This is a genomic window from Bombilactobacillus sp. ESL1094 (assembly GCF_058107425.1).
Window position 1 is genome coordinate 1,730,149 of the sequence record NZ_JBYLUM010000001.1, and the last position, 57,671, is coordinate 1,787,819.

At 35.3% G+C, this 57,671-nt stretch carries 57 protein-coding genes (2 of these 57 only partly in view); 41 read left to right on the forward strand and 16 right to left on the reverse strand.

Features of this window, described 5'->3' with window-relative positions; all coding sequences use genetic code 11:
* From AC3B5S_RS08220 to AC3B5S_RS08240, 5 genes are all read left to right on the forward strand, one after another.
* On the forward strand, positions 1-153 hold the end of the coding sequence (locus tag AC3B5S_RS08220; RefSeq protein WP_489757974.1) for a DegV family protein. Its footprint begins 717 nt before the window's first position; the window shows 153 of its 870 coding nt (coding positions 718-870); the start codon falls outside the window, past its left edge; its stop codon occupies positions 151-153.
* A 192-nt stretch (positions 154-345) separates the two neighbouring features.
* Positions 346-717: a hypothetical protein gene (locus tag AC3B5S_RS08225; protein ID WP_489790345.1), complete on the forward strand. Its 372-nt coding sequence runs from the start codon at positions 346-348 to the stop codon at positions 715-717.
* A 747-nt stretch (positions 718-1,464) separates the two neighbouring features.
* Positions 1,465-1,623 carry a hypothetical protein gene (locus AC3B5S_RS08230; protein WP_489790346.1) on the forward strand — a complete coding sequence of 53 codons (159 nt, stop codon included), beginning with the start codon at positions 1,465-1,467 and terminating at the stop codon, positions 1,621-1,623.
* A gap of 252 nt (positions 1,624-1,875) precedes the next feature.
* Entirely contained in the window at positions 1,876-2,241 is a 366-nt protein-coding gene (locus AC3B5S_RS08235) for a type II toxin-antitoxin system RelE/ParE family toxin (RefSeq protein ID WP_489775388.1), read from the forward strand.
* Positions 2,231-2,497: a helix-turn-helix domain-containing protein gene (locus tag AC3B5S_RS08240; RefSeq protein WP_489757978.1), complete on the forward strand. Its 267-nt coding sequence runs from the start codon at positions 2,231-2,233 to the stop codon at positions 2,495-2,497. Before AC3B5S_RS08235 ends, AC3B5S_RS08240 begins: the two co-directional genes overlap by 11 nt.
* Before the next feature lie 130 nt (positions 2,498-2,627).
* Here the strand turns inward: AC3B5S_RS08240 and AC3B5S_RS08245 are convergent, their stop codons facing one another.
* Positions 2,628-3,821, reverse strand: coding sequence for a CAP domain-containing protein (locus AC3B5S_RS08245; protein WP_489790347.1), 1,194 nt, complete (start codon positions 3,819-3,821; stop codon positions 2,628-2,630).
* 329 nt (positions 3,822-4,150) lie between these two features.
* Here AC3B5S_RS08245 and AC3B5S_RS08250 point away from each other — a divergent pair, with 329 nt between their 5' ends.
* Both AC3B5S_RS08250 and AC3B5S_RS08255 read left to right on the forward strand, forming a co-directional pair.
* Positions 4,151-4,327, forward strand: a complete 177-nt coding sequence (locus tag AC3B5S_RS08250) for a type II toxin-antitoxin system PemI/MazE family antitoxin (RefSeq protein WP_489769783.1) — start codon at positions 4,151-4,153, stop codon at positions 4,325-4,327.
* Positions 4,324-4,440: a type II toxin-antitoxin system PemK/MazF family toxin gene (locus tag AC3B5S_RS08255; RefSeq protein ID WP_489769784.1), complete on the forward strand. Its 117-nt coding sequence runs from the start codon at positions 4,324-4,326 to the stop codon at positions 4,438-4,440. The genes AC3B5S_RS08250 and AC3B5S_RS08255 overlap by 4 nt, the downstream gene beginning before the upstream one ends.
* Before the next feature lie 448 nt (positions 4,441-4,888).
* On the opposite strand, the gene AC3B5S_RS08260 is transcribed toward AC3B5S_RS08255, so the two are convergent.
* On the reverse strand, positions 4,889-6,286 hold the full coding sequence (locus tag AC3B5S_RS08260; RefSeq protein WP_489790348.1) for an MFS transporter: 1,398 nt from the start codon (positions 6,284-6,286) through the stop codon (positions 4,889-4,891).
* A 484-nt stretch (positions 6,287-6,770) separates the two neighbouring features.
* On the opposite strand from AC3B5S_RS08260, the gene AC3B5S_RS08265 reads away from it, so the two are divergent.
* The 6 genes from AC3B5S_RS08265 to rpiB (AC3B5S_RS08290) all read left to right on the forward strand — a co-directional run bounded on the left by AC3B5S_RS08265 (position 6,771) and on the right by rpiB (AC3B5S_RS08290) (position 13,686).
* The gene (locus tag AC3B5S_RS08265; protein ID WP_489790349.1) at positions 6,771-7,529 is read left to right on the forward strand and encodes a DeoR/GlpR family DNA-binding transcription regulator; all 759 of its coding nucleotides are present in this window, start codon (positions 6,771-6,773) and stop codon (positions 7,527-7,529) included.
* 28 nt (positions 7,530-7,557) lie between these two features.
* Positions 7,558-8,571, forward strand: coding sequence for a 4-hydroxythreonine-4-phosphate dehydrogenase PdxA (pdxA, locus tag AC3B5S_RS08270; RefSeq protein ID WP_489769786.1), 1,014 nt, complete (start codon positions 7,558-7,560; stop codon positions 8,569-8,571).
* Between the two features lie 370 nt (positions 8,572-8,941).
* Positions 8,942-10,258 (forward strand): four-carbon acid sugar kinase family protein, encoded by a 1,317-nt coding sequence (locus tag AC3B5S_RS08275; RefSeq protein ID WP_489769787.1) that lies wholly within the window; start codon positions 8,942-8,944, stop codon positions 10,256-10,258.
* Entirely contained in the window at positions 10,255-11,583 is a 1,329-nt protein-coding gene (locus AC3B5S_RS08280) for a GntP family permease (protein WP_489775381.1), read from the forward strand. Before AC3B5S_RS08275 ends, AC3B5S_RS08280 begins: the two co-directional genes overlap by 4 nt.
* Positions 11,584-11,751: 168 nt before the next feature.
* Entirely contained in the window at positions 11,752-13,146 is a 1,395-nt protein-coding gene (gene gndA, locus AC3B5S_RS08285) for an NADP-dependent phosphogluconate dehydrogenase (RefSeq protein ID WP_489790350.1), read from the forward strand.
* A 54-nt stretch (positions 13,147-13,200) separates the two neighbouring features.
* Positions 13,201-13,686, forward strand: a complete 486-nt coding sequence (rpiB, locus tag AC3B5S_RS08290) for a ribose 5-phosphate isomerase B (protein WP_489757988.1) — start codon at positions 13,201-13,203, stop codon at positions 13,684-13,686.
* 228 nt (positions 13,687-13,914) lie between these two features.
* On the opposite strand, the gene guaB is transcribed toward rpiB (AC3B5S_RS08290), so the two are convergent.
* Positions 13,915-15,054 (reverse strand): IMP dehydrogenase, encoded by a 1,140-nt coding sequence (gene guaB, locus AC3B5S_RS08295; protein ID WP_489757989.1) that lies wholly within the window; start codon positions 15,052-15,054, stop codon positions 13,915-13,917.
* Between the two features lie 294 nt (positions 15,055-15,348).
* Here guaB and AC3B5S_RS08300 point away from each other — a divergent pair, with 294 nt between their 5' ends.
* Positions 15,349-16,056: a hypothetical protein gene (locus tag AC3B5S_RS08300; RefSeq protein WP_489790351.1), complete on the forward strand. Its 708-nt coding sequence runs from the start codon at positions 15,349-15,351 to the stop codon at positions 16,054-16,056.
* A 21-nt stretch (positions 16,057-16,077) separates the two neighbouring features.
* Positions 16,078-17,289, forward strand: a complete 1,212-nt coding sequence (gene coaBC / locus AC3B5S_RS08305) for a bifunctional phosphopantothenoylcysteine decarboxylase/phosphopantothenate--cysteine ligase CoaBC (protein ID WP_489790352.1) — start codon at positions 16,078-16,080, stop codon at positions 17,287-17,289.
* Positions 17,290-17,387: 98 nt separating this feature from the next.
* Here coaBC and AC3B5S_RS08310 read toward each other — a convergent pair whose 3' ends face one another.
* The gene (locus AC3B5S_RS08310; RefSeq protein ID WP_489790353.1) at positions 17,388-18,239 is read right to left on the reverse strand and encodes an aldo/keto reductase; all 852 of its coding nucleotides are present in this window, start codon (positions 18,237-18,239) and stop codon (positions 17,388-17,390) included.
* A gap of 85 nt (positions 18,240-18,324) precedes the next feature.
* Between AC3B5S_RS08310 and AC3B5S_RS08315 the strand changes: the two genes are divergently transcribed.
* Positions 18,325-18,723: a MerR family transcriptional regulator gene (locus AC3B5S_RS08315; RefSeq protein WP_489757993.1), complete on the forward strand. Its 399-nt coding sequence runs from the start codon at positions 18,325-18,327 to the stop codon at positions 18,721-18,723.
* Between the two features lie 37 nt (positions 18,724-18,760).
* Positions 18,761-19,852 carry a CAP domain-containing protein gene (locus AC3B5S_RS08320; RefSeq protein ID WP_489790354.1) on the forward strand — a complete coding sequence of 364 codons (1,092 nt, stop codon included), beginning with the start codon at positions 18,761-18,763 and terminating at the stop codon, positions 19,850-19,852.
* 124 nt (positions 19,853-19,976) lie between these two features.
* Here AC3B5S_RS08320 and AC3B5S_RS08325 read toward each other — a convergent pair whose 3' ends face one another.
* Positions 19,977-20,471 carry a cupin domain-containing protein gene (locus tag AC3B5S_RS08325; RefSeq protein WP_489775374.1) on the reverse strand — a complete coding sequence of 165 codons (495 nt, stop codon included), beginning with the start codon at positions 20,469-20,471 and terminating at the stop codon, positions 19,977-19,979.
* Positions 20,472-20,640: 169 nt separating this feature from the next.
* Here AC3B5S_RS08325 and AC3B5S_RS08330 point away from each other — a divergent pair, with 169 nt between their 5' ends.
* The 3 genes from AC3B5S_RS08330 to AC3B5S_RS08340 all read left to right on the forward strand — a co-directional run bounded on the left by AC3B5S_RS08330 (position 20,641) and on the right by AC3B5S_RS08340 (position 22,874).
* Positions 20,641-21,411: an SDR family oxidoreductase gene (locus AC3B5S_RS08330; protein ID WP_489775373.1), complete on the forward strand. Its 771-nt coding sequence runs from the start codon at positions 20,641-20,643 to the stop codon at positions 21,409-21,411.
* Positions 21,412-21,442: 31 nt separating this feature from the next.
* On the forward strand, positions 21,443-22,405 hold the full coding sequence (locus AC3B5S_RS08335) for an aldo/keto reductase (protein ID WP_489775372.1): 963 nt from the start codon (positions 21,443-21,445) through the stop codon (positions 22,403-22,405).
* Positions 22,406-22,484: 79 nt separating this feature from the next.
* Positions 22,485-22,874, forward strand: coding sequence for a MerR family transcriptional regulator (locus AC3B5S_RS08340; protein ID WP_489790355.1), 390 nt, complete (start codon positions 22,485-22,487; stop codon positions 22,872-22,874).
* Positions 22,875-22,982: 108 nt separating this feature from the next.
* On the opposite strand, the gene AC3B5S_RS08345 is transcribed toward AC3B5S_RS08340, so the two are convergent.
* A complete protein-coding gene (locus AC3B5S_RS08345; protein ID WP_489757999.1) occupies positions 22,983-23,465 on the reverse strand; it encodes a hypothetical protein in 483 nt (160 codons plus the stop codon).
* A 147-nt stretch (positions 23,466-23,612) separates the two neighbouring features.
* Between AC3B5S_RS08345 and AC3B5S_RS08350 the strand changes: the two genes are divergently transcribed.
* Positions 23,613-25,142 (forward strand): gluconokinase, encoded by a 1,530-nt coding sequence (locus tag AC3B5S_RS08350; protein WP_489790356.1) that lies wholly within the window; start codon positions 23,613-23,615, stop codon positions 25,140-25,142.
* Positions 25,143-25,314: 172 nt separating this feature from the next.
* On the opposite strand, the gene AC3B5S_RS08355 is transcribed toward AC3B5S_RS08350, so the two are convergent.
* Positions 25,315-26,364: an aldose epimerase family protein gene (locus tag AC3B5S_RS08355; RefSeq protein WP_489790357.1), complete on the reverse strand. Its 1,050-nt coding sequence runs from the start codon at positions 26,362-26,364 to the stop codon at positions 25,315-25,317.
* A gap of 126 nt (positions 26,365-26,490) precedes the next feature.
* On the opposite strand from AC3B5S_RS08355, the gene AC3B5S_RS08360 reads away from it, so the two are divergent.
* The 8 genes from AC3B5S_RS08360 (at position 26,491) to AC3B5S_RS08395 (ending at position 35,603) form a co-directional block, all read left to right on the forward strand.
* Positions 26,491-27,579 (forward strand): GntR family transcriptional regulator, encoded by a 1,089-nt coding sequence (locus AC3B5S_RS08360; protein WP_489758002.1) that lies wholly within the window; start codon positions 26,491-26,493, stop codon positions 27,577-27,579.
* Positions 27,580-27,858: 279 nt separating this feature from the next.
* Positions 27,859-29,463, forward strand: a complete 1,605-nt coding sequence (locus AC3B5S_RS08365) for a xylulokinase (protein WP_489790358.1) — start codon at positions 27,859-27,861, stop codon at positions 29,461-29,463.
* Between the two features lie 3 nt (positions 29,464-29,466).
* Complete coding sequence (locus AC3B5S_RS08370; RefSeq protein ID WP_489758004.1) at positions 29,467-30,198, forward strand: L-ribulose-5-phosphate 4-epimerase; 732 nt, start codon at positions 29,467-29,469, stop codon at positions 30,196-30,198.
* A gap of 16 nt (positions 30,199-30,214) precedes the next feature.
* The gene (gene araA, locus AC3B5S_RS08375) at positions 30,215-31,636 is read left to right on the forward strand and encodes an L-arabinose isomerase (RefSeq protein WP_489775367.1); all 1,422 of its coding nucleotides are present in this window, start codon (positions 30,215-30,217) and stop codon (positions 31,634-31,636) included.
* Positions 31,637-31,665: 29 nt separating this feature from the next.
* The gene (locus AC3B5S_RS08380; protein WP_489790359.1) at positions 31,666-32,625 is read left to right on the forward strand and encodes a glycoside hydrolase family 43 protein; all 960 of its coding nucleotides are present in this window, start codon (positions 31,666-31,668) and stop codon (positions 32,623-32,625) included.
* A 31-nt stretch (positions 32,626-32,656) separates the two neighbouring features.
* Positions 32,657-33,949 (forward strand): oligosaccharide MFS transporter, encoded by a 1,293-nt coding sequence (locus AC3B5S_RS08385; RefSeq protein WP_489775365.1) that lies wholly within the window; start codon positions 32,657-32,659, stop codon positions 33,947-33,949.
* 71 nt (positions 33,950-34,020) lie between these two features.
* Positions 34,021-35,175 (forward strand): sialidase family protein, encoded by a 1,155-nt coding sequence (locus tag AC3B5S_RS08390; RefSeq protein ID WP_489790360.1) that lies wholly within the window; start codon positions 34,021-34,023, stop codon positions 35,173-35,175.
* A gap of 293 nt (positions 35,176-35,468) precedes the next feature.
* Positions 35,469-35,603, forward strand: a complete 135-nt coding sequence (locus AC3B5S_RS08395) for a hypothetical protein (protein ID WP_489790361.1) — start codon at positions 35,469-35,471, stop codon at positions 35,601-35,603.
* Between the two features lie 74 nt (positions 35,604-35,677).
* Here the strand turns inward: AC3B5S_RS08395 and AC3B5S_RS08400 are convergent, their stop codons facing one another.
* From AC3B5S_RS08400 to AC3B5S_RS08410, 3 genes are all read right to left on the reverse strand, one after another.
* The gene (locus AC3B5S_RS08400; RefSeq protein WP_489758007.1) at positions 35,678-38,296 is read right to left on the reverse strand and encodes a WxL domain-containing protein; all 2,619 of its coding nucleotides are present in this window, start codon (positions 38,294-38,296) and stop codon (positions 35,678-35,680) included.
* Between the two features lie 488 nt (positions 38,297-38,784).
* Positions 38,785-39,897 (reverse strand): acyltransferase family protein, encoded by a 1,113-nt coding sequence (locus AC3B5S_RS08405; protein ID WP_489790362.1) that lies wholly within the window; start codon positions 39,895-39,897, stop codon positions 38,785-38,787.
* 99 nt (positions 39,898-39,996) lie between these two features.
* Positions 39,997-40,749 carry an SDR family oxidoreductase gene (locus AC3B5S_RS08410; protein ID WP_489758009.1) on the reverse strand — a complete coding sequence of 251 codons (753 nt, stop codon included), beginning with the start codon at positions 40,747-40,749 and terminating at the stop codon, positions 39,997-39,999.
* A gap of 221 nt (positions 40,750-40,970) precedes the next feature.
* Between AC3B5S_RS08410 and AC3B5S_RS08415 the strand changes: the two genes are divergently transcribed.
* On the forward strand, positions 40,971-42,152 hold the full coding sequence (locus tag AC3B5S_RS08415; RefSeq protein WP_489769806.1) for an MFS transporter: 1,182 nt from the start codon (positions 40,971-40,973) through the stop codon (positions 42,150-42,152).
* A gap of 12 nt (positions 42,153-42,164) precedes the next feature.
* Positions 42,165-42,635, forward strand: coding sequence for a cyclophilin-like fold protein (locus AC3B5S_RS08420; protein WP_489790363.1), 471 nt, complete (start codon positions 42,165-42,167; stop codon positions 42,633-42,635).
* 19 nt (positions 42,636-42,654) lie between these two features.
* Here the strand turns inward: AC3B5S_RS08420 and AC3B5S_RS08425 are convergent, their stop codons facing one another.
* Positions 42,655-43,539 (reverse strand): LysR family transcriptional regulator, encoded by an 885-nt coding sequence (locus AC3B5S_RS08425; RefSeq protein ID WP_489790364.1) that lies wholly within the window; start codon positions 43,537-43,539, stop codon positions 42,655-42,657.
* 815 nt (positions 43,540-44,354) lie between these two features.
* Here AC3B5S_RS08425 and AC3B5S_RS08430 point away from each other — a divergent pair.
* The 4 genes from AC3B5S_RS08430 to AC3B5S_RS08445 all read left to right on the forward strand — a co-directional run bounded on the left by AC3B5S_RS08430 (position 44,355) and on the right by AC3B5S_RS08445 (position 48,813).
* Positions 44,355-45,041 (forward strand): response regulator transcription factor, encoded by a 687-nt coding sequence (locus AC3B5S_RS08430; protein WP_489758013.1) that lies wholly within the window; start codon positions 44,355-44,357, stop codon positions 45,039-45,041.
* On the forward strand, positions 45,034-46,035 hold the full coding sequence (locus AC3B5S_RS08435) for a sensor histidine kinase (protein ID WP_489790365.1): 1,002 nt from the start codon (positions 45,034-45,036) through the stop codon (positions 46,033-46,035). The genes AC3B5S_RS08430 and AC3B5S_RS08435 overlap by 8 nt, the downstream gene beginning before the upstream one ends.
* Before the next feature lie 82 nt (positions 46,036-46,117).
* Positions 46,118-46,876, forward strand: coding sequence for an ABC transporter ATP-binding protein (locus AC3B5S_RS08440; protein WP_489790366.1), 759 nt, complete (start codon positions 46,118-46,120; stop codon positions 46,874-46,876).
* On the forward strand, positions 46,873-48,813 hold the full coding sequence (locus AC3B5S_RS08445) for an FtsX-like permease family protein (RefSeq protein ID WP_489790367.1): 1,941 nt from the start codon (positions 46,873-46,875) through the stop codon (positions 48,811-48,813). Before AC3B5S_RS08440 ends, AC3B5S_RS08445 begins: the two co-directional genes overlap by 4 nt.
* A 12-nt stretch (positions 48,814-48,825) precedes the next feature.
* Here AC3B5S_RS08445 and AC3B5S_RS08450 read toward each other — a convergent pair whose 3' ends face one another.
* Both AC3B5S_RS08450 and rpiB (AC3B5S_RS08455) read right to left on the reverse strand, forming a co-directional pair.
* Complete coding sequence (locus AC3B5S_RS08450; protein WP_489790368.1) at positions 48,826-49,845, reverse strand: LacI family DNA-binding transcriptional regulator; 1,020 nt, start codon at positions 49,843-49,845, stop codon at positions 48,826-48,828.
* A gap of 73 nt (positions 49,846-49,918) precedes the next feature.
* Positions 49,919-50,416: a ribose 5-phosphate isomerase B gene (gene rpiB / locus AC3B5S_RS08455; protein WP_489790369.1), complete on the reverse strand. Its 498-nt coding sequence runs from the start codon at positions 50,414-50,416 to the stop codon at positions 49,919-49,921.
* A gap of 319 nt (positions 50,417-50,735) precedes the next feature.
* Between rpiB (AC3B5S_RS08455) and AC3B5S_RS08460 the strand changes: the two genes are divergently transcribed.
* The 6 genes from AC3B5S_RS08460 (at position 50,736) to AC3B5S_RS08485 (ending at position 56,213) form a co-directional block, all read left to right on the forward strand.
* Positions 50,736-51,671, forward strand: coding sequence for a sugar phosphate isomerase/epimerase family protein (locus AC3B5S_RS08460; RefSeq protein WP_489790370.1), 936 nt, complete (start codon positions 50,736-50,738; stop codon positions 51,669-51,671).
* A gap of 17 nt (positions 51,672-51,688) precedes the next feature.
* A complete protein-coding gene (locus AC3B5S_RS08465; protein WP_489758020.1) occupies positions 51,689-53,092 on the forward strand; it encodes a PTS transporter subunit EIIC in 1,404 nt (467 codons plus the stop codon).
* 73 nt (positions 53,093-53,165) lie between these two features.
* Positions 53,166-53,909 (forward strand): DeoR/GlpR family DNA-binding transcription regulator, encoded by a 744-nt coding sequence (locus AC3B5S_RS08470; protein WP_489758021.1) that lies wholly within the window; start codon positions 53,166-53,168, stop codon positions 53,907-53,909.
* 42 nt (positions 53,910-53,951) lie between these two features.
* A complete protein-coding gene (rpe, locus tag AC3B5S_RS08475) occupies positions 53,952-54,611 on the forward strand; it encodes a ribulose-phosphate 3-epimerase (protein ID WP_489758022.1) in 660 nt (219 codons plus the stop codon).
* A gap of 133 nt (positions 54,612-54,744) precedes the next feature.
* Positions 54,745-55,044 carry an MTH1187 family thiamine-binding protein gene (locus AC3B5S_RS08480; RefSeq protein WP_489758023.1) on the forward strand — a complete coding sequence of 100 codons (300 nt, stop codon included), beginning with the start codon at positions 54,745-54,747 and terminating at the stop codon, positions 55,042-55,044.
* Between the two features lie 296 nt (positions 55,045-55,340).
* Positions 55,341-56,213, forward strand: coding sequence for a GNAT family N-acetyltransferase (locus AC3B5S_RS08485; protein WP_489758024.1), 873 nt, complete (start codon positions 55,341-55,343; stop codon positions 56,211-56,213).
* 146 nt (positions 56,214-56,359) lie between these two features.
* Here the strand turns inward: AC3B5S_RS08485 and AC3B5S_RS08490 are convergent, their stop codons facing one another.
* The 3 genes from AC3B5S_RS08490 to AC3B5S_RS08500 form a co-directional block, all read right to left on the reverse strand.
* Positions 56,360-56,785 (reverse strand): SRPBCC family protein, encoded by a 426-nt coding sequence (locus tag AC3B5S_RS08490; protein WP_489790371.1) that lies wholly within the window; start codon positions 56,783-56,785, stop codon positions 56,360-56,362.
* A 98-nt stretch (positions 56,786-56,883) separates the two neighbouring features.
* Complete coding sequence (locus tag AC3B5S_RS08495) at positions 56,884-57,540, reverse strand: XRE family transcriptional regulator (RefSeq protein WP_489790372.1); 657 nt, start codon at positions 57,538-57,540, stop codon at positions 56,884-56,886.
* Positions 57,506-57,671: the 3' portion of a helix-turn-helix domain-containing protein gene (locus AC3B5S_RS08500; protein ID WP_489758027.1), read on the reverse strand. 23 nt of this gene lie beyond the right edge of the window; 166 of the gene's 189 nt are visible here — the last part of the coding sequence; its start codon lies off the right edge, out of view — the gene reads right to left on this strand; its stop codon occupies positions 57,506-57,508. The genes AC3B5S_RS08495 and AC3B5S_RS08500 overlap by 35 nt, the downstream gene beginning before the upstream one ends.

Sequence of the window (57,671 nt, forward strand, 5' to 3'; positions counted from 1 at the left end):
CCGCAAGAAAATGATCGTTGGACTGCGCATTTGCGACAAAAATTTCCTAATGTCACCATTGAGCAAACTTATTTTGGTCCGGTTATTGGAACACATTTGGGTGAAAAGGCGATGGCCTTAGGCTGGATGAAAGATACTGAAAAAATGAAATAATAATTTAGTCCGGTTATCAGATATAAACTTTTGATTAAAAAAACGATTCGTAAATTTTTAAAATTTGTCTGAGTCGTTTTTTTGTGCTGGTTTTTTTTACTGATATTTTATTTATTTATTTAAAGGTAGGAATAAATATAGTTGATTGTGATATAATTTCATTGTAACCGGGATGAAAGGAAGGATTAGCTAGTGAATACTAAAAAATTAAATTGGTTGAGTTGGATTTTAGCCGTGATATCAATGGTGCTGTCTATTTTTAATTTATTACAACTTCGTAATGAAACTATTTTTGCTCAAAAGCTAATTTGGCTCAATCTTATTGTAATGATAGTTGTGGTCTTGATTTTGACCTTCTTATTAATTCGTCCAAGTAATACCTCAATATGGGATATTGTGGTGTCTACATTAATGATCGTCAGTATTGTGACAATTGTTTTTCAAAGTGATTTTACTCTCAAAATGAATTTATTTATTATTGCCGGGATCTTCTTATTGTTAATAGTTACCTTAATTCTCTTAATTGGTTACTACAATCATAAAAAATCTAAATTAAATTCGTAGTAGAGTGTCTATTTTAAACGTTGTACAGTTAATTCTAGGCTTTGCTACATTTAATGTTAAGAAAATTTATCATTAAAAAAATTTATCATTAAAAAATAAGACTATCTTAAAATTAACATTCTTATTGTAATTTAAATATGATTAGTTGCTAATTTAGTAACTGTACCAAAGGGATCAGTTTTGCAGTACTGATCCTTTTTCAATGTCGATGAAAAAATAAAATCAATATTCTTACAATCACATCACTGCTGAATGTTTTAAACCTTGATGCATAAGGAACTACATAATAGTAAAGTTAAATGCTAAGGCGGTGGCTATTCCAGAAATGGGGTGGTGCTTATGGTGTAAAAACTGTAAACATAAATCCTGAAGAAAGGAGTTTGATGATTGCTGTTTTAGAAATTATCTATTTGGCTGTAAAAGCGATTCATGAAATTGTTAAATACAGTCATAGATATTCTAAAATATCGAAATTCAAAGTAAAAAAGAAGCCGGTCTTAGCTCTGTGCAGGAGCTGATGGCTTCTCAATTTTTAAAGTTAAAATTTGAATAGCTGCCGCTTTGGCAACTTTATCTAGGGGATTGGTGTTGTAGCACTGATCCTTTTTCATTACCAATATAACATATTCTTTAGAAAAAATCATTTCCCAAAATTGAGAAGTGGTTCAATCTAGTTCATGTGCTAAAATAGTTAGTGCGATAAGTTTTATGGGCGGTGACTGTTTGTTCTCAAGGCGGTGCTTGCGTATGAGAATACGGAAGAATCAACAGAAAGGACATCCAGTCTTACTTGGGTACCTATCAGGTATTAATGTTAATGATTACTTTTGGCACATTAGTTGCCACAATCATGAACAACAAAAAGTAATAAAAAAATCGTCCTATCATAACTTTGACCAGTTATAGGATGATTTAATATTGTTTTTAATAACTTGTCACCGCCTTTAAAGCGGATCGCTAAGGGATTGGCGCTCTAACACTGATCCCTTTTTCAATATCAATGATAACACAGGCAATAAAGTTTTTGAACCTTAACGTTTTAGCAATAGAAAAGTCTCAAAATTTAATCCATTGTAGAAACATTTAATTTCATAATTTACCTTTAATTAATAAATATTATATATAGTAAAATAAAAACATTAATGATATAATAAGAATATGGAAAAACCAGTATTTGAGTCATATAGACGGCAAAATGGACATGACGAATTTGGGGAATGGTTGAAAAAGCTACCTATATCTGATCGTGCTAAAATTTTGCGAGTTATAACTGATACACAAGATCAGGGCTTATTAATTGCCCAACGTCTTAATTGGGTTAAAAAGATACAAGGTGAAAAGAATCTGTATGAAATCCGTAGTAAAGTATCTACCAATATTCAACGGGTGTTATATTTTCACGCTCACGGGTCTAGGTATGTAATTACTCATGGATTTACTAAAAAATCAGCTAAAACACCTAAGTCAGAAATCAATCATGCAATATCTTTAAGAAAGGAGTTTGAGTCTAACAATGAAAATTAATGATATCGTAAAAGAAGAATTAAAAGATCCAGAATTTGCAGAATCTTATCGTTTGGAAAAAGAACGGTCTGCCAGTGCAATAGCTTTGTATAAAGCCCGTGAAGCAGCAGGATTAACACAAGCTGATCTTGCTGAACGTGCTGGTGTACCACAACCAACTATAGCACGTATAGAACGCGGTGATAATGTAACCTTTGACAAATTAGCTACAGTAGCTCATGCTATGGGTAAAAGACTAGTTGTCAAATTCGAATAGTATTAGATTTTTGAACCTTAATGATTTAGCAATAGAAAAACCTCAAAAATATCCTGACTGAAAACAACAGTTAGGATATTTTTATGTAAATAAAAACCTTGCAAGAACTTCTTACAAGGCTAATTGACTGTTAGTGGTCATATACACCAGTTGGTGCCGGGGAATTGTTATAATCTATCATTTGATCCGTTTTACTATAATCATAATCTGAATCAGGGGTAGCCAATGTTTGAACAGTATATATGTTGCCGTTATTATCTTTGGCTACTCCCATACCGATTTGCGTATAAAATGGGTTTAACATATTTTGTCTATGACCACCATCTGGAACGCCGTAATCATGGAAGAAGATGCTAGTAACATTGATAGCATTCTCTTGTGGCGTAGCTTGTAAATCTGCTTCGTCTATATTTTCTCCTGCATAATCATACCCACTGTTAGGGTGGACTTTATTATATGCTCCTGCGTGATTATCTAATTGTCCCGCATCAGCTAAACGTTGGGCACGTGCCATAGAAAAGCTAGATAGTTCAGAGTTCTCTTGGAGCGAATTTAAGCCATTCATAGTACGCAAGCGGTTTAATTCTTTAATCATAGCTTGCTGAGTGGCTTGGGCGTCAAATGAGTAGTTTTGACCTGAATTGGAGGTGCTTGAGTTACTGGAATTGGAACTATTGCCTACTTGAGACAACCATTTACCTGCATCTGCATCCCAGTACCAATGTAATCCATTGGCATCTTCTGGCTTAGTAGAATAGTCTGGAGTGGAATTATTGGAAGTAGTGTTGGAACTAGAGCTATTAGCTCCATTGACAGAGAAGTTAGCAACACCATCATCAGAACTTATCCATTCATGATCATCAATTTTGTAGAAAGTCTTGCCATTAATAACTTGAGTCTTACCAACTTTCCAATCAGAGAAGTTAGGAACTACACGTTCTGGAATCACTTTAAAATTGTTGTCGTAAAGTGCTGCATATTTAGCTTTAGGAGCAATGGCCCGTACTACGTGGTAATTATAGCTAGTTGGGGCAAAATTGTTATAACTTTCCGAACTAGGTAGCCAAGTGTTAGGTGCAATCTTATACATCTTTTGGCCATTAATGGTTTGAATATCACTAACACGCCAATCAGTATTAGCAGGAACTACTTGAGTAGTAGCTTTACCTTTTGAATCGTACAGCTGAGAATTAGGCTTTTGAGTAGCAGTAGCTACAGGGTAGTTATAAGAAGCAGCGTTAGTCTTCTGGGCATGTGCTGTGCCACCTAGAGCTAAAGCTAGTAAAGCAGCAGCTGATAGTGAATAAAATTTGTTAAACTTCATAAAAAATACTTCCTCTCAATATTCTTTTTGGTACATGATTGTTTTGGCAAAAGTGAACTGTCTTTTGCTAGAATTTAGGTTTTGATCCCCCTAAACGAATATAAGTATAGCAAGTTTTAATCAAATTTTCAGCTTAATTTTAGTTTAAATGAAGACTTTAATTTTGAGTGATTTGACCTTTGATTAGTAGTCGTTAAGGATAATTCACAAACTAATATCGAACTATTTTGAAGGTAACGATTTAACATTTTTAATGTATTTAATATATTAAATTAAGGGGAAATCTTATAAAATTATTAACCGTTGTTAGAAGAGGCAGCTCCCTGTGCTTGCCTGTTTCTAAAGAAGATTTTAAGTTAGATCAAAAATGGTTACTCGTCTCTAAGAATAATGGTGGCTATGAGTTAGTTTCCAAAATTGAAGATCCATATTCAAATCCGGATTTTGAAAATCAATATGAACCTGACGAATGGGATGACTTAGAATTCGATGAGGACAAAGAATGATGTATCAACCAAGTCAAGGAGACATTGTGTGGATTAATTTTGATCCTCAGAGGGAACGAGAGATCAAGAAAAGACGTCCAGCTTTAATTCTAAGTCGAGATGCTTACAATTAAGATACTGGTTTCATTATTGTGAGCCCAATTACCTCAACTATTAGGAATAACAAGCACGGATATTATCAGTTAAACGGTTATCAAACTAAGGGACAAGTGGTTGTCAGACAAGTTCATTCATTTGATGTTACTGAACATTCTGGCAGAAATATAGAATTCATTGAACATATTGATGATGCTGATTTTTTCCAGATTTCACAGTTGTTTCTATATAACTTTAGCTTTCCATTAGTTAATTAATATTGTAGTTCACATGAGTTGGTGTATTCTCAAGTTTTTAGCAATAGAAAAAAAATCAAAATATCCTGACTGAAAACAACAGTTAGGATATTTTTATGTAAACAAAAACCTTGCAAGTTATCGTGCAAGGTTAATTGGTTGTTAATGGTGCATACACCGTTTGGTGCGGAGAAATATTATTATAGAGTTTTAACATGATAATTGAGATTTAAGCTGTGGTTGAGTGTGGATAATGTTGGCTAATTAAAGTAGATAGTAAGGCAATTATTGCTAAGGCTACTAACAAGCCAAAGTCTAGTTGACAACCTTGAGCTGTCACTGCCTTTAATTGTGGAGCAGCAGCTGTTAATTGTTTGGTCGAAATAATGGCGGATAATATCCCTGTTCCTAATGATCCAGCATATTGTTGCAATGTATTAAAAAGCGAGTTCACATCTGGCTTAGCAGTGAGCTCAACGTGTTTGCTAGCGTCTGACATCGTATTGCCATAGCCTAAATTGAATCCTCCACGCATGAAGCAGTAGAAGAAAATAATTAGAGCAATATTCAATTGACCTGTCCAAATGGTAAAGGCTAAGGCACCTACAATAATAGTTAAGTTAGAAATAGTTAGCGGTAAACTAGCACCAAAATGATCATATAAATTACCGGCAATAGGGGCGATAAAAGCGCCTAATAAAGAACCGGGTAATAAAATTAGTCCCGCTAACATGGAATTAGTTCCTAAAACTTGCTCAGATAAAATAGGAATCACAAAGGAAATGCCAATATTAATAAATTGCAAAATAAAGAAATTAATGGCACGATTGGCGATAATTGGATCTTTTAAAATTTTAAAATTTAAAAGTTGATTGTTACTAGTTTTGAGATGCCAGCCAAAACAACCGCCAAAGATGAAAGTGATCACTAAACTAACAAGAAATTGCCAACTAGTAAAGCTGTGTGCTCCTGCTTGATCAAAACTAATAATTAGAGTAACCATTGTCATTGCTAAACTAATTAATCCCAGCCAATCAAACGGCGGTTGATTGTGTTGCGCTTGCACTTTAATAGTTAGCCAACCAGTAATCATAATGAGAATAATAATTGGTAGGACACCAATGAAAATCCAGCGCCAAGAGGTGTAGTTGTTGACAATTCCCCCGTATGTAGGTCCCAATGCTGGTGCAAAAGAAGTAATCATTGTTGCAAAACCGGTATAGGTTCCCATTTTGTAAGGCGGGACACAGGACATAATGATATGAAACAAAGTTGGTGTTGATAAGCCTGTAGCTACTGCTTCAAGTAAACGACCAATCATTAAAAACGTAAAATTAGTAGAACTGGCACAAATTAAAGTTCCGACCAAACACATAACAGTGGCCGTCATAAATAATTTGCGAGCATTAAATCGTTTAATTAGATAAGAAGTGGTACTCATCACAATAGTCACTAAGAGTAAATAACCGGTGGTGACCCATTGAATGATGGCTAAATTAACATGAAATTCCTTCATAAGTGTTGGAAAAGTAACGTTCATCGAAGTTTCGACTAAGATACCGATAAAAGTTAACAAACCAGCTGATAGAATTGCCAGTTTGGTAGACCAGGAAACATTTTGTTTCATTGAAAAATCCTCACTTTAAAAATTAGATACCATATCATTTTAACACGAAGCCTATTTTTGGATGAGTTCAGTTCAAGCTCGAAAGTATTCGTAAGTCTAACTTTAAATTATTTTTTATTTTTACTACTATTAAGTCTTTTTAGAGCAAAAACTTTAAGAATACGACTATTAGCCAAAAATAAGCATAATTAAAAGGTTATAAAAGTGTATAATCTAATCTGAATATTATAAGTTACTTGCGTAACGACGGTGAGTTTTACCTTGATTATAAAATGATCTTGAAGTTAAAAAGTAAAAATCATTTAGTAATCATTGGGAGTATTGTTTTGTTGCTAATATCAATAGTGGATTTATTTATTTCAATAGAAAAAGGGTTGGCTTAGGCAAGAATTAATTCGTAACCTTTCAAAAGGTAAAGAAATATATTGAAACTAAATGAAAGCTATGATATATTAAAATTGTTCATGAACGAAAGTGAGAAAAAATGTACAGTGAAGAAAGAAAAAATTTTATTAACCGATTAATAAAGAAGGAAAAGAAGGTAACGGTTTTAGATTTAGCAAAAAGATTGAATGTTTCTCAAGTTACTATAAGAAAAGACCTTTCCGAGATGGAGGAAAAAGGGTTACTCAAGAGAACATTTGGTGGAGCTATTGATTTAGAACTTTCTATCAGTGATAAACCGTATAGTATTAAAAAAGGCGAACTTATAGAACAAAAAGAGAGAATAGCTCATCGGGCAGCTTTATTTGTTAATGATAATTCAACCATTTTTTTGGATGCAGGAACTACAGTTAAGTGTTTGATTCCTTATATAAGTGAAATTAAGGGATTGTTTATTGTAACTGTTGACTTAAATACAGCTATTTTGTTGTTAGATGCAGGTTTAGAAAACGTATATTTTGTTGGAGGAAGTCTTTCACAAAAGACCTATTCGTCTAGTAGTGTTGATACAGTTGAAAAAATCAGAAAATTTAATTTTGATTTATCATTTATCGGATGTGATTCGATTTCTAGATTAGGTTTCCAAACAGGCTCTGAAGCAAGATCGCAGCTCAAGTCCAATGCAATAAAAAATTCTTCGCTAAACATTGTTTTGGCAGATAGTTCAAAGTTTGAAAAATCCACTTTTATCAATTTTTCAGATTTTTTGGATATAGATTACGTTATAACTGATGATGATTTAGGAGATTTTGCTCACGAAATTCCAAAAGAATTTGTAAATAAGTTTTTAATTGTATGAAGATTGTGTAAAGAAGGAAAAGATTACTATGAAAAGAGAATATATTGTAATCACTATGGGAGATCCTGCGGGTATTGGACCCGAGGAAGTGGTTAAATCACTTAGTAAACCTGAAATCCATCAAAAAGCTAAGATTGTAGTTGTCGGGGATAAAAATGTTTTAGAAAATGTTAAGAAAATTGTTAAATCTGACATTGAAATAAATGTAATTGATAATTTATCAGAAGGTAAATTTGAAGCAGGTGTTATTGATTTAATTGATTTAAATAATGTTGATATGACAACATTTAAATATGGAGAAGTTCAGGCACAATGTGGACAAGCTGCTTATGATTATATAAAGAAAGCTAACGACTTATGTGTTAATGATGGTGTTTCAGCGATGGTAACGACAACGTTGAATAAAGAAGCACTACAAGAAGCTGGAATTAAGACACTTGGGCACACAGATATTCTTTCTGATTTAACAGGTGTTAAAGATCCATTAACGATGTTTCAAGTTCAAAATTTGCGAGTATTTTTCTATTCGAAGCATGTTCCTTTACGTAAAGCTTGTGACCTGATCACAAAAGAGGGTATTAAAAAATATGTTAAGTTAACAGTTAATGCTCTTAAAACCTTAGGTATTAGTAATCCGCACGTTGCAGTGGCCGGTTTAAATCCGCATTCTGGAGATGGTGGTTTATTTGGCAATGAAGAAATTGACTATATTATACCAGCCATCAAAGAGTTAAAAAGTGAAAATATTAATGTAGATGGTCCTGTTGGAGCGGATTCGGTATTTTATCAAGCTAACATGGGAAAATATGACGGTGTTTTGTCTCTGTATCATGATCAAGGTCATATTGCAACGAAAACCCTGGATCCAGATTTAACAGTTTCATTTACTCATAATTTGCCGTATTTAAGAACGTCAGTTGATCATGGAACAGCCTTTGATATAGCAGGGAAAGGTATCGCCCGGGAAAAGAGCTTAGACGAGGCAATCAGATTGGCTTCACTTTATGCTGGAAACTTTAGAAAGTCCAAAGAAGCAAAGTAGTTTTTGCTTAGGGAAAATTGAGTAATTTTTATTTAGGTAATAGCTAAGGTTATTGCCTAAATATTAACCGTTTTTTGTAAGCGTTAACTTTTTCACTTGATTATTAATGTTTGTAAATAAATTCAGCTGTATGAAGTTGATCATCTTAGTTTATACGTTGAATTGTTATATAGTTCGGTTATGTAAAATGCTAAGTTTAGTTGCTAATTACAGCATTGTTGAACGTTAAAAATAATAATTTACCTTTATGGATATAATTTTGGTGAGTCAAAGAGATTTTTTATTTATTAATATTTAAGAATAGATAGTTAATTTTTCAGGAAATTGATTATATTTTAAATTCAAAATAATAAGAAATGAGGACAAGCTGATGAAATCAATAATAATAGCAGATGACTTGACTGGTTCTAACGTTTCAAATTCACTTTTAGCAAAAAATGGTTTGAAAGTTGGCACGATTGATACGATAGATAGTATTGAAAATTTTGAAGACTATGATGCACTGGGGTTGCATACGGATAGTCGTGGTGATGATTTTAAAGATGCTTACAGCAAAGTATATAAATATACAAAAAAAGTAAAAAATGATGAAGTTGTTTTTTACAATAAACGTATTGACTCTACTTTAAGAGGTAATATAGGTGCAGAAATAGACGGAATGTTGGATGCGTTGGGTGATGATGTAACTGCCATGGTTGTTCCCGCTTTTCCCAGCTCAGGTAAAATAGTTATTGGTAACTATGAGCTAGTTGATGGAGTAATGTTGGAAAATACTGATGTAAGAAATGATCCAACTAGTCCAGTATTGAGTTCCAGAGTAGCGGGTATTTTACAACAACAGTCAAATAAGCCAATTGGCGTTATTTCAATGGAATGTGTTCTGGAAGGAGTTGATACTATAAAAAATACCATTATAGATTTAATTTCTAATGGCGCAAGAATTATAATGTTTGATTCTTGTACTAGTGAAGATATTGATACAATTGCTAAGGCTGTTATTGATTCTAAAGTTCCTTTTATTTCTGTAGACCCGGGTCCGTTTACGTGCTCATTACTAAAAGAAATTAGTCCCAAGAAATCTTATAAGGAAAAAAAGAAAGCGTTATATCTAATTGGAAGCGTTAGCGGTGTTGTAGAAGATCAAATAGCCCAATTTCGTGCGGAATATGCACCTTTTATTGTAAAACCGAATGCACGTAATTTTCTGTATGAAGATAAGAGAGAAGAAGAAATTTTAAAGGCAGTGAAAGAGGTAGTATCTCATCTAAATGAAAATTCACAGTTTTTGGTAGCTACAATGGTGGAGAAGAAAGACAAGATTGATCTAAAAGAAGAATCAAGGAAAGCTGGTCTAACAATTTCAACAGCTTCACAAAAAATTTGTAACTCTATGGCTGCGATAGGTTTCAATATTATTAAAAAATGTGGCGGCCAAATTGGTGGTGTGTATACTTCTGGTGGTGATGTGACTAAAGCGTTTTTACAAGAAAATGGAGCACAAGGAATTGAAATTAAAGATGAGATCGTTCCATTGGCTGTGTATGGAAGAGTTATTGGCGGAACTCTTGACAAAATGCCTATTATTACTAAAGGTGGTTTAATTGGAGATAAAACCACCCTCAATAAGTGTTCAAACTATCTTTCCACTAAAATTTCAAATTCGTTTTATGGGGAGGGATTAGCATGAGTAGCACAACACAAATGGTAATTGCTTTAATTGTATCCATTATAGTACTAGTACTATTACTTGTTAAATCCAAGTTGAATGCTTTTACGTCTTTAATCATTGGCGGACTTTTAACAGGTGTTTTAGGTGGATTGAATCCATTAAAAACAGTTGAAGCTTTAAAAAATGGCTTTGGAAATACTATGGCAAGTTTGGGTATTCTAATTGCTTTTGGTGTGATGATTGGCAAAATCTTGGAAGTTTCTGGTGCTACAGCTGTAATGGGCAAGAAACTTGTTAAAGTTTTGGGCAAAGGACACGAAGTGATGGCTATGATAATTACTGGTTTTATAACGTCGTTGGCTATCTTTTGTGTTCCCGCATTTTTAATGCTTTTTCCATTGGCTAAAGATGTATCTAAAAGAACTGGCACGAGCTTAACTTCTTTAGGTGTTGGACTTGCTGGCGGATTGCTTTGGAGTCATGAATTAGTTCCGCCTGCATCTGGTCCTTTAGGAGGAGCAGCGCTGTTTCATGCTAGTATTTCAAAAAATATGATTTTAGGCTTCCTTGTAGGTATTCCGTTAGCGATCTTTTTTAATTTTTATGCTAAATGGATTGGTAAAAAATATCATAGAATCGCTGAAGATGATGAAGAAGGCGAATTGGAAGAATCCAATACTGCAAAGGAACCGTCTTTTACTATAGCAATTATGCCTATCTTAATTCCGGTTGTACTTATTTTACTTGCTGGGGCACTTAAGGGAGTGGCTATGAATAAAGCCTTAAGTTCAGTAATTCAATTTATTGGAGCTCCAGTGGTTGCATTGGGATTAGGTTTATTGATCGGAGTATTTACTTTGCTTCGTGGTGTAGATAGAAAGAAAGTTTCTGCAGCTCTAGATGACGGAATTGTCAGCGGCGGCAAGACGTTGGTTTTGATTGCTGCTGGCGGAGCTTTAGGAAATGTTGTTAATCAAAGCGGTGCTGGTAAAGTTATTGCAGAAGGTGTTGCTCATACTGGGATACCTGCAATCTTAGTTCCATTTATAATTGCAAGTTTACTTCGTATTATTCAAGGTTCTGGAGCAGTTTCAATATTTACAACAGCTTCAATTACAGCTCCAATGGTAGCAACTTTGGGTATTAATCCTGTACTTGCTAATATAGCCGCTTGTATGGGCGCAATGGTGTTTTCTTATTTTAATGATAGTTATTTCTGGGCAATTAATGATTCCATTGGTGTTAAGGATACAAAAGAACAAATATGGACATGGTCCATTCCTACTACTGTTTGTTGGTTTATCGGTGGAATTGAAATATTAATTTTAAATATATTTATATAGCAAAATAAAAATGTAGAAAATTACAAATTAATGTGATAAACATTATGCTAATTTGTATTTTTTACATTTTATTTTTAGGATTTATCGTTTTGTGTCAAACGTTTAAATTATCATGAAAGTTTATAATATCTATTGTGTAGTGTAACTAAAAAATGGGAGGAACTTACAATGCAAAATATTGGCGTAATGGGAATGGCAGTTATGGGAAGAAATTTAGCTGTTAATATTAGTAAAAATGGTTATTCAGTCTCTGTTTATAATATTACAAGAAAAGAAACTGATGATTTAGTCTCACAGTTTAAAGGTAAAAAAATTGTCGGGACTTATGACTTACAAGAATTTGTCAATTCTTTAGAAAAACCTAGAAAAATTATTTTAATGATCAAAGCAGGCAAACCAGTTGATGAAGTTATTGAAAATATTAAAGGTTTACTGAGCAAGGGAGATATATTAATTGATGGGGGAAATTCTAATTTTAGAGATACAAATCGACGGAGTAAATATTTAACTAAAAGCGGAATTAATTACATTGGTATGGGTGTTTCTGGAGGTGAATTAGGTGCGTTACATGGTCCTTCTATTATGCCGGGCGGTGATAAAGAGGCCTATAAAAAAGTTAAGAGTATTTTAGAAAAAATATCTGCCAAAACAGAAGATAATGAACCTTGTGTTACGTATATTGGCCCAGAAGGTTCAGGCCATTATGTAAAAATGATTCATAACGGAATAGAATATGGAATTATGGAGAGTATTTCAGAAGTTTATTATTTAATGAGAAATGTTTTCAATATGAAAAATAGTGAAATGAGTGAAATTTTTGGTGAATGGAACGATGGTGAATTAAAAAGTTATCTAATTTCGATAACAAAAGATATTTTAGAAGCAAAAGACTCGAAAATTGGTAAATACATGCTTGATGTTATTTTAAACAAAGCAAGTTATAAAGGGACAGGTAATTGGATGGTTGAAGAAGCCATGCAGGTTGGAGCTCCAATATCTTTGATAACGTCTGCTGTTTTTGCACGTTTTATTTCAGATAAAGAATATACGTTAAAATTAAAACAAAGTAATCTTGATAGTTGTAGAATAAGCGATGATTTGATTCTGAAATTAGAGCAAAGTTTGTATTTGGCAACTATTGTTAGCTATGCACAAGGCTTTGAACAAATGAGTAAGGCAAGCCAAAAATATCGATGGAATTTAAAGTTAAAAAATATTGCACAGGTCTTTGAAGCAGGTTGTATTATTCAAGCAGATATCTTAAAAGATATTGAAAAAGCATATGAAAAAGATTCAGAAATTGATAATATCCTGTTAGATTCATATTTTAATACAAAAGTTGTTAAATATATTGATGCTTTGAGAGAAGTAGTTGAATTAGCCATTAAAAATCATTTACCAGTTCCTAGTTTAACTGCCGCTTTAAGTTATTTGGATTCAATTTCTAGAAATGACTTACCTGCTAATATGATTCAAGCTCAGAGGGATTACTTTGGGGCACATACTTTTCAGCGTAATGATGAATCTGGAACATTTCATAACGAATGGTACGAAGAAATTTAGTATTTTACTACACTGATATTTAAACGTAACTTATAAGAGGGTAACAAAATATTTATGAAAACTAGAAAAATTGTAATTGGTTCAGATCATGCAGGATTTAAATTGAAAAATAGTATTTTAGATTACGTAAAAGGTTTAGGATTAATTATTGATGATGTTGGTACCTATAGCTTAGAAAGTACTGATTATCCTAGGTATGGTAAGCTAGTTGGTGACAAAGTCTCTTCTGGCAAATATGATTTTGGCATTGCAATATGTGGTACAGGTGTTGGTATTGGCATTGCAGCAGGCAAAGTTAAAGGAATTCGAGTATGTACATGTAGTGAACCTTATAGTGCAATAATGTCAAGAAAACATAATAATGCCAATGTTTTAACCTTTGGCTCAAGAGTAGTCGGAGAAGAGTTAGCCAAATTAATTGTTAAGATGTGGCTTGAAACAGATTTTGAAGGTGAGAGGCATGCTAGAAGGGTTGCAGAATTGAATGCTGAAGATCAGAATGATGAGATTGAATTTGAGAGACTATTGAAAGAAAATTAGGGTTCTGAGATATATGATATAACCCTGAAAAATATGCAAATAAGTCATGAAAACTTAAAAATAATTGTAATTATATTTGCTATAAAATTAAGCGAAGCTAAACATGTAATAATGTTTAACTTCGCTTAATTGTTGCTTATCTAAATTTTGAGTGTGATTATTAAAATAATAATACTTTCACAGAGATATATTGTTTAGAGGTTAATTATCCATAAAAGTCATTTATCATTATTTACCACTATAATTAGGGGCTTCATGAGTAATAGTTACATTATGAGGATGTGATTCAATTAAGCCCGCGTTAGTAATTTGAATAAATTGTGCATGATCAATTAAATCTTGAATGGTATGTGCCCCCACATAACCCATACCAGAACGCAAACCACCAGCAATTTGAAATAAGATATCTGCAACATCACCTTTATATTTGGTTTTGCCTTCAATACCTTCCGGAACTAATTTTTTAGTTTCGTGAACATTACCTTGAAAATAGCGATCAGATGAGCCTTTTTGCATAGCAGCTAAGGAGCCCATACCACGATACGCCTTATATTGTTGCCCAGCAGCATCGCTAAAAATTTCTCCCGGAGCTTCTGTAGTGCCAGCTAGCATACTGCCTAACATTACAGCATTACCACCCGCGGCTAAAGCTTTCACAACATCACCAGAGTATTTAATGCCACCGTCAGCAATAATTTGTTTACCCATTTTTTGTGCAACTTGTGCCGCATCAAAAATAGCGGTAATTTGCGGTACACCGACACCAGCGACCACACGAGTCGTACAGATAGATCCCGGACCAATCCCCACTTTAACTACATCAACGCCAGCATCAAATAAAGCTTGGGTACCACTAGCAGTGGCGACATTACCCGCAATGATAGTTAGATCTGGAAAATGATTTTTAATTTCGGCAATTTTTTCTAAGACGCTTTTTGAGTGTCCATGGGCGGTATCGATCACAATGGCATCGACTCCTGCAGTTAACAACGCCTGTGTTCTGTCAAAAGTATCATTGGTGATTCCCACTGCAGCGGCGACTAATAAGTGTCCGCTTTCATCAACAGCTGCAGTTTTACTGGTGGCTAGTTCAGCCTTAACTGCTTGTACTTGCTGAGCTTGGCTTGGAATACTCATATTTTTATGAATAACACCTAGACCACCTTGTAAAGCCATAGCTTTGGCCATTGGTTCTTCTGTGACAGTATCCATTCCAGCACTTAAGATTGGTAAGTGTAATTTGAGATTATTTCCCAATTGAGTTTCCAACTTAACTTCACGTGGTAAAATATCACTAGCTGCTGGAACCAATAAAACATCATCAAAAGTTAAGCCTTGTTTTAAGAATTTTTCCTGTGCTTGCAACAAAATCCCTCCTATAAGAATTTGATTATGTAAATTGATATTAATTTACCATAAATTAAGGCTTTGTCAATTGTTGCTTCTTAATTTGAGATGAAATCGTCTTGTTTAAATGACTTGATTTTTAAAAAAAGTTCATTGATTTTGCAAAATAGTTATAAATACTATCTTGAATATGAATAATAAGTTCTAATTGCTCAGCTCTGAGTCAGCTGGACAGCGTAAAAAAGGATTGTTATTTATCTTAAAAGATTATAAAATTTTACCTAGGATAAACTTAAAGAAAAGAAGGTGGTTAGTTTGAATCAAAAAACACACTTACATAAAGCTATCTATAATTGGCAATTTAATGATCAAGGACAAATTCAAGCACCACAACAAGCTTTACCGTTAGAATTACAAAAAAGAAAACAATATTTTACACGATTTGCACAGTTGCAGCCGTTTACTTTGATGACTTATATTTTTCCAGAGCAAGAACAAATTACGGATATTAAAGCCAGTTTTGAACGCAAATTTCACCAACCATGGTTAGAAGTAGACGAAGCTGTCTGGCAAATGAAAAATAGTGCTGATAGTTATCAATATGAACACGCAGTGTTGGTTGCAGTAATTGCTCATTATGTCACCTTGCGAGAAAATAAGTTTGTGCCACAAACTGCAGCTCAAAACCGGCTGTGGCAATCGATTATTTCTTGGCAACAAACTCCACAACAAGCGTTGATGTGTCCCAAAAGTCAATTACCAACGGTAATTCAACAGCGGATCAAAGCTTTAGCTCAAATTGCACCGACAGCTATGTCACCATTTGAAGAACTCATGTATATTTGGCCAGATCCGCGACAAATCGAAATTACCAAAAAGTTTTTTGAACAGCGAACCCATCAAACTTGGCCGCCAGTAGCGCCGTTAATTAGTGCTTGGCGGCAAAGCGAGTTATGTATTGATTACGAATTAGCCATTATGATGGCTGTGGTATTTGGCTTACAAGCCAAGGTTATTGCTTAAAGATTATTGAGGAAAAAGTCAATGTTAAAAAATCAACATATTACATTGTTTGTGACAGGTAGTATTGCGGCTTATCGGGCCTTAGAGTTGACCCGTCTGCTGATTAAACAACAAGCACAAGTCCAAGTAGTGTTAACTAAAGCTGCGGAGAAATTTGTTACCCCATTAAGTTTTCAAGTTTTAGCGCAGCGTCCGGTTTACACAGATATGTTTGATGCTACGGTTGATAAAGTTTTACACGTTCAATTAGCCCAATGGACGGACTTGGCAGTAGTGGTCCCAGCGAGCGCAGATTTGATTGCGAAAATGGCTATCGGTTTAGCAGATGATCTGGCTAGTTTGACCTTACTAGCGACTAAAGCACCTAAATTGGTAGTACCAGCCATGAATGATCAAATGTGGTTCAATCCAGCTACTCAGCGTAATTTACAAACCTTACAGGCTGATGGTGTACAAATAGTGGAACCCACGGTGGGTTTTTTAGCAGAAGGCTATCAAGGCAAGGGACACCTGGCTGAACCTGAGCAGATTATGGCTCAAATTCAAACTTTATTAACGCGTTCAACTGCGTTAGCTGGTAAACACATTGTAGTAACAGCTGGCGGTACGCGCGAACGGATTGATCCAGTGCGCTTTTTAGCCAATGATTCATCCGGTAAAATGGGTTATGCGATTGCGCAAGCTTTAAGACAACGAGGAGCCACGTTAACTTTAATTAGCGGTCCAACTAAACTAGCTCCTGTTGCTGGCGTCGATATGGTGGCAGTGCAAACCAGTGCGCAAATGCAAGCAGCAGTGTTAAAGCATTTTCCCGTAAGTGATGGCCTGGTGATGGCGGCGGCGGTGACTGATTTTCGTCCAGTTAACACTGCTAAACAAAAAATTAAAAAAACTGCCGCGCAAACTTGGACATTAGAATTAGAAAAAACTTCCGATATTTTACAAGCTGTCGCTCAAATTAAACAACCACAGCAAGTAACGGTCGGCTTTGCGGCAGAAACTCAGAATTTGCAGGCTAATGCGCAACATAAATTAGAGAGTAAACACTTAGATTTAGTGGTAGCTAATGATGTTTCTCAACCGGGAGTGGGTTTTAACGGGGATACCAATCAAGTGACCATGCTGCAAAAAAATCACGCCCCGATTACAACGGAGTTGTTATCTAAAACAGCCATTGCGGACTTGATTGTCGATCAGTTAGCCCATTTGTTTCATGATAAACAGCACAATTAGTTAAAAAATAAAAAAGCAGGAATACTCTGAATCCATTGGCAGTTCTGGGATTCAGTCAATCCTGCTTTTTTTATTTCTATTATATAGATAGTTGGTACCTAGAGTTTAAAATCCGTGATGGAGTCTACCACTTCAGGATCGCGATGATCGAAAAATAAGCTTTGATTGGTGTCGAGTTGCTGAATTTGTTGGAATTCGGTAGCGGTTAGTTCAAAGTCCCAAATATCTAAGTTTTCTTGCATCCGTTCCGGATGGGTGGATTTTGGAATAATAATGACTCCCATTTGAGTTAAATAACGTAAAGCCACTTGCGCTGCAGTTTTATGGTGGTTAGATCCAATTTGGATTAAAGTTTCATTGTGAAAGAAGTTATTGCGGCCTTCAGCAAAGGGCCCCCAAGACTCTAATTTAGTACCGTGTTGTTTTAAATAAGGTCGTTCCGCTTGTCGCTGATAAAAGACATGGGTTTCCAATTGATTGACGGCTGGTACGACTTGATTAAACTTAACTAAATCCACGTAACGATCAGCGTAAAAATTAGATACGCCAATTGCCCGGATCTTACCGGCTTGATATAAGTCTTCCAGGGCGCGGTAAGCACCATAATAATCATTATAAGCTTGATGTAATAATACCAAGTCTAAATAGTCGGTTTGTAATTTGTTTAATGACTCTTCCACGGAAGACTTGGTCTTATCATAACCGTAATTCGAAACCCAAACCTTAGTTGTTAAAAAAAGATCTTGGCGATTAATGGGACTGTCTTTAATAGCTTGGCCCACCGCCTGCTCATTGTGGTAGGCTTGCGCTGTGTCGATTGCTCGATAGCCAATGTCTAAAGCAGATAGGACTGCTTGTTGAGTTGCTTCATTAGCAATTTGGTAAACCCCAAAACCTTCCTGTGGCATTTGTACACCGTTATTTAAAGTAATTTTAGGTATATCAGTCATTTTGAAACCTCCTTTAATTAGTTGTATAGTTATCTTACTACCTTCGAGTAACACGAATGCAAGACTTTAATTAAGGGGAATAGCTATGTTGTTAACAGTTAAACAAGTCGCGAAAAAATTAAACTTAAGTGAATATACCATCCGTTTTTACACTGATCGGGGATTAGTTCCGACCGTGCAACGTGATCATTTAAATCGACGTTTATTTGATCAAGCCTCATTAAACTGGTTACAAGGTTGCCATTATTTAAGACAATCCGGACTGAGTGTAGCGACAGTTAAACAGTATGTTGATTTATGTCTACAAGGTTCGCAAACCATACCGCAACGTTACGAATTGATTCAACAACAATATCTGAAGACCCAAGAACAATTAGTTGAAACGAAGCAACGGCTACAGTATTTAGAGCACAAAAAAGAAATTTATGCACAGTCTTTAAAAAATCCGCAGCAAGATCAATTAAATCCAAAAACATGGGCTTAATTAAGATTGAATATTTAAATTGGGAAGAAGAATTAATATGAAACACCAAAAGATTTTAACAGTACTATTGAGCAGCCTGGTCTTTATGATCATTGCCTTTAATCATGACCAACAGCCAGTCCAAGCTGCTGATTTTAATTATCCAGTCGCGACTGCCACTCAACAACCGACGACACCATTGTTTGATCGTAAAGGCGATAAGTTAAGTAAAACCGTTGCTGCCCAGACCTCTTGGCGCGTGGGTGATATTCAAGTCATTAATGGTCAGAAAATGTATTTGATTGGTCCTAATCTGTGGTTACCAAGTTCCAGTAGTACCAATAACTTTGTTCCTAGTCAGTATGCCTATCATGTTGCGCGTGTCATTACGCCTAAGAAAAAAGTAGCTGCTTTATATGACAACCAAGGACAAAAAGTATTACGGCAAACCGTGGCCAATTTTTCTGATTGGAAAGTAGGCCATATTAAAACTATCCGTAATCAAACTTACTATCAAATTGCTGCTAACGAATGGCTCAATGCGCAGGATGTCTATGTGAACTTTGCAACTACTAATAATATGTCGCCCATCACCGTGGTGACTGATAATTCACAGGCTCATTCCACGCCAACGGCTAACCAAGAAGCCCAACAAGATTTTGACGCTAGTGTGGTTAAGGAGGCCATGCTACAAGAGTTAAATCGTTTACGATCTCTAAATAATTTAGCCAGTTTACAGGAAAATACCGCATTAACACAGTTTTCTATGCAGCGGGCCCAAACTTTAGCAGCTAAGGGGCAATTAGATGACCATGATGGATGGTATGAAAATGTTTATCCGCAAAATTCCTATGCTTTAATGGGTGAAAATCTTGATCAAAATGAACTGCAGGCTACGCCACAACAAGATGCCATTTTAGCAACTAGCGATTTCTTTCATGAGTATTACAGCACTAATGATGGTCACCGCAAAAATATGCTGAGCCCATTTTATACGCAAGTCGGTATTGGTGTGGCTATCGATTCGACGGGACTGATATATACCGTACAAACATTTGCCACGCCACAAGCAGATTTTGATTATACGGAAGTGACAGCAGTTAATAACTATAATAATGCTCCTGCTCCACAAGGAAAATATGATCATTAAATGTTTACGATAAATCATTTTCCTAAGTTGTGTTCGGATCTTCAGCAATTAAAGAGGGGGATTTAGTTGAACCACTTGTTGTAACAAAATGCAATTTCACAACTTTATAATATAAACAAAAGGCCTATGAATCTAACTGTTCGTAGGCCATTTTTTTAATTAAGTTAGCGTGTTGGGGATATTGTTTAATTAATTCTTGTTGAGTAAATAATTCAAAATCTCGCTCATCATAACCAGGAGCGACGACACAACTAACCAAACTGAATCCTTGCTCGACACTGGAACCAAAAATCGTATTTTTAGGTACTGTATATGATAATTGTTGGCCGTGTTGAATGTCCGGACCAATCTTAAGCAATTGGTAACTCCCATCAGGGAATAAGCAATGGACATCTAAAGCATCACCTAGATGATAGTACCAAGTTTCATCGGATTTTAATCGGTGCAAATGCGAAGGATTATTGGCCGTTAATAAAAATAAAATCGAAGTATATAAGGCGCGTTGACCCTGGGGAGTGGAGATTAATTGTGAGCTTCTTTGAGTTTCTTTAAAGTAACCTCCTTCAGGATGGGGATTTAAATTTAAAGCAGTTTTAATTGTAGAAATGTTTAATGACAAGTGACAAACGTCCCTTCTGAAATTTAATGAGTAGTAATAAGAACATTCTAACAAGAAATCAAAGCCGTGAAAAATAATTATTAGTAATCGAATGTGAAAGACTTGCTCTGAAGTAAACTTCAGGGTTTACAATCAATAACAATCTACAGGAGAGGAGAACAATTAAGTAATGACCAAATTATTAGCTAATAAAGTCGCGTTGGTGACTGGAGGTAATTCTGGCATTGGTTTAGCAACAGCACAAGCTTTAGTTGAAGCAGGAGCCTTCGTTTATATTACGGGTAGAAGAGAACCAGTTCTCCAACAAGCTGTGCAACAACTTGGTAAAAACAGTGCTTATGTTCGGGCGGATGTTAGTGTATTTGATGATATGCAACGAGTTGCGCAAACTATTCAAGAACAAGCAGGCCAATTAGACATTGTTTTCGCCAATGCGGGTGTAGGTCAATATATTGCTTTAGGAAAAATGACTTCCAAGCAAATTGATCAAGTTTTAAACACGAACGTCAAAGGAACGATTTTAACAGTGCAAGCCGTCTTACCATTATTGACGACAGGCGCTTCAATTATTTTAAATACGTCAGTTACCGCTAATTTAGGAATTCCGAATTTTAGTTTATATGCCGCTTCTAAAGCTGCAGTGCGTTCTTTTATTCATAGTTGGACGGCTGATTTACAAGACCGGCAAATTCGCGTTAATGCTGTTAGTCCAGGGGTAGTCCCCACACCAGCAGCGACCGGAGAATTGGGACGCTCACCGCAACAAGAACAGGCTAAACAACAACACCGCGCCCAGTTAACGCCCTTAAAGCGCGTAGGCCAAGTTGAAGATATTAGTCAAGCAGTGCTCTTTTTAGCTAGTGATCAAAGTGCCTTTATTACTGGTACAGAAATCACGGTTGATGGCGGTTTATCAGCTGTATTTGCCAATGAATTATAAATTTTAATCAATAAAAAGAGGAGTTTCAACTATGAAAACACGCATTTTAGGACGAGATTTACGCGTTCCAGCAATTGGTTTGGGGATTATGGGCATGGATCATGCTTACGGTCCGCAAGCTGATCGCCAACAAATGATCGAATTAATTCGGCATTCAGTTGAGTTAGGGGGCAATTTCTTTGATACCGCTCCAGTTTATGGCCCAGGTAATGAAAAATTATTGGGAGCGGCTCTAAAGCCGATTCGCAATCAAGCCATCATTGCCACGAAGTTTGGCATCACGGGACAAAAAGTCATTGATGGTCAGCCAACGAATGTTTTGGACAGTCAACCGGACTCAATTCATCAGCAAGTGGAACAATCACTTAAACGCTTACAAACAGACCATGTTGATTTGTTGTACCAACATCGTGTTGATCCTAACGTTGCTCCAGAAACAGTGGCGGAAGTTATGAATGACTTAATTAAAGAAGGTAAGATTTTACATTGGGGTGTGTCCAATGCACCGATAGATTATATTAAGCGAGCACATCAAGTTTCGCCTTTAACTGCCATGGAAAATCAGTATTCAATGGTTTATCGTAAGCCAGAAACAGAATTATTTGCTTTGTGTGAACAATTAGGTATTGGCTTTGTGGCTTACAGTCCGTTAGGCAACGGCTTTTTAAGTGGCAAGTATCAACCAGGTGAAAAATATGCCGCAGGTGATTTTCGAAATACGATGAGTCGCTTTAAACCAGAAGTCATGAAACAAAATCAAGTCGTTTTAGACTTGTTACAACAATTAGCGGCACAAAAACATGCGACTTCTGCGCAAATAGTTTTAGCTTGGGAAATTGCGCAAAAAGATTATATTGTTCCCATTCCTGGTACCACCAAAATGAAACGTTTGGCAGAAAACTTAGGTGCAAGTGAAGTGGAATTATCAACTAGTGAAATGCAACAAATTAATCATGAATTAGATCAAATGAATATTAATGAAGCGCATTTTTAGAGGATAATGAGCGAATGGCATCCTAGATCATTAGTTGCTTGTGTTATGCTAGATATATTAATGATTGGTGGTTAGTCAAATGAACATAAAACAAGTCAGTCAAAAAACTGGCGTCAATATTGATACAATTCGTTATTGGGAAAAAGTGGGGGCTATTCCGCCAGTTACTAGAAAGAATAATCACTACCGTGATTATCAAACCGAAGATGTTAATTGGATTTATTTGGCTAAACAGTTTCGCGCTGCGGGAATATCCTTGAAAGCGCTCATTGAATATGTTGATTTGTTTTTTCAGGGGAAGCAAACCATTCCTCAACGTAAACAAATTTTAATCGAGCAACGCGATGAATTGGGCCAAAAGATTCAACGAATGCAGGCCACTTATCAACGACTCGATCAAAAGATTGATGGCTATGAGCAACGTTTATTAAAGTATGAAAATGATAAACTACGAACTCCTAAAGAGTAATAGTTAGTGTCGAAAAACTTAAATTGATGGATTTAAAAAGACTAGAACCATGAAGTCCGGACAATAAATTGATGCTCACATTTTGTCCCAGCTTCGGTGCTAGTCTTTTTATTTTTTAGCATGAAAAACATTAAGCATGTGTTGAAAGCGCCAATCACTCAGCCGGTATAAAACTTGCATAATCCCACCTAAGAAGAGCAGTAAAATTAATAACCAGAAAAAGATCCAATTTAATTTAATTTCAAATAATTCCCATAATTCATAACTGGATTGGATACTATTTAATAAACCAGCCAACGCTACATACCACCAAGCAGTAGCTTTATTTAAAAAATTCATAGCTTCATGAAATTCATTTTCATCATGAACTGCTTGACGTAAAATAGTAGTGCCCCGTTTTTTTTCTAACCAAATTTTGTAAGGTGGAATTAACCACCATAAAGGCGATATTTTCTTAACATTAATGGAAATTTCACGGTAATTTGCCAAAAATTTACGATAATCTTGTAATTCCAAGCCGGCTTGATAAACCGGGTAAATAAACAGAAACCAATCACCTACAAAAGCTAAACAAGTTGTTAATAAATGCATATTAATCTCCCCAACGATAATTTACTACGATTACTGGTTAGTATCTTAAACTTTGCATATAGGAAATGCAATCGTTGCTGTCATTGCATTTGAAAGACGGAGTGTCAAACTAAAATAGGAGTATTGTTAAATAAAGGAGCAATCATCATGGATTATGTCGTGGGGTTAGATATTGGAACTACAAGTACTAAAGGAGTTTTATATGACAGGACAGGACTGATAGTTAGTCAAGCTCATCAGGGCTATCCTTTATATCGTGAAGCTAATGGTTTAGCCGAAGAAGATCCTGAAATTATCTTTCAGGCAGTAGTGACAGTTCTACAGACTATTTTTGCAGCAGTGAACAATAAGCAAGACATTCAAGCGATCGCTTTCTCAAGTGCTAATCAGAGTCTTATAGCTTTAGATCAATATCATCAACCATTAACGCGAATTATGACCTGGAATGACACGCGCGCTAGTAAATATGCCCAACAACTCAAAACGTCTTTACAGGGTACTAAAATTTATGAACGAACGGGAACGCCGCTGCATTCGATGTCTTTATTATGTAAACTTTTGTGGTTGAAAGAAGAACAACCGCAAATCTTTCAGCAGGCCCGCTATTATTGCGGCATTAAAGAATATGTTTTGTATCGTTTGTGTGGCGTTTGGCAAATGGATCTTTCTGTTGCGAGTTGTACTGGTTTATTTAACATTCAACAACAACAATGGGACCAAACAGCATTACACTTAGCGGGGATTAGGCAAAATCAGTTGCCACCAATCGTTGCTGCAGAAACGCAGTTTGCCGGTTTAAAGCAACAATATGCGCAAATTATTGGCTGTCCAGCTGATGTAATCTTTGTGCAAGGGGCTTTTGATGGGGCGTTATCTAATTTGGGAGTGGGCGCCTTAGATGAACACAGTGTCGCCATGACTATTGGGACTTCAGGAGCGGTTCGCATATTAACCAACCACCCCGTCATTGATTCTCAGCAACGATTATTTTGTTATTTATTGGATGCGAGCCATTATGTAGTTGGCGGTCCGGTAAATAACGGTGGCAATATCTGGCAGTGGGCCCGGGATAACTTATTGGATATGAAGGCTGACGAAAAGTTGGATTCCTATGCTTTATTGATGCAGATTGCTGCTACAGTACCAGTGGGAGCGAACGGTTTATTATTTCTGCCTTTTTTAAATGGTGAACGAGCTCCGCTTTGGAACGCGCAAGCACGAGGTTCTTTTGTCGGATTAAATGCTTTGCATACGCGATCTGATATGATTCGAGCAGTTTTAGAAGGCATTGTTTATAATTTGTATAGTGTTTATCAGGCAGTGAGTGAAGTCGGTGTTACTTCGCAACAAATCATTCTCACAGGGGGCTTTGTTCAGTCTAACTTAGGTTGTCAAATTGTGGCGGACGTCTTTGATCAACCAGTTGCTGTACCGTTGGCTTTTGAATCTTCATGCTTAGGAGCCGCTGTTATGGCAATGAAGTCATTAGGATGGGTGCCTGATTTTTCAGCGGTAACCCAGTTTGTTGGTCCCATGAAAACTTATAGGCCAATTAAGGATCATGTTGCTGTTTATCAAGAGCTCTTTCCAATTTATCAACGAGTAAGTGCTCAATTACAATCAGAATGTGCTGATCTTGCACAATTTCAAATTAGACACGCTCTTACTTCAGATTAAGTCTTGAAAAAAATGGTGAGTATTTAATTTCTAAGCAACTTTTGGTGCACCGCAAGCAGAACATTTTCGCTTAAATTGACAAAAATTTTTTGGTCACGTCCTCTTGACTAAAAAAAACTACCGTTACAATTTAATGTAACTGGTAGTTTAGTAGTTTATACTCAATTAAAAATTAAAAGATTAATTGATAACCGATTTGGTAATTTTTTGTTTCATTGGGTTGAATTAATATTGCATCTTCGACGTGCTCGTTTTGGCTGCTAGGCAGGGTTTCGGGTTCCAGTGCTAATCCTAAATAGGGAATGCCGACACCATGGGTGCGAGTTAAATTCATGTGCTCTTTGGTAAAGCTGTTGGCACTAAAGACAACTAAACCGTTTCTTTGGGAAAATAATTGAATCTGACATTGATTATTGGGGGCTGTTAATTCGGCAATTTTTTGTTCAGCGTCTGGTTGCACAATAAAAAGATCGTCGAAGCCTTTTTCAGCAGTCGTTTGTAATTGCGCAATGGCTGTTTTGAGTAAGTGTGGTGTTTGAAAGTCAAAGGGAGTCTGAGCGGTCGGTTGGAGACGACCAGTAGGAATTTTCTGGGAATCTAATTGCAGGACATGCTGACTATTGATTTGCAGTGTATGGTCTAAAATGGAATTAGTGGTTCCTAAGTTGAAATAAAGGTGCATGGTCGGATTGAACACACTCAGTTGGTCACTGTGGGCTTGAAAGCTAATGTTAATTCGATTGGTGTTGGTTAAGCTGTAAGTAATTTGAACTTGTAAATTACCCGGGAAACCATCAGTTTGGCTTAGTTGGTGATGCTGCAGAACAATTTGGGGTTCGGAAGCATTAGTTTGAATTTGTCCGTGCCAAAACTGAGAATTGAAACCGTGGGGACCGCCATGTAAGGTGGTTGTCTTTTCATTAGTGGGTAATTTCACCGTTTGGCCTGCTAAATGTAAAAGACCATCTTTGATGCGCCCTGCTGTTCGTCCAATGGCCATTCCCAGATAAAAGGGATTGGCTAAGTAATCTTTAGTGTGTGAATAATTTAAAATGAGATTTTGTCCGTTTGGTAAAGTAATTTCATAAACTAAAGCACCAAAGTCTAAAACTGATAAACGGACGCCGTTTTGATTAGTTAATGAAAATTTAGTAACGGGTTGATCTTGATAGTAATCAAATAAAGTTTGTGTCGTTTGAAAACTTGTTTGCTTTTGTGACATGGGAAACCTCCTGAAAAATTTAATTGAGATTTACAACTAGTTATTTTAAAATAAAACGGATTAATTAGTGCAATCCAAAATTTGCTATGATTGTCAAAAATGAAGATTAAAAAAGAGGTGGTAATAATGACTAATAAGTACCAGCAGGTGCATGATCAATTAAAAGCTGCTATTTTAACCGGTCAATATGCGGTTGATGAAAAATTGCCAACAGAAACGCAATTGATGCAAACTTTTCGAGTTTCACGTTACACTATCCGCCGAGCAATGACCGAGTTACAACAACAGCATTTAGTTTATAAAGTTCAAGGTGGTGGCACCTTTGTTCAAGATTGGCAAAAGAATTGGCGAACTAGTGCTGATAGTAAATTGATTGGCGTGATTACCACCCATATTGCAGATTATATTTTTCCCAGAATTATTTCTGGAATTGATCGGATTCTATCACAAGCCGGCTATTCTCTACTAATTGGCAATACTCACAATACTTATACCAAAGAACGGCAAAGTTTAATCAAATTGCTGGATGCACAGGTTGCAGGACTAATTATTGAGCCAACGCAAAGTGCTTTGCCGAATGCCAATTTGGATTTATATGAAAAAATCCAAGCTCAACATATTCCAACATTATTTATTAATGCTACTTATCCAGAAATGACATTTCCCAGTTTAACTATGGCGGATAGTGCCGCAGAAGAGCAATTGGTAGAGTATTTGTTGTCGTTAGGACATCGTAGTATTTTAGGGGTATTTAAAGTTGATGATCAACAAGGTGTCGAACGGATGCAAGGTTTTATTCGTGCTTACCAAAAGCACCCCCAGTTTGCTTATCAAAGTAATCTCATTATGTATCAGTCACAAGATGAGATTACTAAAATTTTGCAACGCATTGATAGTAATTTAGCATTAGCACATGCACCGACCGCTATTGCTTGTTACAATGATGAATTAGCAATTCAGCTAATTGATTATCTGCGAACCAAACATCTACGAGTTCCACAAGATTACTCAGTTGTGGGTTTTGATGATTATCAAATGTCAGAATACTTAAATCCGGCTTTAACAACTGTCAAGCATGAAAAAGAACAAATGGGTGAAGATGCTGGTAAAATGCTATTACAGTTACTACAAAAGAAAACTGTCCAATCTGTTCAATACCATCCACGCTTAATCAAGCGGCAATCTGTTACAACAATAGCACCTGATAAACAGTAAGGTCTTCGGGCTTTACTGTTTATTTTGCTTTTGTTTTTGGCTATTGACAGCGTTACGGTAAGCGCTATCTAAACGTTAGTATATTATTCCGGATAAATCAAGCTTTGATTTTTAAGCCTTTACTATATTTAACTTTGCTAAAAAAACATTAAAATTAAAAAATGGTACGGATAAATTTAAATACTATTGATTTATCGGGATGAATATTCTACAATGTAATTGTTTTTTGAAAACGTTTATTTACTGTTTTAAATAAATATTTTAGGAGAATTCATAGGAATGAAGTTAGTGGAGACTGTGCAAGCTATAAAAACAGGTGAAGTGAGCTTAGGAATTGAGTTGGGCTCAACACGGATTAAAGCGGTGCTAATTGATCAACAGTTTCAAACGATTGCTTCAGGTAGTTTTGATTGGGAGAATCAATTAATTGATAATCTTTGGACCTATTCTTTGGCAGAAGTTAAAACTGGTATTCAGACTAGTTATGCTCAATTGGCAGCACAGGTTCAAAGTCAATATCATATTCATTTGACTAAGATTAAGGCCATTGGTGTTAGTGCCATGATGCATGGCTACTTGGCTTTTGATCAATCCGGTCAATTACTGGTACCATTTCGCACTTGGCGGAACAATTCTACCCAACAAGCGGCTGATGAATTAACCGAATTGTTCAATTTTAATATTCCACAGCGTTATAGTATTGCTCATTTGTATCAAGCAATGTTAAATCAAGAACCGCATGTGGCCCAAATCGCGTTTGTGACAACACTTGCTGGCTATGTTCATTGGCAATTGTCTGGTCAAAAAGTTTTAGGAGTTGGCGATGCGTCAGGCATGTTTCCTATTGATAGTACAAACCTTCAATATGACAAACATTATTTAACTTTGTTTGAACAATTACCTTTAAAGCAACAATATCAGTGGCATTTGGACGATATTTTGCCACAAGTTTTGACTGCGGGCCAACAAGCGGGCACTTTAAGTAAGCAAGGTGCCAAGTTTTTAGATCCTAGTGGTAAGCTACAAGATGGTAGTTTGATGGCACCTCCTGAAGGTGATGCAGGAACAGGCATGGTAGCAACCAATAGTGTACGCCAACATACAGGTAATATTTCGGTAGGAACTTCGGCTTTTTCCATGGTGGTGTTAGACCAGCCGTTAAAGCAAGTTCATCGTGACATTGATGTCGTTACTACTCCTAGTGGTGCAGCTGTAGCAATGGTGCACATTAATAATTGTTCGTCTGATATTAATGCGTGGCTTTCGTTGTTTGGCGAATTTGCGCAACAATTAGGCGTCAATTTAACGAATGATCAATTATATGAACGTTTATTATTAATGACCACCCATGCGCAAGCTGATGCTGGCGGTTTAGTCAATTATAGTTATCTTTCAGGCGAAAATATTACACAAACCATTGCGGGTCGCCCATTATTTGTCCGGACGCCGGCAGCTAAATTGAACTTGGCTAATTTTATTTTGGCGCAGTTATACGCAGCTTTTGCCCCATTAAAGATAGGAATGGATATTTTAACACAAGAAGAACATATTTCGTTAGATGTGATGATTGCTCAAGGTGGTTTGTTTAAGACCCCAATTATTGCTCAGCAAGTGTTAGCTAATGCTCTAAATCTGCCAATTACCACGATGCAAACGGCACAAGCTGGTGGACCATGGGGAATGGCAATCTTAGCTAGTTATGTAGCAGATAATCCCAAGCAATTAACGCTAGCTGATTTTTTGGATCAACAAGTATTTGCTAAACCAGAAAGTATGACTCTAAGTCCTGAACCGCTGGGAGTTCAAGGTTATCAAAAGTTTTTAAATAATTATCAAGCCGGTTTGGATGTCGAACGCTTAGCAGGCAAAAATTTAAAGGAGTAGAACATGTTAGAACAATTAAAGCAAGAAGTTTATGAAGCCAATATGCAATTACCCAAGTTAGATTTAGTAACTTTTACTTGGGGAAATGTTTCAGGAATTGATCGCCAGCAAGGCTTATTTGTCATTAAGCCTTCTGGTGTTGCCTATGAAGATTTAACACCGCAGGATTTAGTGGTTGTTAATTTAAAAGGCGAAGTAGTGGAAGGCAAGATGAATCCTTCTAGTGATACACCGACACATACAGTTTTGTATAATGCTTTTCCCAAAATTGGTGGCATTGTTCATACACATTCACCATGGGCAGTGGCATTTGCAGCCGCAAAAATGGATATTCCTGCGTTGAATACCACGCATGCCGATACTTTTTATGGTGATGTACCTGCAGCTAAAGCCCTGACTAAACAAGAAATTACAGAAGATTACGAAGGTAATACTGGAAAAGCAATTGTTGAAACCTTTAAACAGCGTAAGCTGGATTATCAAGCAATTCCTGCGGCGTTAGTCAGTCAGCATGGTCCTTTTAGTTGGGGAGCTGACGCTAAGCAAGCTGTTTATAATGCCAAAGTTTTGGAGGTGGTTGCCGAAGAAGATTATCACACATTGCAATTGACACGCAATGACAGTCATGTGCCACAGTATTTGTTAGATAAACACTATTATCGTAAACATGGTCAAGATGCTTATTATGGTCAAAATAGTCAACATTCTCATGATCATGCTGTACGGGAAAATTAATTAGGAGTGGATGAAGATGTTAGAATTACCTAAATATGAATTTTGGTTTGCAGCCGGCAGTCAGCATTTATATGGTGAAGAAACTTTGAAGAGTGTGGCTGTGGATGCTAAAAAAATTGTGCAGGCTTTAAATGAAAGCGGTAAACTTCCTTATACGATTGTCTTCAAAGAAGTTTTAACCACAGCTGATGAAATTACACAGTTTATGAAAAAAGCTAATTATGAAGACCGAGTTGCTGGTGTGATTACTTGGATGCATACTTTCTCACCAGCTAAGAATTGGATTCGGGGTACAAAGTTATTACAAAAACCACTATTGCACTTTGCTACTCAATATTTAAATTATATTCCGTATGATGACATTGACTTTGACTATATGAATTTGAATCAAAGTGCCCACGGCGATCGGGAATATGGTTATATTAATGCACGTTTACAAAAGCATAATAAAGTTGTTTACGGACATTGGACGGATGAGAAAGTTCAACAAGAAATTGCTGATTGGCAAGATGTGGCTGTAGCATATGATGAATCCTTCAACTTAAAGGTAGCGCGTTTTGGTGACAATATGCGTAATGTTGCGGTAACTGAAGGTGATAAAATTCAGGCGCAAATTCAATTAGGTTGGACGGTTGATTATTATGGCGTTGGTGATTTAGTAGCTTCGATGAAGGAAGTTAGCGATGATGATGTTGAACAACAATATCAACAATTGCAAAAGGATTATCAATTAGTAGTCGGCGCTAATGATCAAAAGACTTATGAGCATGCTGTTCGTTATCAATTAAAGCAATATTTGGCTCTAAAGAAGTTCTTAGAACAAGGTGGTTACAGTGCCTTTACTTCAAACTTTGAAGATTTATGGGGATTAGAAGAGTTACCAGGATTATCAGCCCAATTGTTAATGCGAGATGGTTATGGTTTTGCTGGTGAAGGTGATTGGAAGACAGCTGCCTTGCTTCGAGTCTTTAAGATTATGACACATAACCAAAAGACGGCTTTTATGGAAGACTACACTTTGGATTTGCGCCCAGGTCACGAAGCAATTCTGGGTTCACATATGCTTGAAGTTGATCCTTCAATTGCTTCCGATCAAGTGCGGGTGGAAGTTCATCCATTGGATATTGGTGGCAAAGATGATCCTGCTCGTTTGGTCTTCACCGGTTCACAGGGTGATGCAATTGATATTACTTTAGCTGATTTTCGCGATGGCTTTAAGTTGATTGGTTATCCGGTTACTGGTCAAAAACCAGAAAAAGAAACACCACATTTACCAGTTGCTAAGCAAATGTGGACACCCAAAGCGGGATTAAAGAATGGTGCTACACAATGGATTCAAAATGGTGGTGGACACCATACGGTCTTTAGTTTTTCCGCCACGGCACAACAAGTTGAAGATTTGGCTACCCTTTATGGTATTAAGGCAGTTTTGATTTAAAACTTATTAAGTATTAGGAGATTATAGAAATGTCGAATTATATCAATCCGTTAATTATTCAAAGAGCAGATCCTTATATTTATAAACACACAGATAATTATTATTACTTTACTGCATCTGTACCGTCATATGATCTAATTGAAATTAGAAGATCTAAGACTTTAAATGGTTTAGCCCACGCGGCACCAAGAACTGTTTGGCGTAAACATGATTCTGGCCCGATGAGTCAGCTAATTTGGGCACCTGAAATTCATTATATAGATCATAAATGGTTTATTTATTTTGCGGCTGCCGAAACTAAAGCTTTAGATAATAACGGCATGTTTCAGCACCGTATGTTTTGTATAGAATGTGATGCTGAAGATCCTATGCAAGAAAATAATTGGTTTGAGCATGGTCAAATTGAAACGGGAATAGATAGCTTTTCTTTAGATGCGACTTGCTTTGAACATAATGGTGATTTGTACTATGTTTGGGCTCAGAAGGATCCAACAATCAAAGGGAATTCTAATTTGTATATTGCAAAAATGGAAAATCCTTGGACATTAAAAACTAGCCCCGTTCTTTTATCAGTTCCTGAATACGACTGGGAAACTAAAGGATTTTGGGTCAATGAAGGTCCAGCAGTTTTAAAGCATGATGGAAAAATCTTTTTAACTTATTCTGCTAGTGCTACAGATGAGAATTATTGTATGGGGATGTTAACCATTATTGATCAAAAAGATCTACTGGTAGCAGACAATTGGGTAAAAAGTAATCATCCGGTATTTCAAAGTGATTTAGGACAGCATCAGTACGGCCCGGGTCATAATAGTTTTACTATTTCTGAGGATAATAAAACTAATATATTGGTTTATCATTGCCGAGATTATACCGAAATCAAGGGAGATCCTTTATATGATCCCAATCGTCATACCAAAATTCAAGCATTTGATTGGAACAGCGATGGAACTCCTAATTTTGGCAAGCCAGTTCCTTACAATTACTAAAAAATATGAATAATAGAAGGCAAGATTAAAAATGGATAATAAAAATAATTCTTCTAACAGTAAACATTTTTGGGGTTTTCCGTTTACTCATTTTAGTTATTTCTTTATTTGGGCCACCATTAATGGTTATTTAACTTTATGGATGGAACAAGTAGGACATTTAAACGGTACAGAATCTGGCTTGGTTTTTTCTATGATGGCTGGCATTTCTTTAATTTTTCAACCATTTTTTGGTGTTATTTCAGACAAGCTATTGTTTAAAAAGAATTTGATTTTGACTATTTCGATAGTTGCAATTTTTATTGGACCTTATTTTCAATGGCTATTTTTACCATTATTGCATATTAATTCATTCTTAGTAGCAATTGTTACAGGTACCTTTTTGAGCTTTATTCTAAATGGTGGAGTTAGTGTTATTGAACAATATGTTCAACGTGCTAGCTTAGCCAATGGATTTGAGTATTCTCACTCCAGATTGGGTGGCTCTTTATCAGGAATTGTTGCTTCTTTGATAGCTGGACGATTGTTTTTATGGAAGCCAAATTCAATTTTTTGGATTTGTACTTTAGCAGCTATTATTTTAGTGTTGTTACTTTTATTTAGTGATCGAATTAATTTAGCTAATGCTTCAGCTGCAGGAGATACTTCTAATTCTTTAGATTTAAAGACAGTTGGTTCTGTATTTAAAAATATGAATTTTTGGGTTTTATCAATATTTTATATGGGTGCATCGGCTATTTTTGATGTTTTTGATCAGCAATTCATTATCTTTTTTAAAACCTTTTTCCATACTGCCTCTCAAGGAACCTTAGTGTACAGTTATATGACTTCTGGTCAGACGTTGATTGAATTCTTTTTAATGTTTCCAATGCCTTGGATTATTAATAAGATAGGCTCACGTAATGGTTTAATTTGTTATGGATTTTTGACATGTATTCGTATATTAGGATCAGCCTTAGCTCCTTCATGGGGTTGGGTAGTTTTCTTTAGACTTATCGCCGGTTTGGAAATGCCACTATTATTAACATCTATTATGAAATATATTGCTGGAGCTTTTGATATTCGTCTTTATGCCACAGTTTATGCTTTAGCTTCGAACTTTGCTAAACAAATTTCGGTATTTGTGTTTTCTTCAGTAGCTGGAAAATTATATGACAGCATTGGTTATCAGCATACCTATGTAATGATGGGAATTTTTGTGTTTATCATTACGTTATTTGCTGCATTCTGCCTAAAGAAAGAAGATCCTATTCAAGCTGGAGAAGTAGATAAAAATGCGGTTGATAAAAGAGAAGATGTAAATATTAGTACTTCTAAAAATTAAAGTGAGGTGATAGATGATTGTTTTATTTTTATCAAAAGTTTTTAAATTGTTAATCAATGGAGGTAGGAATAATGCGTATAAAGAAAAAGAACTTAAGTTGGATATTGGTCTTTTCTATTATAACTTTAGGCTTAATTTGGATAAGCCCATCATCAATAACTTCGGTGCGCGCTTCTAGCAATACGTCTATAAAAACCATTGCTAATAAACAACAAATTCCAGATACTAAAAGTCCTAGCTTTCTTTATGGACGGGGATTAATTACTAAATACAGTAACGCTGAATATAATGGTCGACTTTATGCTACTTCTGAGCACTATGTAAATGGAACACCTTCTTTTTTAATTTTTGAAAGTCAAGACAAGGGTCAAACTTGGAGTAAAATTAGTGAGGTTAAGGAACAGCATAATTTTACCAATGGTCAGCCTTGGGGTAACCGCTATCAACCTTTTTTATATGAATTACCAGAGCAAATAGGAAATCTTCCTAAAGGAGCGATTCTTTGTGTAGGAAATTCTATCCCTAATGATTTAAGTAAAACTTCGATTGACTTGTATTATAGTACTGACCATGCACGTAGCTGGAAATATTTAAGTACAGTAGCTACTGGAGGTACTGCTGACGTTAATACAACGAGTAACGGACCAGTTTGGGAACCATTTCTAAAGGTAATTAATCATCAATTGGTGTGTTATTATTCTGATGAACGTGATAAACCTGCTCATAGTCAAAAGCTAGCGCATCAGGTTTCTGTTGATGGTTTACATTGGCAAAATGAAGTTGATGATGTTGCTTTTAAGTCACCTACTGCAAGACCGGGAATGGTTACAGTTGCTCAAATGTCCAATGGGAAGTATATAATGACTTATGAAGTAGTTAATTCAGGTGAATGGCGAACTAATTATAAGATTTCTAATGATGGATTAAATTGGAATGCTAGTGATGAAGGGCAGCGCCTGGCCTACGGTGGTGCACCTTATGTCACAACTATGCCTGATGGAACAATAGTAGCCAATACTGATGGTAGCTCGGACTTATATATTAATAAAAGTAATGGTCAAGCCGATCAGTGGAAAACTGTCAAATTGAATATGCCTTTAGCATATTCTAGATCTTTGACACCTATTAACGATAGTCAGCTTTTGATTGTTAGTGGAGGTGCGTTAAAGGCTCCGACAGCAACAGATGATAATTCACTGACATCATTGGTATATTCATTAAATTAACTTTTTAGACTTTATTAATTTTAATTGATTATAATTTTAACAACTTTTGCCGTTAACGAAAACTTATCGACGAAAGTTGTTATTTTTATATAAGGTGAAAATATACCATTAGCTTTGTTTGTGGGTGTTAAAAATAATTTTTCTGATCGTGAAATAAAATTCTAATGGCTTAGCACATACGAGATAGAATTGTAAGCAATATCATCGAAAAGTAATCTATGAAGAATTACGGCAAGATATTGGACGAATCTTAAAAAGATGTACAAACCATAAAAATTATCGAAGTACATGTCATGCTAGATCATATTCATATGTTGGTAAAAATACCACCTACAATTGGGTTAAGAATTGTGCTTATAATAATTCATAAGTGGCGTGTCAATTACAATATAATTGTGACCACTGTAGTTTTTGGTGCACATATTTAAAAAGTGAGAGCAATTAAAAATGACAGTCAGCAGCGATTGACAGTGCTTTTTTGTAGGCAATTAAAATAACTCTTTTATGGAGCATTTTTAATAGAATAGGTTAATGTGGCACTATAAGTACCAGCGGTAATGTCGTTATTGAGATTCTTAGGTGGTACTGTCAATTTAATTTGTGAATGACCATTAATATCATTATAGTAACGAGTATTAATTCCATTTAAAATGGCAGTTCCTGAATTATAAAGTGACACCTCAGCATTATCTGGATTAACAGTGATTGATTGTGGATTGTTGCGTTCTTGAAAACACAATTGGGCTTGTTGTAAACCAATTGTGTTATTATTTTTAAATGGTGATAACTTAACTGTAACTTCATAAGGAATGGCAGAATAATTAAGAATTGGTTGACTGCCTCGTTGGTCATCAATCTGTAACTCATTATCTACATCAGTAGAATTATTATTGGTTAAAGTCTTAGTATTTTGATATCCAATAACATTATTATTGTCACCAAAATCCATCTTTGGCAGATTAGTTAAACTTAGAAATTTTAGTTGTTTGGTTAACCCCATCTCGATTCTAGGAATAGTATCGGTAATCTTCAGAGGATCAGAAAGAACATAGCGCTGGCCATTAATGGTTTTTGGTGGACTGGTTTGAAGACAACTGTCACCGCCAGTTACTGTGGGCGTTAGTCCTTTGAAAGCTGCGGTATCAATATCAATTCCTGCTTGTACTGTAGAGTTCAGCTGCAACCAACCACTACCGTAGCTTTCGTTTCCGCAAGAATTAATCTTTGTTAAAATTGGTTCATATGTGCCATCTTGTTTACGATAAAAAAATGAAATCGTTTGGTGTGGAATAATTTTTTCAGTAGCTTCCTTTAAGCCGTTATGATTAGCATCATCCCAGATCTGATAAATATAATAACTGTTACTTTTATTAATTAAACTCGAAATTTTCTTAGAACTAGTTGCAGACACGTTATTAGCGTTATCAATCGCAACCACATGTAAATATTGATGAGAAAAACGATTAATATTATTAATGGAAGCTTTAGATGTTGGATCAGATACACTAATGAAATTGGTGTTATTAGAGCTATCGATATTACCTTGAGTATCCTTATTTGGATTAATAGTCGTATTAGCATTGTTATCAATTTGATAAATATAACCCTTAATGTCACTTTTAATAGGTTGTTTGATACATTGTGAATTAGTACTGTTACTACCACGTTTAGCTTGGACCCGGTAATAGTAATTGGTAGCATTATCTGTACTTTTGCAGTTAGCCGTTACTGTATCGCTAACTGTGGGTGTGATATTATCAATTATTGGTGCATCTGGAGCGGAAGTGTCTTTGACGGTTCGATCTTCGCCATGCGTGGTGGTGTTTAATGTGCTAGTATAATACATCATATTAGCTAGAATCATAGCTTCTTCAACGGAACATGCGCCGGTTGTGTGGCCAGTTTGGGTCATTGCATAATTGTTTTTAGTAATTAAATACCAGTTATCATCACCGATAGCACCGTTAGGATTGGACGTGCGGTTACCATTACTATCTAAATAGTGAACAGAAGTAGTAGGCTGGGCATTACTTCCTAAAAAGTGAAACGAATTTTGTCCTGGATCCATTGCAAAATCCATCCATCTTTGTGCACCACCACTATAAAGATAGAATTGCCCTCCGGTATGAGAAGGTTGGATTGTAAATTTGTTAGTACTGTTGTATTGCAACAGTTTATTAGGATAAGAAGCTAGAGATCCTGTTCGCATATCTGACATTAATTCGACCGTTTTTGAGCCAATGCGGTCGTCATTCGCTCCTGCATCATAGCTCATTGGCATAATTTTTAGTCCTAATTTATCAGCAAAGCTATTATAATGAGATAAGTTACCAGTTAAAGTATCATGACCAAAAATCAATGAACGACCTGTATTTCCAAAAGCACTAGTAGCATTAGCACTAGCGACACTTAAATCGACATTTTTACCGCCATCCGCTGAACCAAAGAATAAGCCGTCATAGTTATATTGATCGTTAGCATCTTTAAATAAATAATGATTGGGATTGGCATTAAAATCTGTTTCTGCTACTGGTGTAACAGCAATTAGACCATTTGAAACCGTTGCAGTTTGTCTGTTTGGAATAATGTTCATCCAATCTTTTAAATGATTACCATCAGTTGGGTAAACATTGAGAATTTTAATTTTTTTACCATAGTTAGTACCAACTGGCTCCCAATTCACAAAAGAATTACTCGGATCATCAGTAGTTCGTGTGACTTGATAACCACCACTATAGCCACCATTAGTTGCATTAGACATATCTTTCCAATTCAAAGAAACATATGGATTGTTATTTGAGTCAAAACCGCCACTAGTGTTTAATGTAAAGTCAAGGTTAGAATTAGCACTAGCGACTTCGGTACCAGCAATTGGATTGGCACCACGTAATAAGTCAGATTTATTAGACCAATTAGAAATAGTAAACGCTTTTTTGGGACGGAATTTTAAAAAATCTTTTGGCTTGGTTAGAAATCCTTGAGAAGGAGTAGGAATTACTGGAGATAAAAAGCTTGAAATACTATCATCTGCTTGACTAGAATTAATTGTCTCCAAACCACTTAATACTGATAAAGTAATTATCAAAAGTAAATTCAAAAATATTTTTCGGCGATGTCTCATTGTACAACCTCATAAATTAATTAATATTCTATCAGTTAAAAAAACGCTAGCACACAATTGGACTAATTATTCGATAAGTTAATTACTACAATTATTAGTATAAGCTTATTTTTAGCTTTGTAAATATGACTGCTAAACATTGAATATTGATTTTTTAGCTTACTAAAGTAGTATATATTTCTAAATGAACTATCTAGAAATTAAGTCATGCTGAGGTCAGACTTTTGGTTTTGTCATATCAAACAAGTATATTAATCAATTATTATCTAATGGTATGGTGATTAGTTACGCAATTTAGAAAATTACTTAGTACAAGAACAATTATGGACATAAATTAAGTCATAATTTATTTCAATCAACTAGTAGTATGACGATTCGAAACTCAATTAATAATATTCAGCGCCAAGTACTACAAGTAAGTTTATTCTGCAATTTGTGCGAAGATTTTATTGAATTAAATAATTTTTACTAACTAGTGCAATATAATATTAAATTGTGACCTTATAGAAAAAACGAATAGTTTCTGTTTTGTGCCACAGCAAATGCAAAAGGATGGCTGACAAGAATGATAAGCACCAAGTTAATAGATAGATAATCATAATGGCTAGTGCTAAATTAATGTGATAACGCAAATATTTTCCTAGGAATTGCCAAATAATATGGGACCAACAAACATTTGCTAGGTAAGCGCGGTAAGCATATTGTGCTAAAAAGTGGATTGCAGGTAAAACTTTGGCTTGGTGCCGGAGATTATGAAGCGCCAAAGTGGCAATTAGGCTGATGATAACAATACAATAGAGAGTCATTGATAGTTTATAATATGGCGCATTGGTTAAAACTATTGGATAGCCATAACTTAATAATTCTCGATTAGTCCAGCTCCAAATGAGAAGAAACAGTAGCACTAATAAGGGCCATGATCTATGTAAAAATTTAGCAAGCTGTTTTTGCCAATTCCAAGTTAAGACGCCCAACACTGCATAGATAAAAAAACTTAAGCAAAGGCGATCTAATAAGTACCAATCATGTTGGTGTGGGCCACGAAAAACAGTTAGCTGATAAAAAACTAGCCAGCCACCATACAATAAACTGCTAATAACTAATACCCAAAGTGAGCGCTGCTTATTTTGTTGAGTAAACTTTTGTAACCACCAAAAGACGGGCATTAAAATGATAAATTGCAGCATCATTGTGTTGTACCATAAATGCGGTGCGGCATTGCCATTGATCATTTGCCACAAAAAAGTTGCGAAATGATGATATTTTTCAACCTGTTGTTCATTGGGAAATACTACTAAATAAATCATAGTCCAACAAATACTGGGGATGAATAACGCACGCCATTGTTGTTTTAAATACGTCGGATATTGGTGCCCAATCTGAGACGGTGTATTTTTGACGGTTGAGAAAATAATACCAAAAATAAATGCCGGAGCAGTGAATTTAATTAAATCGTAGGTGATACCAATGCCAACTTGTTGCAGTTTGGTACAGTAAGTTTGTAAAACTTGTGCCAAAATTGACTGTAACATGACTGCTGTACAGGCGAAAGTCTTCAGATAGTCACCCATATCAGTATCGGTGGAAGTGGTTTGAGTCATCATTATTCCTTCTATATTTAAATTGTTAAATTAAAACAACAAAAACCCCTATAATACAATTATTATAGAGTTTTTTCTTTAGGAAGTAATAGTCTTTAATTAAACACTTTGCTTAGTTGGACGAATTAGCATTTCATTAATGGTAACGTGTTCGGGTTGGTCAATCACATATTTAACCGCTTGAGCAATATCTTGGGGACTTAGGGATAAACCATCGCTGGCAGCAGAATTAAATGTGGGGGTTAGACTAGCTTTGATTTGCTCATTACCTACGGTATTGATTAATTCTGTGGACACTGCTCCTGGAGAAATGATCGTCGAACGAATTCCGTTAGCGTATTCTTCTTGGCGTAAGCCTTCCATAATGGCACGCACAGCATATTTAGTACTATTGTAAACTGCCGATCCGGGATAAATCACGTGTCCAGCCACAGAATCGGTACTAATTATTAAGCCGGAGTGTTGTTGTTTCATAATTGGTAAAACGCTACCAATTCCGTTTAAAACACCCATAATATTGGTATTGATCATCTTTTGCCAGGTAGCAAATTCTTGATCAGCTAGATAACCTTGGGGCATAATGCCTGCGTTATTATATAAAACATCAATGTGACCAAATTTTTCCAAGGTTAAATCAATAGTGGCTTGAACTTGTTGTTGATGAGTGACATCAGTTACTTGATAATAAGCCTCACTTGGGGCATCTAAATTCTGAATCAACTCTTTTAATCTTTGTTCACGCCGGGCCCCTAAGACTAATTTGGCGCCACTAGCAGCTAATAGTTGAGCGGTAGCGGCCCCAATACCTGAAGAGGCACCAAGAATAATAACAACCTTATCTTTGACAGTCATGTCTGCTCTCCTTTAAAAATTAATAGTATTAGTTAATTGTAACGACGGCGATCAAAAATAACCAATAGTTATTTTAAATAGTTTAGTATCAGCTCGAGTTATACATATTAATTTTGCAATTATAACGCAATTAGATAGTTGGTTATCCATTATTGGCATTAGACAGGTGACCAGCAGCATTTTAAAATTGATGGTGATTTTAAAAACTGAGGAGAAAAACTATGCCACTTAGTCAAAAACAAAAAAATATTTTAATTTGGGTATTAGCATTAGGTACTTTTAGTATTACTAACACAGAAATGGGGATTATGGGCATTTTACCCAATATTGCTCACCAGTATCATGTGAGCATTGCATCTGCGGGCCAATTAGTAAGTTTATTTGCTTTAATTATTGCGCTCAGTGGGCCGTTTTTACCAGCGTTGCTAGGGCGGTTTAATAAAAAAAGAGTGATGTTATTAGCTATTAGCCTGTTTGTGATCAGCTGCTTTGCGTCAGCATTTATTACGAACTTTACCTGGTTATTAATTGTCCGCGTTTTACCAGCTTTTTTACATCCAGTATTCGTGTCATATGCCATGTCCACTGCCACGGTCATTGCCAGTGATCAACAGCAAGCTTCACAATATGTAGCAAAAGTTTTTATGGGCGTCTCTGCGGGCATGGTGTTAGGCGTGCCACTAGCTAATTTATTAGCGAGTTATGGATCGTTTCGATTGGTGATGTTAACTTTTGGCTTAATTAATTTGCTCATTTTATGTGCTAGCGCTTTTTACTTAGTGCCGGTTGCTATGCCACAAAAACTTAATTTTAAACAACAAATGTTGACTCTAATTAAATTGCCGACGCTAGTTAGTTTAGTAATTATCATTTGTTTAAATGGTGGTGTTTTTGGTTTTTATAGTTATTTATCAGATTTTTTAAGTCAAGCTAGTTCTTTAAGCAGTTGGTTAATTAGTGTATTGTTACTAATCTATGGTTTAACTAATGTTTTAGGTAATGAAATTGCTGGTAAATTATTGGCGGTGAAGCCACGACAGGTGTTAGTAGGCTTGCCAATATTAATGTTAGTGCCGTATTTGTTGCTGTATTTTTATCATCAAAATATCAGTGTCATTATCATTTTGATTATTTTGCTGGGGACATTGGCAGGAATGGAAGCTAATTTGAATCAGTATATTATGAATACTGCCTTGCAACAAACGCCTGATTTGGCCAATGGCTTGTTTATTACAGGCGCTAATCTGGGCACGACGTTAGGTTCAGCTATTTGTGGTCAGATCATTGTGGCTAAAGGAGTTTCAGGATCCTTATTAGGGACTGAGTTATTTTTATTAGGAGGAATTTTGATTATTGTTTTACAACAGTTTAATGTTCATAGACGTTCAACTATGAATAAGTAAGGATTTTTTCTAATGAAACAAAATAGAAGCGGCTGGGGCATGATAGTTATCAGCTTTTTAATCATTATTTTATTGAGCTATTTAGCACCGTTACAATCAATTCAAGCTAGTGACAAAACTACTAATCAAATAATTATCAAAATGCATCATCACAAATATCGCGCATACTTAAATCAGAGTGCTGCTGCCAAAAGCTTACAAAAGCGACTGCCATTAAAGCTGCGGTTTCGTGATTTTAACCAAGCAGAAAAAATTTCCGACTTGAAACAACCATTGTCTATTAAACAGATGCCAGTTGGAGCTAATCCTAAAGTTGGTGATTTAGGTTATTGGTCGCCGCAACCACGTTTAGTTCTGTATTATGGCCCTGTTGCGTATTTTCAAGGAATTCATGTGCTTGGCCATTTTCAAAATTCACAGCGAGCTATTTCGGCTTGGAAACATCAGAGACATGCGTTTACAGTGACGATTACCAAAAATTAGTTTTTAAACTGATAATTGATTAATTATTATGCGCAAGATTTGCTTGCAATTGTTGTAAAAATAGTTTGGCAATGTTCGACATGATTCGATTCTTTTGCCAAATTAAAGTATTGTTTTCAGATAGTTGTGGCTGTAGTCGCCGAAAAACTAAACCACCATGATAATTTTGGACTACATCTTCAAATGCTAAAACTAAATAATGTGGATTATGGGCTAGCAGTGCAGCGTTATACGCTAGATTATAAGTGCCAACAATTTGAATTTGTTCTGCCACATTTTGCCACCAAGTTTGTAAGTGAGAGCTGTGTTGGACTTGTTCGGAGATGATTAATTTTTGGCAAATTAAATCAGCAGGGGTCACGAATGGTTTTTGCGTTAAGGGTGAATTAGCGGCCATGAGAATGCCCCAGTAATTTTTTTCAGGTAGTTGTAAGGTTTGATAATTATGAAAATTATATTCACCCATAATGACGCCAAAGTCTAGATTACCGGTTGCTAATTGTTTTTCTACTTCCATTGCATCACCACTGTGGAGGTGAATTTTGACGGCTGGATATTTATCCATAATCTGTCCGATCACTTGCATGACTTGGCGCATTCCCAAACTTTCGCCACACCCAATGTCTAATTCACCACTGATGAGTAAGTGATTAGCTTGCAAAGTTGACGTAGTTTTATCGACTAAAGCGATGATTTGTTGAGCATGCTCTCTGAGATAGTAACCATCGTTAGTTAATTTAATGTTGTGGGAACTGCGATCAAATAATTGCACGCCCAATTCTTTTTCCAATTCACTAATTTGGCGAGATAAAGCAAGCTGTGAAATATGTAAATACTTGGCCGCTCGAGAAATATTTTGTTCTTGAGCAACTGCCAAGAAATAACGTAGGCTATGAACTTCCATAATTACTCCTTAGAATGATATTTTGGGGATCTGGAATAATACTAGCATATTTATGGTTAAGTAGACTTCTTTAAATTATTACTGTGAGTAATACTCGGTACTTAGTGACGATATTTTGTAAATTTATCCACCACGAAAGAAAAATCTAGAGCTTGATTCGGAAGCTGGTTTTAATTGTGGGGGCTATGCTGGATGAATTTACAGCTTTAAAAAAGTTCAAGTTAAATTTTAATGGTTAGAAACAGATTATCACAAATTTTTAACGAAAAAACTAATTTTAGTAGATAGTATAAAAGATACTTATATGATAAAGAGGCAGCTTGGTTAATTTGAATATTAACACAATTATGATATACTATCCTTGTAAGTACGAAAAGTGTCTAACATGGTATAACACAAAAGCCATTCCTACTGGAGATAGGAATGGCTTTTTTATGTGTAGTTACTTAGCAACTCAGCTATTTTTATGCTTGCTGTGTAACCAATCAACAAGCACTTGTGTTGTTACTCTAACAATAATCGGTGCAACAACAGTTACGAAAAATGTCTGAAACACGGTATCACCCCCTTACGGGGCGAGTTGCCGATTAAAATTATATCATATAAGATCTCATTGTTTTGGTGAAATTTAAAGAAAATCTTACGGAAAAATGACTAGAAATTAAAAATTGTTATGACAGTTTAAATACATTATGAATTTTCGGAAAAATTTCTAAGAAAGATATTTGTTAATTCAGAGTTAATTTTAGTCAATTTATGGTAAATTAAAGCTAATTATCACGTTAATACTTAAGCTTGGGGGAGAGGCAATCCAGATGCAAACAATTATGATGATCGATGATGACAATACTTTATTGCAAACCGTAATAAAAAACTTCGCTAAGTGGTCGTTGAAAGTAGTTGGCGTTTCAGATTTTCAAAAGATTATCGCAGAATTTAAACAATTAAAGCCAGATTTGGTTATTATGGATATTAATTTGCCATATTTTGATGGTTTCTATTGGGCACAACAGTTACGTCAAATTTCGACAGTACCATTGTTATTTTTGTCAGCTATTGATCAAGAAACCAGTATGTTGCGAGCATTAGCTGAAGGTGGAGATGATTATGTTATTAAGCCTTTTACGATTAGCATTTTACTTGCTAAAGTTCAAGCAATGTTACGGCGATTACAGACTTATGATCAACAAGTTCAAAGTGGTCAATTACAGTTTGGACCTTATACCCTCTATACTTTAGGAAATGAAGTAGTTTTTAATCAGCAACGTGTTAATTTGTCACCGACTGAAGGCGATATTTTACAATTATTATTTTTAAATGTTAATCAAGTAATTTCTACGCAACACTTTTTGGAGACTTTTTGGCAGGGAGGTCTGTTTTTGGATGAGCAAGCTTTGCGAGTTAATTTTAGCCGATTGCGCCGTAAACTGAAGCCAATTGACCTGCAACAATATATTGTAACTGAACCTGGTAGTGGCTATCGGTTATGTGCTTATGAATAAAAAGGAAATGTGGCTCTTGATTAAACCGGCATTGCTAAGCTTACTGAGCTATTGTGGCTTGTTAGTTTTACTAAGTATTTTATTTGTTTTGTATCATTTACCAATAATTATTTTGGGTGATTTTATTCGCTTTAGTTTACTATTTGTAGGGGTCTATTGCGGTTTGAAAACTTATTATCAGTGGCGTAAGGGGCAAAAGTTGCAGCAAACAGATTTTTCCCAGCCAGCATTGTTTCAAGATTTATCGGCTAGTGATTGGGAAAACTATCTTTTATTGCACAAATTACAAACTTTGCAGCAGCAAGTAAAGTCTGACCAAAAAGTGCAAAAGCAAAGGGCTCAGTATCAACAAGATTATTTAATACATTGGGCTCATGAAATCAAAGTTCCAGTTACGGATCTGTTATTAATGAGTGAGAGTATTGAGCAGCTGAATACTATCGCGGTTCGAACGCAAACCAAGTTGATTCAGCAGCAATTAGATTCGATGTTAGATTATGATCGTTTTTTAAATTTAACACATGATTTACGTTTTAATTGGGTCTCCTTGACACAAGTTATAGAAACTGTTTTACAAAAATTTGCGCCGCTGTTTATTCAACGCCAAATTTCTCCACGTATTCAAGTTCCAGCGGTTCAGGTTTTGACAGATACTAAATGGCTGCAAGTAATATTGGAACAAGTAATTTTTAATGCTTGGAAGTATTCGGACGATCGAAGTGAAATTAAATTGGTTTGGGAACACAATTGCTTAAGGGTTATTGATTCGGGTATTGGGATTGTGGCTAGTGACTTGCCACGCGTATTTGAAGCCGGATTTACTGGAGTTAATGGCCGGAATAATCCTAATGCAACAGGAATGGGGTTATATTTGGCCCAACAAATTAGTCAAAAGTTTCACGACCAGTTAACGATAGCGTCCAAATATCAGCAAGGAACGGTAGTTAGTCTGATTTTTCCAGTAGAGCAAATTAAAGAGGTTGCTAAACTGTAACTTAACGGCGGAGATTGTAACTTGTTGTTAAAGTGAAAGCTTTTTAAAATAAACTTATCGAATAACTTAGGGAGGGTAAACGATGAGTTTATTACAATTACAGCATGTGCAAAAGAAGTTTACACAACCTCATCAAGTTGAAGTACAAGCTTTGAAAGATATTTCTTTGACAGTTGAAGCGGGGGAATATGTAGCGATAATGGGTGAGTCTGGATCTGGCAAATCAACGCTTTTAAATTTGATTGCTACTTTAGATAAGCCAACTAGTGGTTTCATTCAAATAAATGAGCAAAATTTAGCTCAACTAACAGAAAATCAAGCAGCTTTATATCGTAGACAACATTTAGGTTTTGTTTTTCAAAAGTTTAATCTACTTAATACATTTAATAATCAAGACAATATTTTATTACCGTTGGTACTAGCTAAAACTGAACCTAAAATTCTACAACAGCGCTTACAACCACTGGCTAAGGTTTTACAAATTACTGATTTATTGCAGCGCTATCCTTACGAAATATCTGGTGGGCAGCAACAAAGAGTGGCAGCAGCAAGGGCTTTAATCATGCAACCACAATTAATTTTAGCTGATGAACCTACAGGTGCCTTGGATTCACATAATTCTGAATTATTGTTGGATTTATTGGAACAAGTTAACGCTAAAGGACAAACTATTTTAATGGTCACGCACAGTGCTTTGGCTGCCAGTCATTCCAAACGCGTTTTATTTATTAAAGACGGTTTGATTTTTCATGAACTTTTTCGCGGTAATCAAACTGCTAGTCAATATTTGCAACAAATCACTGCAAGTGCCACCTTACTGGTTGGAGGTGAACAGCAATGATTCACTTTAAATTGGCTGGGCATGCATTAACGCACCACCGTGAACAATACGGACCGTTTATCTTGGCCAGTATTACTTTGGTTGCCGTCAATTATATTTTTTGGAATACCTGTTTTAATACTAGTTTGAACAAGTTGGCGTTGGGTCAACAAACCATTTATTTAATGATCTTGGGTACCGTTTTTGTTACTTTATTAACTATTTTTTTAATGATTTATGTTAATCGTTTTTTGATTAAACAACAGGTTCATGAGTTAGCATTGTATAAAATGTTAGGTTTAGCTACTAAAGATTTGAATTTAATTCTAACAATCGAAGTCTTATTTTTATTGATTGTTAGTTTGGTAGGTGGTTTAGTTAGTGGCTTAGTGTTTAATAAATTATTTTTCTTGATTTTATGTAACCTGCTCCAAACCAAAGCAATTGTTGAACAATTTTCGCAAACTGGTTTGTTAGTCGTTATTGTAATTTTTAGTTTGCTATTTTTATGGCTATTACTCAGTGACTTTTGGCAAATTCGTCAATTACAACCGGTAGTTTTATGGCAACAAACTAATCAGGTCGAAGTTAATCCTAGAAGTAATGGCTTATTAGGTGGTTTAGGTGTGTTGCTCTTAGCGGTAGGTTACTATCTGGCTGTTAAAACCAAACCTACAGTTGCTTCACTTTCACAATTTTTAGTGGCAGTAGTATTTGTTGTTTTGGGAACTTACTTGGTCTTTTTAGTTTCCAGCATCTGGATATTAAATTTTTTACAGCAACGACCACATTTTTATTACCAGCCGTCACATTTTATTGCTTTATCTGGATTATTATACCGAATGAAACAAAACGCGTTAAGTTTGGCTTCTATCTGTTTATTGTGCAGTGCTATTTTAGTCAGTTTGGTGGGAAGCACGGGCTTATATTTAGGTAAAGAAAAGTTAGTTAACACTTATAATCCCGCCGATTTAATGCTGGTTCAACAGCATCCATTTTCGCATCAACAACAACAAATATTGCACCGGGCAGCTAAGCAAAATCAAATTAATTTACGACAATCAGAGCAAATGCAAATGACTACTCCAATACCGTCCGTGATTCAAGATGGACAACTACGTCCAATGACTGGTGGCATGCATATTATTTATCAAGTCAGTACAATTAGTGTTAGTGATTATAATAGAATTCAAAAAACTTCCTTGCGTTTAAAAAAGCACCAAATTTTAGTGTATTCGGCTGATAATTTAGCTTTAAAGCATTCTTTGAATTTCAATCAGCAAAGTTATCAGGTTAAAGTTATTCCACAATTTAAGTTAGGATTTAGTTATCAGCGTTCAATTTATCGACCAATTTTTATTATTACAGCTAATCAACAAGTAGCACATCAGATTAATCCCAAACCTTGGTTATATGTTCAAGGACAAAATATTCAAGGAACACAAAAGCATAAATTAAAATTTGCAAGCCAAATACCATCACTACTAAAATTGGATAGTGATAAATATTCAGCTAAAGTACAAATGGAACAATATATGAATTCGTTAGTAGGCAGCGTCTTGTTTGTTGGTGGTTTAATTAGTTTAAGTATGATTATTGTCATGGCCCTACTGATTTATTATAAACAATTGTCAGAAGGTTATGCTGATCAAAAACGCTTTCTGATTATGCAAGAAGTCGGACTGAGTAAATTAGAAACTAAAAAAGCTATTCATAGTCAAATTTTATTGTTGTTTATGTTACCGTTGATTGGAGCTATTATTAATTTACTTTTTGCATTGCCGGCAATAAAAAGCGTCTTAGTAATGCTCTTTGTTTATAGCTTTAAATTACTTGCCATTATTTCATTGACGCTGATAGTATTAGTGGCTGCCTATTACGGAATAATCTATGGAATTACGGCGAAAGTTTATACTGATATCGTTAATTGTTCTAATAAGAAAAATGAGACAGATTAATCATCCTACAATTTAAACAGTGCCTCGTTCAATCAACTGAACATCAACAATTTTGGTAATATCGGAATTGTCTAATTTGCCTTGAATTAGTTGTAATAAATAGTTGCTGGCATTTTGAGCAATAGCTGCGGTGTTTTGTTTAATCGTTGTTAATTGCGGGTAACAATAGCGAGCAATCGGAGCATCATCAAACCCAATTACTTTTAAATCTTGTGGGATATTAAGATTTAATTCGTGAGCTGCTAAAATAACTTCGGCAGCAATGGTGTCACTAATTGCAAAAATTCCTAAGGGTAGTTTTTGTTTGGACATCAGATTACGTAAAATACTACGAATTTCAATTCCTCGTTGCTTAATTTTTTGACGTTCAGTTTTGATATCAATAACTATTTGTTGACTGTGATCGAAATTATTTTTTAACATCTCTTCACGATATCCCTTAATACGATCATTATTAGAAGAAATTTTCTGATTGGATGAAGTGAACATGACGGGAATGGTGCCGGCTTGAATCAAATGCTTTGTAGCAAGATGAGCTCCTTGCTCATTATTAGAACCAACGTAAATGTTTTTGGTGTTTTCGTTACGATCAATATAAACAACAGGTGTCGATATATTCATATGAATATCATTATCTAATTGCTGACCTGAGATCATGACAATTCCATCAACTAATTTTGCTTCTAACATTTGTAAATAGGTATTTTCTCGCTGTATATTTTTATTAGTATCACAAATTACTGTAGCATAATTATTTTGAAATAAAATTTTTTCGATGTTTTCAACTAAATCTGCGAAAAAGGAATTTGAAAGATCTGGTACCAAAATGCCGATTGTATTAGATTTGTTCATGCGTAAAGTTTTAGCAGCAGTATTAGTTTGATAATGATATTGATTAATTACTTTAAGAACTTTTTTTCGGGTTTGTTCTGAAAAACGACCGTTATTGTTAATCACCCGTGATACCGTGGAAACGGAAACACCGCTTAATTTAGCGATGTCTTTAATTGAAACTTTGGTTTGATTTGTCATTTTAGTAACTCCAAAATAAAAGACTTTATGTTAAGCATATTAATCTACTTTAGCATAAAGTTTTTTATTTTGGTTAGTCTTGATATTTTTTAGCAGTTGAATTAACTATTTGTTGAAAAAGTTCATTATTTCTTTGATCTTCGGCACTTAATTCGTCAATTCTTCGTTGATGACGACCACCTTCATACTGTGCTTCTAACCAAGCTTTGACGATCATTTTCGCTAGTTCACTACCAATCACTCTGGCGCCAAAAGCCAAGACGTTACTATTATTATGACGTCGAGATAATTCAGCGGAATATGGTTCACTAACACAAGCAGCACGAATACCAGCCACCTTGTTGGCAGCTAAGGAAATTCCTATACCCGTACCACAGATAACAATTCCTAAATCAGCTTTTCCTTGTGCAACTGCTTCACCGACTTTTTTACCATAAATAGGATAATCAGTTCTTTCTTTTGTATAAGTACCTAAATCAATTGTTTCATAACCTAAAGATTTTACATATTCAATAATAATTGGCTTTAATTCGATGCCAACATGGTCAGAGCCAAAAGCAATTTTAGTCATTAGAGAATCTCCTTGTAGTAAAAATACATTCTTTTTCGAACAAACGTTTTCTCAAATAGAATGATATATCTTTCTATTATTGATTTCAAGTCTGGCTATAAATTAGCTGTTTAAGGCAATTATTGATGATTTGGTTTGATTTTAAAAGAAAAACAAAGTATTATAATTGAGAAAACGTTTTCTCAAAAAAATCCTTCGCTTTGCTTTAAATGGTCAATTTTGTTTCACTGAAAATAAATGATAATTTATGACAAAAAATGATTGATAATGAAAAAATGTGGTGATATACTCGGCTTGAACACAAAAAGGGGGATTTTAAATGAAGTTAGCATCAAGAGTAAATTCTTTTCGACAAAAAGAAAGGTTGAGTTTAAGTGAAACTTTACAAAATTTTTCTCAATTAGGTTTGGAATATGTGGATGTCAATTTTCCAGAACAGGTGCAAGATATTACACCAGAAGTTCTTCATGATTTACTAGTAAAGAATAATTTGAAGCTTAATGGATTAGAGATGAGATTTAACGACAAATTTGTTAATGGCGATTTGGGAAATGCTGATCCGCGATTGTCAGAGGATGCATTGAATCTTTGTTTACAAGCAGCCGACTTTTGTCGAGCAGCTGGTGGGCAAATAGTGACAGTTTGGATGGCACATGATGGCTTTGACTATAGTTTCCAAGTTAATTATTCAGAAATGTTGAATAAAATAGTTACCGCATTTCAAAAAATGTGTGATTACGCTCCAGATTTAAAATTTAGTCTAGAATATAAGCCTTTTCAACCTAGAGCTTATGCCTTTGCTGATAGTTTGGGCATGGATGGAATGTTATTATATGAAATTAATCGCAAGAATTTTGGTGTGACATTGGACTATTGCCACATGTTGATGAAACACGAAAATCCAGCAATGGCGGCTGATATTTTTGCTGGAAGGAAACAATTATTCGGAGTTCATTTAAATGATGGATATGGATTAAATGATGATGGATTAATGATAGCCACATCCAGTCCATTTAAAACGTTAGAATTTATGTTTTATTTAAAAAAGCATAATTACGATGGAGTTATTTATTTTGATACTTTTCCGGTAGTTGAAGATAGTGCAGCAGAGTGTCAACAAAATATTGAAATGATTCATCAATTGGATCAAATGATTACTGAAGTTGGTATTGATAAAATTCAATCAATTATTGAACAAAGTGATCCAATTCAAATCCAAAAACTATTGCTAAGTTTTTTAAACAATCCTAAATAAAAGGGGGAGAATTAACTATGGCAACCGATTTTAAGCAAACTGCGATTGGTATTTTAAAAAATGTCGGTGGTGTTACTAATGTTAGTAACATGTCACATTGTGCCACACGCCTAAGGTTAAATTTGCGAGATCGATCTTTGGCCAAAGATGAACAAATTAAGAACTTGCCCGGAGTGATTGATGTCGTATATCAAGCTGGTCAATATCAAATTTTGATCGGAACCGAGGTTCCCAAATTATATTCAGAATTTGAAAAACAAGTTCAACTTCAATCAGGAAATCAGACTGATAATGTGAATAATGATGTAAAAAAAGAAGCTGGCAATCAAGAAAAAGGCAGTATTATATCACGAATCTTTTCGGCCATTTCAGCCATTTTTGCACCATTATTACCAGCTTTGGCAGGTTCGGGAATTTTGCGTGGTTTATTAATTTTATGTACACAACTTGGTTGGATCAAAGAAAAATCCGGAACTTATGTCATTTTATATGCAGCTTCTATGAGTGTATTTTATTTCTTGCCAATTTTGTTAGCGTTTACTTCAGCTAAACGTTTTGGTGCAAGTCCTTATATCTCAGCTTTAATTGGTGCTTCGTTACTTTATCCAGATTTAATTTCGTTAATGGGAAAAACGGGAAACGGATTCATTACACATTTCTTTGGGATACCAGCAGTTTTAATGAATTATAATTCTACAGTTGTACCAATTATTTTAAGTATATGGGCATATTCTTATTTATATAAATGGTTAGATCAGCACATTACAGAAAATTTGAAGTTAGTCTTATTGCCATTAATTTCTCTGCTTGTAATGGTACCGCTAACAATCATTGTGATTGGACCGATTGGTGTTTACAGTGGCAAATTTATTGCTGCACTGGTTAATTGGTTAATCGGCAAGAGTAGCGCTATTGCAGGATTGGTTGTTGGTGGCGGTTGGAGTGTACTTGTAAGTATGGGGATTCATTGGGCTGTTAATCCGATTATGATTAATAATATAGCTAATTATGGATTTGATTATATTTGTCCATGGACGTTTGCCTGCAATTTTGCAGTCATTGGAACTACTATCGGCGTTTGGTTGAAAGCCAAAGATCCGAAGCTACGTGGTTTTGCATTAACTGGATTTATTACCATTGCTTTATCAGCAATTATTGAGCCAACCTTATTTGGTTTATTAGTAAAAAACAGAAAACTGTGGCTTTCGCAAATCATTGGTGGCATGGTCGGAGGTGCATATCTTGGTTTGACGAAAGTAGTTACGAATGCATTTGTGTTTGGTAGTGTAACAACTTGTCCCGCTTTCATTACGAAGCATGCTGGTAATTTTATTAATGCCATTATTGGATTAGGAATTTCCTTTATTGTTTCTGCTATTTTAGGCTATTTGTTTACCCAGCGTACTGAAAAATTGAGTTAAAACTTCAGCATCAATGTTATCATTAATATGTGGTCAGAATTAAATATTAATGTATAACTAGGTGAAATCATAAATGATCCCGTACGAACGACAAAAAGAAATTATTGATTATCTATCCAATAAAGAAATAGTTAAGTTTGATGAATTACAACAAGATTTTTCTAATGTTTCGGGATCTACTCTCCGAAGAGATTTAAAGAAGCTAGAAGTTGATGGTAAAATTAAGCATTTATCAGGCGGAGCTTTTACGATGACATCGCCAACTGGTGAGCTTTCAATTGCAAGAAAAACTTCTTTAAACTCTAAGAAAAAAAAGATAATTGCTCAATTAGCTGCTGAACAAATTTCTGTTGGCGATAGTGTCTATGTTGATTCTGGATCGAATAATGCTCTTTTGTTAAATGAAATTATTGACCAAAAGATAACTATCTATACTACTAATACTAAAGTTTTGAATATTAATAATGAAGTTCAAGCTGATATTATTTTATTAGGCGGTTACTATAATCCAGTTATTTCTTCTTTAAGTGGAAGCTTGACGCGCAATAATTTAAAGAATTTATATTTTGATTGTGCTTTTTTAGGTGCAAATGGAATTGATGAGAACAAGGGTGTAACTACTCCAAACATCAATGAAGCAGAGAAAAAGAGAATTGTAAAGAATAATTCACAGAAAACTTATCTTCTTTGCGACAGTAGTAAATTTCATAGAATATCGACAGTTCACGTTTTCGATCTAGCTGATGTTACATTAATTTCAGACAAAAAGGATCAATCATTAAGTCAATATGTGCCGTTTATTGTTCCTAAAAATTAATATAATAATATTGCTGCTTAACTTCTTGGCGGAGGTTAAGAGATGAATAAAAAAATTGCACCATCTTTAATGTGTACCAATTTAGGTAATGTAGCTCGTGATGTACAAGAATTGGATACTGCTGGTGTTGATTATTATCATATCGACATTATGGACGGTAGTTTTGTCCCCAACTTTACTTTGGGTCCGGACTTTGTACAAGCAGTGCGGCAGTTAACAACTAAACCGCTAGATATTCACACAATGGTCCAACAACCGGAGCGTTTTGTAACTTTATTTCAACAAGCTGGTGCTGATATGATGTCCATCCATGCTGAAGCAACCAATAACTTGCAAGGAACTTTGGTAGCTATCAAAAATGCTGGTATGAAAGCCGGAGTGGCGATTAATCCCGCGACCCCTTTGAATGTGCTAGATTATGTTTTGCCAGTAGTTGACTATGTAGTCTTAATGACTGTGAATCCCGGTTTTGCTGGTCAAAAATTTATTCCTGAAATGTATTCTAAGATTGAACAATTAAAATCGAAAATCCAAGCTGCCAAATTAGATGTTGCCATTGAAGTAGATGGCAATTTAGGCCAACAAACAATACCACGCTGCGTAGCTTCGGGAGCTGATTGGTTTGTTGGCGGAACCAGTTCTATTTACCATTCCGGAAGCTCTTTAACACAAAACGTACACAAAACTCGTGCATGGCTATAACAACAAAAATCTTAAATAGAGTATCTGTAAGCTGTTCTGCGTGTTGCATACGATTCTCTCTTAAGCAGTTTTATCATACTAAAATGATGCTATAATAATTTATATAGAAAGTTCTTAGAAAGAAGACATTAGAATGAATACTTTAATTTCAGTAGCAATTGCGCCTTTGGGCGTTGGTGAGCATTTAAGTGGTTACGTTGATGATATTATCGGTGTGATTGAAGCTTCTGGTTTGACGTATAAAACAACAGCAATGGGTACCGAGATTGAAGGCGAATGGTCCGAAGTGATGGCTACTGTACAAAAGGCAGTCCAAACCTTAACTGATCAGGGAATTAGAGCTTATGTTTCGCTAAATGCTGATATTCGACCAGGTCATACGGACACAATTGAAACTAAACTACAGAAAATTCATCATAAATTGGAAGGTTAATTGAATACAGAAGTGTCTGTTTGATTCTGAGATAAAGATTTTTAAGTAGGACTGATTAATTTAGATATGGGTAAGCTCGTATACTAATTAATCAGTCCTTTTATATTAGATCCAGAATGAGGTATTAGCCCGTCTTATTTTAAAGCTACCTATAAAGAGAAAAGATTCAAGTAAATTTTTATCCCATACTTAATTTATTTCTGAAGAAAGTTAATATACAATAACCGTTATTATTAAAAATGAGTTAAATGTGATGATTTTACAAAATTTAATGTATACGCATAGAGGGTGTTTGTATGGATATTAAGATTTTGAAGAAATTAAATGTTGAGCAAATCAATGCAGTAAAGCAATTGTTACAGAAGGTTCATCAATATGATCATACTTTTCGTGATCCTTATCTGAGTAATCAATTTAATTTTTTTCCGGATATGCCAACTTTTTTATTGGCTTATCAAAAGCAAAAATTGGTTGGTATGGTTATGATCTATGCGGATGAAAAACCAAGTAACGGTATAGTAGATCTTTATATTAATGTTTTACCTGATGCGCGGAAACAAGGGGTGGCAACAAAATTATTGTCCTATGTTAAGAAAATTTTGCATAATTATAATTACACTAAATGGGAATATATTTCGGAACAAAACTTTTTAAAAAATTATCCTGAATTTTTGACACACAACCAATTATCTATTTCTAATACGGAATATCAATTAAGTTTGGATTTAAAAGAGTTCCACTCGGTAAAGTTTGATGAAAATATTTTTACATCAGAACTAACTGATGCGGAGATATCTACTGTTTCTAAAATGGAAAGCATAGTTTTTGATAATGATTCAACGATTAGTGAAAATTATATTCGCAATAGTTTTTTAGATACCAATATTATCCAATACGTCTTGCATAAAAATAATCAAATTATTGGGTATTGTGCTATTAATTTTGAAACTGAATATTATTTTTTTGATTTATTTATAGCTGCACAATACCAAAAACAAGGATATGGAACTATTTTTATTACTCAGATTTTACAAAAGCTGAAGCAATTAGGTAATAAACGGTGTGTTATTGGCGTAATGGGTGATAATTTACCGGCATTGCAGCTCTATAAGAATGCTGGGTTTATCCAAGATACTAAAATACTATATTTGACAGACCTAATTGTTTAAAATAATCGGCAATACAATTTTTTAGGACAGCCCAGCATAAGTTAAAAAGCTGAATGCTAATTGCTATTAGTTCAATGATTTAAAACCAAACTAAAAAGGAAACGCTTCGTCATTATTAAACGAAGGCTTCCTTTTTGGGTTTTAACTTATCCAGGCTGTTGTTCGATGACCTGGACTAAGTTGGCTAAATTAGTTTGAAAAGCATGTTTGGCAACTGGCGTTAATAACTTTATGGGTAAGTGCTTAGTTGCTTGAGGGTCAACACTTAATTCTTCTTGAATCAGTACTTGCTTGTCTTGTTCTGTTAAGTTAAAGATTAATTGATAGGCTAAACGCCCTTGACTGCTGAGATACTTCACTTGTGCTGGAGTAACCACCACTTGAATAATTTCTTTATCATTTAAAGCGTAATCGGCGCGCTTGATTTGAAAGCGATCGGACGCTTCTCCCATTTGGACAGTATCAATTTCTGGCACCCACTGTAATAACTCTTGGGGATGATCCAAAATATGATGCACACTTGCTAAGTTGGCTTGAGCTAAAGCCATGTTTGAAAATAATACTTGGTTCATAATAATTTCCTCCTTGTGATGCTTTCAGTATAGGAGAAATCAATTTTTGACAAAAATAAGAATACTAATAAAAACTAATTAGTTCTTATCTCAGAATCTTAATTGACATGGTGTAAATCTTCAGGGAACCATTCCGCCAAAATATTTTGGCGTAAACGAGCTTCTTGAGCTTGATTTTTTTGCTCTAAATGTTCCGCACTCTGAGCTAGTAAATAATAACAATTTAGCAACATATAATGAGAGTTATTCTGAGTAATAAAGGCAATGGCCTGGGTCAATTGCTGACTAGCTTTGACGTAATCAGCTTGATTATAAGTCATTAAAGCCGTCAAATAACCAATAATGTTCAAATTCTCTTCATAAGGAGCAGCAGGAGCAGCGCCAAAATTTTGCCAGGCTAATTTTTGATAGTTTTTCATTAGCTGCCAGTTGTATTTGCATGAGTAGGTATAAGCTAAAGCTATGTGACATAAGCGAGTCAAAGTGGTGGGTTTAGGGGTAGGCTGCAATTCAGCCAGGGCTAATTTTAAGCTTTGTAAGTCTTCGTCAAGTTGTTGGGTATTGACTTGAGCAACACCTAGATAATAGTAATATGACTGTTCTTGTAAGATAGTACCAACTTGATTAATAGTTGTGGACTTGGTTAAGAAGTTAGCTAATTCTTGATATTTATGTTGATTACATAATTGTTCCAAAGTTTGATTGAGCCGTTGATCGGCACTAATGCCGTAAGAGGTTGATTTGTAGCCGGTCACATAAAGCGAAGAGTAATTGGGCGTTAGGAGTATAACGATCATGCTCAATGGCTGAGAGCATTGGTTGACTACAAATATTGAGGCAAGCTTGTTTTTGTGAGAGGTGAGCTGTTTGGCGGGCAGCTTTGATT

Coding starts and splice junctions, on each gene's coding strand:
- AC3B5S_RS08340 (WP_489790355.1), top strand. CDS start 22,485: ATGAACATAAAACAAGTCAGTCAAAAAACTGGCGTCAATATTGATACA.
- AC3B5S_RS08405 (WP_489790362.1), bottom strand. CDS start 39,897: ATGACTCAAACCACTTCCACCGATACTGATATGGGTGACTATCTGAAG.
- AC3B5S_RS08265 (WP_489790349.1), top strand. CDS start 6,771: ATGTACAGTGAAGAAAGAAAAAATTTTATTAACCGATTAATAAAGAAG.
- AC3B5S_RS08370 (WP_489758004.1), top strand. CDS start 29,467: ATGTTAGAACAATTAAAGCAAGAAGTTTATGAAGCCAATATGCAATTA.
- AC3B5S_RS08400 (WP_489758007.1), bottom strand. CDS start 38,296: ATGAGACATCGCCGAAAAATATTTTTGAATTTACTTTTGATAATTACT.
- AC3B5S_RS08390 (WP_489790360.1), top strand. CDS start 34,021: ATGCGTATAAAGAAAAAGAACTTAAGTTGGATATTGGTCTTTTCTATT.
- AC3B5S_RS08480 (WP_489758023.1), top strand. CDS start 54,745: ATGAATACTTTAATTTCAGTAGCAATTGCGCCTTTGGGCGTTGGTGAG.
- gndA (WP_489790350.1), top strand. CDS start 11,752: ATGCAAAATATTGGCGTAATGGGAATGGCAGTTATGGGAAGAAATTTA.
- AC3B5S_RS08320 (WP_489790354.1), top strand. CDS start 18,761: ATGAAACACCAAAAGATTTTAACAGTACTATTGAGCAGCCTGGTCTTT.
- AC3B5S_RS08360 (WP_489758002.1), top strand. CDS start 26,491: ATGACTAATAAGTACCAGCAGGTGCATGATCAATTAAAAGCTGCTATT.
- AC3B5S_RS08245 (WP_489790347.1), bottom strand. CDS start 3,821: ATGAAGTTTAACAAATTTTATTCACTATCAGCTGCTGCTTTACTAGCT.
- AC3B5S_RS08460 (WP_489790370.1), top strand. CDS start 50,736: ATGAAGTTAGCATCAAGAGTAAATTCTTTTCGACAAAAAGAAAGGTTG.
- AC3B5S_RS08380 (WP_489790359.1), top strand. CDS start 31,666: ATGTCGAATTATATCAATCCGTTAATTATTCAAAGAGCAGATCCTTAT.
- AC3B5S_RS08435 (WP_489790365.1), top strand. CDS start 45,034: ATGAATAAAAAGGAAATGTGGCTCTTGATTAAACCGGCATTGCTAAGC.
- AC3B5S_RS08310 (WP_489790353.1), bottom strand. CDS start 18,239: ATGACTGATATACCTAAAATTACTTTAAATAACGGTGTACAAATGCCA.
- AC3B5S_RS08275 (WP_489769787.1), top strand. CDS start 8,942: ATGAAATCAATAATAATAGCAGATGACTTGACTGGTTCTAACGTTTCA.
- AC3B5S_RS08355 (WP_489790357.1), bottom strand. CDS start 26,364: ATGTCACAAAAGCAAACAAGTTTTCAAACGACACAAACTTTATTTGAT.
- AC3B5S_RS08420 (WP_489790363.1), top strand. CDS start 42,165: ATGAAACAAAATAGAAGCGGCTGGGGCATGATAGTTATCAGCTTTTTA.
- AC3B5S_RS08365 (WP_489790358.1), top strand. CDS start 27,859: ATGAAGTTAGTGGAGACTGTGCAAGCTATAAAAACAGGTGAAGTGAGC.
- AC3B5S_RS08330 (WP_489775373.1), top strand. CDS start 20,641: ATGACCAAATTATTAGCTAATAAAGTCGCGTTGGTGACTGGAGGTAAT.
- AC3B5S_RS08395 (WP_489790361.1), top strand. CDS start 35,469: ATGCTAGATCATATTCATATGTTGGTAAAAATACCACCTACAATTGGG.
- araA (WP_489775367.1), top strand. CDS start 30,215: ATGTTAGAATTACCTAAATATGAATTTTGGTTTGCAGCCGGCAGTCAG.
- AC3B5S_RS08465 (WP_489758020.1), top strand. CDS start 51,689: ATGGCAACCGATTTTAAGCAAACTGCGATTGGTATTTTAAAAAATGTC.
- AC3B5S_RS08425 (WP_489790364.1), bottom strand. CDS start 43,539: ATGGAAGTTCATAGCCTACGTTATTTCTTGGCAGTTGCTCAAGAACAA.
- AC3B5S_RS08490 (WP_489790371.1), bottom strand. CDS start 56,785: ATGAACCAAGTATTATTTTCAAACATGGCTTTAGCTCAAGCCAACTTA.
- rpiB (WP_489790369.1), bottom strand. CDS start 50,416: ATGACTAAAATTGCTTTTGGCTCTGACCATGTTGGCATCGAATTAAAG.
- AC3B5S_RS08350 (WP_489790356.1), top strand. CDS start 23,613: ATGGATTATGTCGTGGGGTTAGATATTGGAACTACAAGTACTAAAGGA.
- AC3B5S_RS08235 (WP_489775388.1), top strand. CDS start 1,876: ATGGAAAAACCAGTATTTGAGTCATATAGACGGCAAAATGGACATGAC.
- AC3B5S_RS08315 (WP_489757993.1), top strand. CDS start 18,325: ATGTTGTTAACAGTTAAACAAGTCGCGAAAAAATTAAACTTAAGTGAA.
- AC3B5S_RS08335 (WP_489775372.1), top strand. CDS start 21,443: ATGAAAACACGCATTTTAGGACGAGATTTACGCGTTCCAGCAATTGGT.
- AC3B5S_RS08410 (WP_489758009.1), bottom strand. CDS start 40,749: ATGACTGTCAAAGATAAGGTTGTTATTATTCTTGGTGCCTCTTCAGGT.
- AC3B5S_RS08385 (WP_489775365.1), top strand. CDS start 32,657: ATGGATAATAAAAATAATTCTTCTAACAGTAAACATTTTTGGGGTTTT.
- AC3B5S_RS08280 (WP_489775381.1), top strand. CDS start 10,255: ATGAGTAGCACAACACAAATGGTAATTGCTTTAATTGTATCCATTATA.
- rpiB (WP_489757988.1), top strand. CDS start 13,201: ATGAAAACTAGAAAAATTGTAATTGGTTCAGATCATGCAGGATTTAAA.
- AC3B5S_RS08345 (WP_489757999.1), bottom strand. CDS start 23,465: ATGCATTTATTAACAACTTGTTTAGCTTTTGTAGGTGATTGGTTTCTG.
- AC3B5S_RS08260 (WP_489790348.1), bottom strand. CDS start 6,286: ATGAAACAAAATGTTTCCTGGTCTACCAAACTGGCAATTCTATCAGCT.
- AC3B5S_RS08240 (WP_489757978.1), top strand. CDS start 2,231: ATGAAAATTAATGATATCGTAAAAGAAGAATTAAAAGATCCAGAATTT.
- AC3B5S_RS08485 (WP_489758024.1), top strand. CDS start 55,341: ATGGATATTAAGATTTTGAAGAAATTAAATGTTGAGCAAATCAATGCA.
- AC3B5S_RS08255 (WP_489769784.1), top strand. CDS start 4,324: ATGATGTATCAACCAAGTCAAGGAGACATTGTGTGGATTAATTTTGAT.
- AC3B5S_RS08450 (WP_489790368.1), bottom strand. CDS start 49,845: ATGACAAATCAAACCAAAGTTTCAATTAAAGACATCGCTAAATTAAGC.
- AC3B5S_RS08230 (WP_489790346.1), top strand. CDS start 1,465: ATGAGAATACGGAAGAATCAACAGAAAGGACATCCAGTCTTACTTGGG.
- AC3B5S_RS08445 (WP_489790367.1), top strand. CDS start 46,873: ATGATTCACTTTAAATTGGCTGGGCATGCATTAACGCACCACCGTGAA.
- AC3B5S_RS08430 (WP_489758013.1), top strand. CDS start 44,355: ATGCAAACAATTATGATGATCGATGATGACAATACTTTATTGCAAACC.
- AC3B5S_RS08440 (WP_489790366.1), top strand. CDS start 46,118: ATGAGTTTATTACAATTACAGCATGTGCAAAAGAAGTTTACACAACCT.
- AC3B5S_RS08415 (WP_489769806.1), top strand. CDS start 40,971: ATGCCACTTAGTCAAAAACAAAAAAATATTTTAATTTGGGTATTAGCA.
- rpe (WP_489758022.1), top strand. CDS start 53,952: ATGAATAAAAAAATTGCACCATCTTTAATGTGTACCAATTTAGGTAAT.
- AC3B5S_RS08470 (WP_489758021.1), top strand. CDS start 53,166: ATGATCCCGTACGAACGACAAAAAGAAATTATTGATTATCTATCCAAT.
- pdxA (WP_489769786.1), top strand. CDS start 7,558: ATGAAAAGAGAATATATTGTAATCACTATGGGAGATCCTGCGGGTATT.
- coaBC (WP_489790352.1), top strand. CDS start 16,078: ATGTTAAAAAATCAACATATTACATTGTTTGTGACAGGTAGTATTGCG.